The organism is Cupriavidus sp. FW305-26 (assembly GCF_058787975.1).
The window spans coordinates 1-56,089 of sequence record NZ_JBYTAH010000036.1 but is presented as its reverse complement, the minus strand read 5'-3'; the positions used below and the strand labels follow the sequence as shown (position 1 = coordinate 56,089).

General features: G+C 67.8%; 51 protein-coding genes (1 of these 51 cut by a window edge). 21 read left to right on the top strand and 30 right to left on the bottom strand.

Going from position 1 to position 56,089, the window contains the following annotated elements; all coding sequences use genetic code 11:
* Both AC3WQZ_RS19710 and AC3WQZ_RS19705 read left to right on the top strand, forming a co-directional pair.
* Positions 1-478, top strand: the end of a protein-coding gene (locus AC3WQZ_RS19710; protein ID WP_492301103.1) for a TonB-dependent siderophore receptor. Its footprint begins 1,706 nt before the window's first position; the window shows 478 of its 2,184 coding nt (coding positions 1,707-2,184); the start codon falls outside the window, past its left edge; its stop codon occupies positions 476-478.
* A 2-nt stretch (positions 479-480) separates the two neighbouring features.
* A complete protein-coding gene (locus AC3WQZ_RS19705) occupies positions 481-1,698 on the top strand; it encodes an acetyltransferase domain-containing protein (protein WP_492301102.1) in 1,218 nt (405 codons plus the stop codon).
* Positions 1,699-1,726: 28 nt separating this feature from the next.
* Here AC3WQZ_RS19705 and AC3WQZ_RS19700 read toward each other — a convergent pair whose 3' ends face one another.
* The 11 genes from AC3WQZ_RS19700 to AC3WQZ_RS19650 all read right to left on the bottom strand — a co-directional run bounded on the left by AC3WQZ_RS19700 (position 1,727) and on the right by AC3WQZ_RS19650 (position 16,134).
* Positions 1,727-3,523, bottom strand: a complete 1,797-nt coding sequence (locus AC3WQZ_RS19700) for an efflux transporter outer membrane subunit (RefSeq protein ID WP_492301108.1) — start codon at positions 3,521-3,523, stop codon at positions 1,727-1,729.
* Between the two features lie 48 nt (positions 3,524-3,571).
* Positions 3,572-5,533 carry a glycosyltransferase gene (locus AC3WQZ_RS19695; RefSeq protein WP_010814229.1) on the bottom strand — a complete coding sequence of 654 codons (1,962 nt, stop codon included), beginning with the start codon at positions 5,531-5,533 and terminating at the stop codon, positions 3,572-3,574.
* 2 nt (positions 5,534-5,535) lie between these two features.
* Positions 5,536-6,888 carry a hypothetical protein gene (locus AC3WQZ_RS19690; protein WP_439669785.1) on the bottom strand — a complete coding sequence of 451 codons (1,353 nt, stop codon included), beginning with the start codon at positions 6,886-6,888 and terminating at the stop codon, positions 5,536-5,538.
* A gap of 27 nt (positions 6,889-6,915) precedes the next feature.
* Positions 6,916-8,298 (bottom strand): HlyD family secretion protein, encoded by a 1,383-nt coding sequence (locus tag AC3WQZ_RS19685; protein WP_010814227.1) that lies wholly within the window; start codon positions 8,296-8,298, stop codon positions 6,916-6,918.
* A 518-nt stretch (positions 8,299-8,816) separates the two neighbouring features.
* The gene (locus AC3WQZ_RS19680) at positions 8,817-10,283 is read right to left on the bottom strand and encodes an MFS transporter (protein ID WP_492301101.1); all 1,467 of its coding nucleotides are present in this window, start codon (positions 10,281-10,283) and stop codon (positions 8,817-8,819) included.
* Between the two features lie 44 nt (positions 10,284-10,327).
* Positions 10,328-12,247: a TRAP transporter large permease gene (locus tag AC3WQZ_RS19675; protein ID WP_011616802.1), complete on the bottom strand. Its 1,920-nt coding sequence runs from the start codon at positions 12,245-12,247 to the stop codon at positions 10,328-10,330.
* Entirely contained in the window at positions 12,244-12,873 is a 630-nt protein-coding gene (locus AC3WQZ_RS19670; protein ID WP_010814224.1) for a TRAP transporter small permease subunit, read from the bottom strand. The genes AC3WQZ_RS19675 and AC3WQZ_RS19670 overlap by 4 nt, the downstream gene beginning before the upstream one ends.
* 25 nt (positions 12,874-12,898) lie before the next feature.
* Positions 12,899-13,942, bottom strand: a complete 1,044-nt coding sequence (locus AC3WQZ_RS19665) for a TRAP transporter substrate-binding protein (RefSeq protein WP_010814223.1) — start codon at positions 13,940-13,942, stop codon at positions 12,899-12,901.
* 389 nt (positions 13,943-14,331) lie between these two features.
* Positions 14,332-15,027, bottom strand: a complete 696-nt coding sequence (locus tag AC3WQZ_RS19660) for an intradiol ring-cleavage dioxygenase (protein ID WP_010813517.1) — start codon at positions 15,025-15,027, stop codon at positions 14,332-14,334.
* 66 nt (positions 15,028-15,093) lie between these two features.
* Complete coding sequence (locus AC3WQZ_RS19655; RefSeq protein ID WP_010813516.1) at positions 15,094-15,303, bottom strand: hypothetical protein; 210 nt, start codon at positions 15,301-15,303, stop codon at positions 15,094-15,096.
* A gap of 363 nt (positions 15,304-15,666) precedes the next feature.
* Positions 15,667-16,134 carry a nucleoside deaminase gene (locus AC3WQZ_RS19650; protein ID WP_081050362.1) on the bottom strand — a complete coding sequence of 156 codons (468 nt, stop codon included), beginning with the start codon at positions 16,132-16,134 and terminating at the stop codon, positions 15,667-15,669.
* 257 nt (positions 16,135-16,391) lie between these two features.
* Here AC3WQZ_RS19650 and AC3WQZ_RS19645 point away from each other — a divergent pair, with 257 nt between their 5' ends.
* Together AC3WQZ_RS19645 and AC3WQZ_RS19640 are read left to right on the top strand one after the other, a co-directional pair.
* Positions 16,392-17,066 carry an ankyrin repeat domain-containing protein gene (locus tag AC3WQZ_RS19645; protein WP_010813514.1) on the top strand — a complete coding sequence of 225 codons (675 nt, stop codon included), beginning with the start codon at positions 16,392-16,394 and terminating at the stop codon, positions 17,064-17,066.
* A 132-nt stretch (positions 17,067-17,198) separates the two neighbouring features.
* Complete coding sequence (locus AC3WQZ_RS19640; RefSeq protein WP_010813513.1) at positions 17,199-17,672, top strand: MarR family winged helix-turn-helix transcriptional regulator; 474 nt, start codon at positions 17,199-17,201, stop codon at positions 17,670-17,672.
* A 42-nt stretch (positions 17,673-17,714) separates the two neighbouring features.
* Here the strand turns inward: AC3WQZ_RS19640 and AC3WQZ_RS19635 are convergent, their stop codons facing one another.
* From AC3WQZ_RS19635 to AC3WQZ_RS19590, 10 genes are all read right to left on the bottom strand, one after another.
* Positions 17,715-18,230, bottom strand: coding sequence for an aromatic-ring-hydroxylating dioxygenase subunit beta (locus AC3WQZ_RS19635; protein ID WP_234788275.1), 516 nt, complete (start codon positions 18,228-18,230; stop codon positions 17,715-17,717).
* Positions 18,231-18,265: 35 nt separating this feature from the next.
* Positions 18,266-19,555: an aromatic ring-hydroxylating dioxygenase subunit alpha gene (locus AC3WQZ_RS19630; protein ID WP_010813511.1), complete on the bottom strand. Its 1,290-nt coding sequence runs from the start codon at positions 19,553-19,555 to the stop codon at positions 18,266-18,268.
* Between the two features lie 12 nt (positions 19,556-19,567).
* Complete coding sequence (locus AC3WQZ_RS19625) at positions 19,568-20,848, bottom strand: NAD(P)/FAD-dependent oxidoreductase (RefSeq protein ID WP_058698594.1); 1,281 nt, start codon at positions 20,846-20,848, stop codon at positions 19,568-19,570.
* A gap of 11 nt (positions 20,849-20,859) precedes the next feature.
* On the bottom strand, positions 20,860-21,165 hold the full coding sequence (locus AC3WQZ_RS19620) for a non-heme iron oxygenase ferredoxin subunit (protein ID WP_011616807.1): 306 nt from the start codon (positions 21,163-21,165) through the stop codon (positions 20,860-20,862).
* 82 nt (positions 21,166-21,247) lie between these two features.
* On the bottom strand, positions 21,248-22,294 hold the full coding sequence (locus tag AC3WQZ_RS19615; protein ID WP_011616808.1) for a branched-chain amino acid ABC transporter permease: 1,047 nt from the start codon (positions 22,292-22,294) through the stop codon (positions 21,248-21,250).
* Positions 22,294-23,178, bottom strand: coding sequence for a branched-chain amino acid ABC transporter permease (locus AC3WQZ_RS19610; protein ID WP_010813507.1), 885 nt, complete (start codon positions 23,176-23,178; stop codon positions 22,294-22,296). Before AC3WQZ_RS19610 ends, AC3WQZ_RS19615 begins: the two co-directional genes overlap by 1 nt.
* Positions 23,179-23,189: 11 nt before the next feature.
* The gene (locus tag AC3WQZ_RS19605) at positions 23,190-23,927 is read right to left on the bottom strand and encodes an ABC transporter ATP-binding protein (protein ID WP_010813506.1); all 738 of its coding nucleotides are present in this window, start codon (positions 23,925-23,927) and stop codon (positions 23,190-23,192) included.
* On the bottom strand, positions 23,924-24,730 hold the full coding sequence (locus tag AC3WQZ_RS19600) for an ABC transporter ATP-binding protein (protein WP_492301098.1): 807 nt from the start codon (positions 24,728-24,730) through the stop codon (positions 23,924-23,926). The genes AC3WQZ_RS19605 and AC3WQZ_RS19600 overlap by 4 nt, the downstream gene beginning before the upstream one ends.
* 7 nt (positions 24,731-24,737) lie before the next feature.
* Positions 24,738-25,955 (bottom strand): ABC transporter substrate-binding protein, encoded by a 1,218-nt coding sequence (locus AC3WQZ_RS19595; RefSeq protein ID WP_492301097.1) that lies wholly within the window; start codon positions 25,953-25,955, stop codon positions 24,738-24,740.
* Positions 25,956-26,126: 171 nt separating this feature from the next.
* Positions 26,127-27,731, bottom strand: coding sequence for an MFS transporter (locus AC3WQZ_RS19590; protein WP_492301095.1), 1,605 nt, complete (start codon positions 27,729-27,731; stop codon positions 26,127-26,129).
* 439 nt (positions 27,732-28,170) lie between these two features.
* Here AC3WQZ_RS19590 and AC3WQZ_RS19585 point away from each other — a divergent pair, with 439 nt between their 5' ends.
* Genes AC3WQZ_RS19585 through AC3WQZ_RS19550 form a run of 8 tightly spaced genes read left to right on the top strand, consistent with a single transcriptional unit; the run spans position 28,171 to position 36,885 of the window.
* Positions 28,171-29,133: an amidohydrolase family protein gene (locus AC3WQZ_RS19585; RefSeq protein WP_492301094.1), complete on the top strand. Its 963-nt coding sequence runs from the start codon at positions 28,171-28,173 to the stop codon at positions 29,131-29,133.
* Between the two features lie 21 nt (positions 29,134-29,154).
* On the top strand, positions 29,155-29,907 hold the full coding sequence (locus AC3WQZ_RS19580; RefSeq protein ID WP_011616812.1) for a maleate cis-trans isomerase family protein: 753 nt from the start codon (positions 29,155-29,157) through the stop codon (positions 29,905-29,907).
* A gap of 9 nt (positions 29,908-29,916) precedes the next feature.
* Positions 29,917-30,744 carry an alpha/beta fold hydrolase gene (locus AC3WQZ_RS19575; RefSeq protein WP_062804643.1) on the top strand — a complete coding sequence of 276 codons (828 nt, stop codon included), beginning with the start codon at positions 29,917-29,919 and terminating at the stop codon, positions 30,742-30,744.
* A 16-nt stretch (positions 30,745-30,760) separates the two neighbouring features.
* Positions 30,761-31,816, top strand: a complete 1,056-nt coding sequence (locus AC3WQZ_RS19570; protein ID WP_010813499.1) for a 2,5-dihydroxypyridine 5,6-dioxygenase NicX family protein — start codon at positions 30,761-30,763, stop codon at positions 31,814-31,816.
* Positions 31,817-31,818: 2 nt separating this feature from the next.
* Positions 31,819-32,445, top strand: a complete 627-nt coding sequence (locus AC3WQZ_RS19565; protein ID WP_010813498.1) for an N-carbamoylsarcosine amidohydrolase — start codon at positions 31,819-31,821, stop codon at positions 32,443-32,445.
* Between the two features lie 33 nt (positions 32,446-32,478).
* Positions 32,479-34,875: a xanthine dehydrogenase family protein molybdopterin-binding subunit gene (locus AC3WQZ_RS19560; RefSeq protein WP_439672540.1), complete on the top strand. Its 2,397-nt coding sequence runs from the start codon at positions 32,479-32,481 to the stop codon at positions 34,873-34,875.
* Between the two features lie 3 nt (positions 34,876-34,878).
* Entirely contained in the window at positions 34,879-35,706 is an 828-nt protein-coding gene (locus AC3WQZ_RS19555) for an FAD binding domain-containing protein (protein WP_010813496.1), read from the top strand.
* Positions 35,707-35,715: 9 nt separating this feature from the next.
* On the top strand, positions 35,716-36,885 hold the full coding sequence (locus AC3WQZ_RS19550) for a xanthine dehydrogenase family Fe-S subunit (RefSeq protein ID WP_058698600.1): 1,170 nt from the start codon (positions 35,716-35,718) through the stop codon (positions 36,883-36,885).
* 35 nt (positions 36,886-36,920) lie between these two features.
* On the opposite strand, the gene AC3WQZ_RS19545 is transcribed toward AC3WQZ_RS19550, so the two are convergent.
* Positions 36,921-37,517 carry a helix-turn-helix domain-containing protein gene (locus AC3WQZ_RS19545; RefSeq protein WP_010813494.1) on the bottom strand — a complete coding sequence of 199 codons (597 nt, stop codon included), beginning with the start codon at positions 37,515-37,517 and terminating at the stop codon, positions 36,921-36,923.
* 104 nt (positions 37,518-37,621) lie between these two features.
* On the opposite strand from AC3WQZ_RS19545, the gene kbl reads away from it, so the two are divergent.
* Both kbl and AC3WQZ_RS19535 read left to right on the top strand, forming a co-directional pair.
* Positions 37,622-38,821 carry a glycine C-acetyltransferase gene (kbl, locus tag AC3WQZ_RS19540; protein ID WP_010813493.1) on the top strand — a complete coding sequence of 400 codons (1,200 nt, stop codon included), beginning with the start codon at positions 37,622-37,624 and terminating at the stop codon, positions 38,819-38,821.
* Positions 38,821-39,777 carry an L-threonine 3-dehydrogenase gene (locus tag AC3WQZ_RS19535; RefSeq protein WP_010813492.1) on the top strand — a complete coding sequence of 319 codons (957 nt, stop codon included), beginning with the start codon at positions 38,821-38,823 and terminating at the stop codon, positions 39,775-39,777. The genes kbl and AC3WQZ_RS19535 overlap by 1 nt, the downstream gene beginning before the upstream one ends.
* A gap of 40 nt (positions 39,778-39,817) precedes the next feature.
* Here the strand turns inward: AC3WQZ_RS19535 and AC3WQZ_RS19530 are convergent, their stop codons facing one another.
* Positions 39,818-42,523: a winged helix-turn-helix domain-containing protein gene (locus AC3WQZ_RS19530; RefSeq protein ID WP_492301093.1), complete on the bottom strand. Its 2,706-nt coding sequence runs from the start codon at positions 42,521-42,523 to the stop codon at positions 39,818-39,820.
* Between the two features lie 332 nt (positions 42,524-42,855).
* Here AC3WQZ_RS19530 and AC3WQZ_RS19525 point away from each other — a divergent pair, with 332 nt between their 5' ends.
* Entirely contained in the window at positions 42,856-43,860 is a 1,005-nt protein-coding gene (locus tag AC3WQZ_RS19525) for a Bug family tripartite tricarboxylate transporter substrate binding protein (protein WP_010813490.1), read from the top strand.
* A gap of 65 nt (positions 43,861-43,925) precedes the next feature.
* On the opposite strand, the gene AC3WQZ_RS19520 is transcribed toward AC3WQZ_RS19525, so the two are convergent.
* The 6 genes from AC3WQZ_RS19520 to AC3WQZ_RS19495 form a co-directional block, all read right to left on the bottom strand.
* Complete coding sequence (locus tag AC3WQZ_RS19520; RefSeq protein ID WP_010813489.1) at positions 43,926-44,273, bottom strand: hypothetical protein; 348 nt, start codon at positions 44,271-44,273, stop codon at positions 43,926-43,928.
* A 175-nt stretch (positions 44,274-44,448) separates the two neighbouring features.
* The gene (gene serA, locus AC3WQZ_RS19515) at positions 44,449-45,666 is read right to left on the bottom strand and encodes a phosphoglycerate dehydrogenase (RefSeq protein ID WP_011616822.1); all 1,218 of its coding nucleotides are present in this window, start codon (positions 45,664-45,666) and stop codon (positions 44,449-44,451) included.
* 110 nt (positions 45,667-45,776) lie between these two features.
* Positions 45,777-46,310, bottom strand: a complete 534-nt coding sequence (locus AC3WQZ_RS19510) for a hypothetical protein (RefSeq protein ID WP_010813487.1) — start codon at positions 46,308-46,310, stop codon at positions 45,777-45,779.
* Positions 46,311-46,435: 125 nt separating this feature from the next.
* Entirely contained in the window at positions 46,436-46,630 is a 195-nt protein-coding gene (locus tag AC3WQZ_RS19505) for a lipoprotein (RefSeq protein WP_010813486.1), read from the bottom strand.
* 109 nt (positions 46,631-46,739) lie between these two features.
* Positions 46,740-47,408 (bottom strand): Vgb family protein, encoded by a 669-nt coding sequence (locus AC3WQZ_RS19500; RefSeq protein WP_010813485.1) that lies wholly within the window; start codon positions 47,406-47,408, stop codon positions 46,740-46,742.
* 34 nt (positions 47,409-47,442) lie between these two features.
* Positions 47,443-48,663: a helix-turn-helix domain-containing protein gene (locus AC3WQZ_RS19495; protein WP_492301092.1), complete on the bottom strand. Its 1,221-nt coding sequence runs from the start codon at positions 48,661-48,663 to the stop codon at positions 47,443-47,445.
* A 98-nt stretch (positions 48,664-48,761) separates the two neighbouring features.
* Here AC3WQZ_RS19495 and AC3WQZ_RS19490 point away from each other — a divergent pair, with 98 nt between their 5' ends.
* Together AC3WQZ_RS19490 and AC3WQZ_RS19485 are read left to right on the top strand one after the other, a co-directional pair.
* Complete coding sequence (locus AC3WQZ_RS19490; RefSeq protein WP_492301091.1) at positions 48,762-49,538, top strand: DUF899 domain-containing protein; 777 nt, start codon at positions 48,762-48,764, stop codon at positions 49,536-49,538.
* A gap of 8 nt (positions 49,539-49,546) precedes the next feature.
* Complete coding sequence (locus AC3WQZ_RS19485; protein WP_010813482.1) at positions 49,547-50,383, top strand: DUF2182 domain-containing protein; 837 nt, start codon at positions 49,547-49,549, stop codon at positions 50,381-50,383.
* A gap of 172 nt (positions 50,384-50,555) precedes the next feature.
* Here the strand turns inward: AC3WQZ_RS19485 and AC3WQZ_RS19480 are convergent, their stop codons facing one another.
* Positions 50,556-51,422 (bottom strand): LysR substrate-binding domain-containing protein, encoded by an 867-nt coding sequence (locus AC3WQZ_RS19480; protein WP_010813481.1) that lies wholly within the window; start codon positions 51,420-51,422, stop codon positions 50,556-50,558.
* Positions 51,423-51,666: 244 nt separating this feature from the next.
* Between AC3WQZ_RS19480 and psrA the strand changes: the two genes are divergently transcribed.
* From psrA to AC3WQZ_RS19460, 4 genes are all read left to right on the top strand, one after another.
* Positions 51,667-52,758, top strand: a complete 1,092-nt coding sequence (psrA, locus tag AC3WQZ_RS19475) for an iron-containing alcohol dehydrogenase PsrA (protein ID WP_439669797.1) — start codon at positions 51,667-51,669, stop codon at positions 52,756-52,758.
* A 79-nt stretch (positions 52,759-52,837) separates the two neighbouring features.
* Positions 52,838-54,142, top strand: coding sequence for an MFS transporter (locus tag AC3WQZ_RS19470; protein ID WP_010813479.1), 1,305 nt, complete (start codon positions 52,838-52,840; stop codon positions 54,140-54,142).
* An 85-nt stretch (positions 54,143-54,227) separates the two neighbouring features.
* Positions 54,228-55,673: a phosphonoacetaldehyde dehydrogenase gene (gene phnY, locus AC3WQZ_RS19465; RefSeq protein WP_439669798.1), complete on the top strand. Its 1,446-nt coding sequence runs from the start codon at positions 54,228-54,230 to the stop codon at positions 55,671-55,673.
* A gap of 204 nt (positions 55,674-55,877) precedes the next feature.
* Positions 55,878-56,089 (top strand): acetyl-coenzyme A synthetase N-terminal domain-containing protein (locus AC3WQZ_RS19460; RefSeq protein WP_492293764.1); only part of this gene is annotated, 212 nt, incomplete at its 3' end.

Sequence of the window (56,089 nt, the reverse complement as noted above, 5' to 3'; positions counted from 1 at the left end):
GTCCGATCCCTCCTTCTATATCGCCGCCGGCGAAGCGCGCAGCCGCGGCCTGGAGCTGGATGTGGCCGGGCAGCTTGGCACCCACTGGCGCGTATCGGGCAGTTTTGCGCTGACCGATGCCGAGATCACGCAGGACACGCGCCTGGCCGCCGGCACGCCGCTGTCCAACGTGCCGCGCACCAGCGGCAGCGTGCTGGCGGTATACGAGGATGCCGCGCCGGTGGGCCAGCGCTATGGCGTTGGTGCCGGCCTGCGTTATGTGGGGCGGCGTCCGGGCGATGTGCAGGACAGCTTCTCGCTGCCGGCCTATGTGCTGGTGGACCTGCATGGCTACTGGCAATACAGCCGCAACGTGCGCGTGTCGCTCAACGTGGGCAACCTGTTCGACAAGACTTATTACGCCAGTTCGTACAGCAGCCTGTGGATTGCGCCGGGCGCGGGCCGCAGTGTGCGGCTGGGCGTGCAACTGAGCTATTGACGATGCTGCCAGCCAAGGCGCGCACTGCCGCGCCCCTGCCTTCTCCGACAGTCTTCCCTTCTGCCGCGGTCGCGCGGCCGGCCGGCGGCCGGCTGCTGTCCATCGACGCTCTGCGCGGACTGGTGATCCTGATCATGCTGCTGGACCACGTGCGGGACATGTTCTTCCTGCACGTCCAGGTGGCCGATCCCATGGATGTCGCCACGACCTCTCCGGCACTTTTCTTCAGCCGGCTCGCCGCGCATCTGTGCGCACCGGTTTTCATCTGGCTGGCCGGCATATCGGTGTGGCTCTACGGTGCCGCCGGGAACGACCGGCGCGCCGTCAGCGGCTTCCTGCTCAGGCGCGGCGTGTTCCTGGTGCTGCTGGAGGTGACGCTGGTCGGCTTTGCCTGGACCGGGACCTTGCCGCCGCAGGTGATCTACCTGCAGGTGATCTGGGCCATCGGCCTGAGCATGATGGCGCTGGCGGCACTGGTGTGGCTGCCGCGGGCAGTGCTGATTGCCGCGGGCATTGCGCTGGTTGCCGGCCACAACCTGCTGAGCCCGCTGCATTTCCCGGTGGACAGCGCCTGGCACGTGCCCTGGGCCATCCTGCACGACCGCACCTGGATCGAGGTGGCTGATGGTTTCAGGGTGCGTACCTCATACCCGGTGCTGCCGTGGATCGGCGTGATCGCGCTGGGCTATGCGGCGGGGCCGTGGTTTGCCGTCACGGTGCCTGCCGCGGTACGGCAGCGGCGGCTGGCTGGATGCGGGCTGGCGGCGCTGGCAGGCTTTGCGGTGCTGCGCGCGCTGAACGGCTACGGGCAAGAGCAGAAATGGCTGGCGGGCAGCGACGCCTTGCATACCGCGATGAGCTTCCTCAACGTCACCAAATACCCGCCGTCGCTGCTGTTCCTGCTGCTGACACTGGGCGTGGGCTGGTTGCTGCTGGTGTGGCTGGAGCGAGCGCAGGGCGGCTGGATCGCGCGGCGCCTGGCCGTGTTCGGCGCCGTGCCGATGTTCTTCTACCTGCTGCACCTCTACGTGCTGCAGGGGCTGTACCAGGCTTGCGTGCACCGCTGGGGCCTGAACCAGGGCAAGGTGTTCGGCCTCGACCACGTCTGGCAGCTGTGGCTGGGCGCGGCCGTGCTCGCCCTGGCGCTGTGGCCGGCGGTGCGCTGGTTCGCGGCGCTGAAAGCAAGGCGGCGGGACTGGCGCTGGCTGAAGTACTTCTGACCAGCGCCTGGGTCCCGCACGTCCCGGCTCAGCGCGGCGTGGCCGCGACGGGTGCCGGCTGTGCCGCCGCCGGGGATTGCGCCGGAGCCTGAGGTTGCGCTGCGGCCTGGGGCTGGGCTGCTGCCTGAGCCGGTGCCACGGCTTGAGGCTGTGCGGCGGCTTGGGGCCGTGCCACGGCCTGAGGTTGCGCCGCGGCTGGAGGTTGCGCCACGGCCTGCGGCTGCGCCACGGCTTGAGGCCGTGCCACCGCCTGGGGCTGTGCCGCGGCTTGCGGCCGCGCGGCGGGTGCCTGGCGTGCGCCGCCATTGGCCGCCGGGGCGGCCTCGGTCACCTCGCGCCAGCCGCCGCCGAGCGACTTGTACAGCGATACGCGGCTGGTCAGGCCGGCCAGCTTGTACGTGATCAGCGCCTGCTGCGCGGTGTAGAGCTGGCGCTGCGCGTCGAACACGCCGAAGTAGTCGTCCACGCCGTTCTTGAAACGCATTTCCGACAGCCGCCGGGTCTCGCTGCCTTCGCGCACCAGCGCTTCCTGCGCCTGCACCTGGCGCTCGTAGGTGGCGCGTGCCGCCATGCTGTCGGCCACTTCGCGGAACGCGGTCTGGATGGTCTTCTCGTAGTTGGCGATGTTGATGTCCTTGCGCACGTTGGCCGCATCCAGCCCGGCCCGGTTGCGGCCGGCGTCGAAGATCGGCACGGTCAGCTGCGGCGCGAACACCCATGCCATGCCGCCGGAGAACAGCCCCGCCAGGCTGCTGCTGGCCACGCCCAGCGCGCCGGTCAGCGAGATGCGCGGGAAGAACGCCGCGCGTGCCGCGCCGATATTGGCGTTGGCCGCCTTGAGGCGGTGTTCGGCGTTGAGGATGTCAGGGCGGCGCACCAGCACGCTGGACGGCAGCCCTTCGGGGAACTCGCTCACCAGGGTGCGCGCGTCCAGCGGATCTCGCGCGGCGGCGTTGGCGTTGGCCGTTGCCGCGCCGGCATCGGTCACGGATTTCGGCAACGGGCCGCCGATCAGCAAGGACAGCGCGTTCTCATCCTGCGCCACCTGCCGCGTGTATTGCTCAACGCCGACCTGCGAGGTCTGCACCTGGGTTTGCGCGCGATGCTGGTCCAGCTGCGCCATCGCACCAACCTGCCGCCCGCGCCGCACCATCTCCGCCGCGTCCTGCTGCGTCTTCAGCGTGTCCTGCGACAGCTTCAGCAGCGCGCGGTCGGCCAGCAGCGTCAGGTAGGCGTTGGCCACCTCGGACACCAGGCTGATCTGCGCGCTGCGGCGCGCTTCCTCGGTGGCCATGTATTCCTCGAGCGCGGCATGCTTGAGGCTGCGCACCCGGCCGAAGAAATCAAGCTCGAACGCCGTAAAGCCGATGCCCGCGTTGTAGGTGGTGATCTGCGGCGACTGGCCCGCCGCGCGCAGCCGTTGCGGCAACCGCTGCGAGACCATGCCGGCATTGCCTTCCACCGTGGGGAACTGCGCCGCGCGCTCGATCTGGTACAGCGCGCGCGCTTCGTCGATGGCAAGCGTGGCCATGCGCAGGTCGCGGTTGTTGGCCAGCGCCAGTTCGATCAGCTGGCGCAGTTGCGGGTCGACGAAAACATCGCGCCATCCCAGGTCCGCGGCCGAAGGGCCGGCGGGTTGAGCCGGCTGGCCCGGCTGCGCCGCACCGGCCTGCGGGGTGCGGTAGGCAGCGCCCTCCGGCCACGCCGACGGGACCGGCGCGTCGGGGCGCTGGTACTGCGGTTCGAGCGTGCAGGCAGCAAGGGCCAGCACGAGTGCGCCGGGCAGCAGCAGGCGCGGCGGGGGCAGGGGACGGGGGCGTGGCAGGCTTCGCATGGATGGTTCCGGAGAGTGGGGATTGTTATCTGGCATGGTTCAGCCCAGCAGCGCGCGCCGCACAAAGCGCGACAGCGCCAGCTTGGGCTGCCCCTGCCGGGCAATGTTGTGTGCGGGATCGGTGAACAGCAGCCGGATCAGCGCGTGGCGCGCCGCCATGCCGGCGTTCAGGGCGATGCCCAGCAACTGGCCGTCGCGGCGCACCACGCGGCACGGGATCCAGCCGGCCTGCGCCAGCCACAGCGCGCCCTCGGTGCCGGCTGGAATGGCCGGCGCCAGCGGCGTGGTGACGGCAACGCCGTTGCAGGAAAGATCCCTGGTGGTCACGCGGTATTCCTTGCCATCCACGCGCAGCAGCGCTGCCGCGCGGTGCGGGAAGCGCTCTTCCTTGCGCGGGCGCGGCAGTTCCACGCAGACCAGCAGCGAGGCCAGGTACAGCATCAGCGCCACCCCGGTCCAGATGGTGTTGAAGGCGAGCCCTTGCGCATCGGGGTCCACCACCAGGGCGCGGCCCAGTCCCAGCGCGGAGAAGCCCAGCAGCCCCGCGTACAGTGCAGCGAACTTGCCGTGGATCACCAGTTTGGAGCGGTCCAGCCCCTTGTTGGTCACCTTGAAAGGCCGTCCGAACGGCTTGAACATCGCGCTCACCAGCGATGCGGTGACGGCCAGCGCCGCCACGATCTGCGTGACTTCGGTGAAGATCGGCAGCGCGCGCTGGCCGGTGATCCAGATGCTGTACGCCCAGTACGCCACCAGCGCCGGCAGGCCGTAGGCGAGAAACTGCAGCGGCTCGCCATACAGGGTGGAGACGCCGAGGTACCAGTACAGCAGCGGCCCTGCCAGCAGCATCAGCGTGAATGGCCGCGACAGCCAGTGCAACAGGCCGTGCACGTAGTGCAGCCGCTGCATCCCGGTGTAGCCGCGCCCGCGCAGCGGCCCGTCCGCGGTCAGCGCCACCTGGATCGTGCCCAGCCCCCAGCGGCTGCGCTGGCTGATGTACTCGGGCAGGCCTTCGGCTGACAGGCCCACGCTCAGGCGCTCATTGAGCCAGCGCGTGATATAGCCGTGCGGCAGCAGCCGGTAGGTCAGGTGGATGTCCTCGGTCACCGTGCCGGTGGGGAAGCCGCCGATCAGGTCGATCAGGTCGCGCCGCACCACGAACGAGGTGCCGATGCAGAACGCCGCGCCCCAGGCGTCCTTGGCCGGCTGCATCACGTCGAAGAAGGCGCGTTGCTCATCGACCCAGCATTCGGTGGCGCGCAGGTTGTACTGGATCGGATCCGCGTTGTAATAGAACTGGGGTGTCTGCACCACGCCCACGCGCGCATCGCTGAACAGCCCCACGGTGCGCAGCAGGATATTGCGATGCGGCGCGAAGTCGGCGTCCAGCACCAGGATGTAGGGCGCGCCGCCGGCCGCGGCGCTGTGGCGCAGGCCGTTGTTGAGATTGCCGGCCTTGGCGTGGGCGTTGTCCGGGCGCGTCACGTAGTGCGCGCCGACCCGTTCGCAGAACTCGCGCAGCCAGTCGCGGCGGGTGTCGTCCAGCACCCAGACGCGGAAGTCGGGATAGTCGATCGCCAGCGCCGAGACAATGGTCTTCTCCAAAATGTCCAGGCCTTCGTTGTAGGTGGCGATGAAGATGTCCACCGGCGGCACCTGCTTCGCGCGGCGCAAGGCGGCCTCGCCCGCGTCGGCGTCGGGGGTGTGGTTGCTGGTGCGCGCCAGCACCACGATCGACAGCAGCGTATAGGCCAGCGTCATGCATTCGAAGGCAAAGAACACATGGGCCCACACGCTGGCGAAGTTCATCTGCCAGTCGGGCAGCGTTTCGCGGACGCGCCAGGTCAGGTATACCGCCAGCAGCAAGGCGGTGACGCCGCCGAACAGCACGCGGTCCGCCGGCCGGTCTTGCCGGCACAGCATCGAGAGCAGCACCATCGCCAGCAGCACGCCGCCATTGATGACCAGCAGCGTCTGGTTTTCCAGAAACAGGGCGAACATCGTCACTCCTTGGCGGCGGTGTTGATAGGGGTGGTTGCAGGTGCCGCGGCCGCAATGGCCGGCGGCGGGCAGGACGGTTCCAGGCATCCGCCCGGACGGAAGGGGTTCCAGCGCGCCGCGGCCAGCACGGCCCATGCAGTGGCGCCCAGGTGGGGCAGGTGGAAGTAGTGGAAGTCCTCCGTGGTCGAGGTGGGCCCGATCGACAGCCCGGTGCTGATGCGCGCCTCGGGCGTGGCGTAGAGCATCCCGGACGGCGCCCGCTGCGACAGCAGCAGCTGCCACAGTGGCTGCGCCTGTTGCGCCTGCCCGGCGGCCTGCAGCACCAGCGCGGCCTGCCCGGTGCCTTCGGTCCAGATGCCGTCGGGGCCGCCCTTGAAGCCGTAGCCCGCGCCGGCGCGGTGCTTGGCCTCCACCCACGCCAGGTTGCGGCGCCAGTCCTGCGGCGGGTCCGGGATCGCGATCAGCGGCCACAGCACCGCATCCAGCGCGGACGGGCCGGCGTTTGGCGCGCGCCCATCGTCGCGTGTGCCGATGATGAAGCGGCCCTCGCGCGCCTGCCACATGGCGCCGACAAAGCCGCGCGAGCGCGCCGCGCCGTCGCGCCAGCGCGGATCGTTGCGCTGGCTGGCGAGCCAGCTGAAGGCGGCATAGGTATCGACGTTGTGCTCGGTTGATTTCCAGCCCTGGCGGGTCTGCTTCGGCTCATGGCCGAAGAAGCCGCCGATATAGCCGGCGGGCGCGCCCGTGTCGGGCACGGTGGCATGCACCCAGCCCATCAGCGCGGCGGCGCCATCCAGGTAGCGCGCATCGCGGGTGGCCTCATGCACGGCCAGCAGCAGCAGCGCGGCCCAGGCCACGTTACCGGTGGCAGTGCCGGCCTGGTAGGCATCTTCAAACCAGCGCTTGCTGGGCTCGTCCCACCAGCCTGGCAGGGGCACCGCGCCGGCCGGCAGCGGGCCGGCGCGATAGGCGTTGCGCAGGCGCGCATCGCGGAAGTGGCGGTCCTGGCGGGTTGCCTGCAGCACGGCGTCGGCAATGCGGCGCGCTTCGGCGGGACGCTTGCAGGCCACCAGCGCGATGCCGGCCAGCGCGTTGTCGTAGACGAAGGCGGCATTGCGCAGCGCCGGGGCCAGCGGCCCGCCGCCCGGCGCCGGCTCATAGCTGGCGAGAAACAAGGGGCCGTTGCCGCTTTCACGGCTGACGCGCTCGGCCAGGGTCTTGCAGCCGTCGGCCAGCAGGGTCTGCTGGGCAGGCTCGGCAGCGCGCGCCGCGCCTGGCGCCAGCGCGAGCACGGCGGGAAGCAGCGCGCCGGCAACCAGGCGGGGCAGGCGTGCAGTCGGGATCGGCAGTCGCATCCGGGTCTCCTTTGCCTGCGTCGGCGGTTATATCAGCGATGCCCGCAGCTGGCCCAGCCAGCTCTGGTTCAGCGTCACGCGCGCCCAGCGGCCCATGCCGCAATGGCCGGACTGGGTTGGCCCTGCCGCTGCCCGTGCTGCTGCCCCTGACGCCCCGCCAGCCTTGCCGGGCACGTTGCCCAGCGGGCGGTCGAGCTTGGCGATCACATAGATCTCGTTCTTCTCGATCGGCGGGAAGGGCACGAAGTAACGCGCCTGGTCGCCGTCCGGCGCGCGCGGCAGTACCTCTGCCACCGATGCCGGCAACGCCGTGGGCACGCCGTCGACATTCACGTTCAGCCGTGCACCGGGCAGCAGGTTGTCGCTGAGGCTGCGCGGGAACACCGCAACCACGCGCGTCTGCGCGCAGTTGCTGGCGCGCGCCAGGGTGGCGCCGGCGGCCACGCGCATGCCGGGCTGCGCGATCAGGTCTTCGATGGTGCCGGGTTCGGCCGAGCGGATCTCCAGGTTCGAAAGCCGGTCGAGGCGTTCCTGTTCCGTGGCGATCATCTCGTCCACCGACTTGCCATAGGCCTCCAGTTGTTCCAGCTCTGCCGTCAGCTGTGCCGATTCCGCGCCCAGTACCTGGCGCCGCTGGGCCAGCGTGGCGCTGGGGCCGTCGGTGGATGAGGCATAGACCTTGTTGCGCGCGGCCTCGCTCACGCTGACTGCGTTATCGAGCTCGGCCTTGGCCGCTGCCTTGGCATTGGAAAGCATCGACAGCTGGTAGCGCGAGGCATTGGTGTAGGCCTCGCTGACGGCCCCGGCCCACTGCATGTTCTGGTTGCGGTTGACCACTTCCTGCTGCTGGTCTTCCTGTGCCCGGGCCGATGCCAGGCGCGCCTCCAGGGCGCGCACGCGCGCACCGTGCTCGCGTTGCGCAGCGCTGTTGTAGCGCTGCAGGTCCTGCTCGGTGGCGGCCATCAGCCGGCGGTTGCTTTCCAGCCGCGCGCGGGCGGAGTCATGGCGCTGCTGGTTGTCGAGCTTCTTGCCGGTCAGGTCGACCAGCAGCGAACGGTCGATGTTCGGGTTCTGCACGATCATCAGCGCCTGGTTGGCCGAGAACGACTGGCCCGCGGCCACCATCTGCTTCGTCACGATGCCTTCCACGGGAGAAGTCACCAGGCTGACCGGACTGTTCACCACGGCCCGCTCCGACGAGCGCGTAAACACATTTGGAAACATGATTGTCAGTACGGCCCAGATGATGAACAGCACCACGCCGTAGCCCGCCATGCGCGGCACGATGTGCCAGAGCGGCACGGTAACGGGCTGCGGGCGTTGCACCAGGCCGTCGCCGTGGGGCTGGCGCAGCGGAGCCGGTGTCAGCGGGTGTTGTCTGGGTGGCGGATTATTGCGCTGGTCGGCCATGGTGTTGTTCTCCGGCAAGCAAAGTCAAAAAGCGTCCCCGCCGGCATGCACAGGGTGCATGCCGGATGAGCGAAAATTCCACGCAAGCGGGTAGCGTCGCGCAAGGGCTGTCGCGCGGTGCCCGGCTTGCATGTCCCCAATTCAGCTTGTTGTCTGCAGCACGCTCGATGTGGCCAGGCCGTATCGGCGCGCCTTGCATTCGGGCCGACAAGCGGCCCCTGGATTTGCCCGGCTTCATCCGGGCAGAGTTGAACAATGGCCAGTCAATGGCCAAGAAGTGGCAGCCCGCTGACGCAAAGATTCATGCACTCAGGCCACCGCGTGTGAGTTAAAGGCTAGTCAGTTGCCCCGTCGCGTGCTGTAAAAATGTGTAAGGGGAGGCTGTAGCACTGCTTAATACGGCAGTAACATGGCATGCCGTTGCACGACGAATGCAGCACACATTGACGGGGTTTTGACGCTGGTGAAGGAGTTGAATCCGGCAGCGATGGCAGCTGACGCGCGCTGCCGTGACGCGGCTAATCGTCGGCGGCGAGTGGCGGCGCGATGTGCTCCAGCGGCCGCCGTTCGGCGTCGATGCCGAAGCGCAATGCCAGCAGCCCGGCGACGATCACCAGCAGCGCGCCGAAGCCGTAGCCTGCCGCCACGGCTTCGCGGCTGCCGCTTTCAATCAGCGCGCCCAGCAGCACCGGCGCGATAAAGCCGCCGGTGCCGGTGCCCACGGCGTAGAACACCGAGATCGCCAGCGCGCGCATTTCCAGCGGGAAGACTTCGCTGGCGGTCAGGTAGGCGGAGCTGGCCGCGGCCGAGGCCAGGAAGAACACCGCCGACCAGCACAGCGCCTGGCCGCGCGCATCGAGCCAGCCTTCAACGAAGGCCCAGCCGGTCAGTGCCAGCCCGATGCCGGACAGCACGTAGGTGGCGGCAATCATGCGCCGGCGCCCGATGTGGTCGAACAACGGGCCAAGCAGCAGCGGCCCCAGCGCGTTGCCCAACGCAAAGGGAAAGATATACAGCGCCACGCGCGCTTCCGGCACGGCATAGAAGCGTGTCAGCACCAGCGCATAAGTGAAGAAGATTGCGTTGTAGAAGAAGGCCTGCGCCACCATCAGCGCCAGCGTGATCATGCTGCGGCGGCGGAAGCGCCGCAACAGCAGGCGCATGACTTCGCCCACGCCCGGCGCGGCGCGCCGGCGCATCGCCACCGCGACGCAATCCGGTGCCACCGGCGGCAGCGGGCCATGGCGGGCGCGCACCTCGGCCTCGATCGCGGCGATCACGCGCTCGGCCTCTTCCAGCCGGCCATGGGTGGCAAGCCAGCGCGGGCTCTCCGGCACATGCTTGCGCACCAGCACGATGGCCACGGCCAGTACCGCGCCCAGCGCGAAGCAGACGCGCCAGCCCCAGACCGGGCCGAACACGCGCGCATCGAGCAGCACCAGGCTCAACCCGGCGCCGAGTGCCGCGCCCAGCCAGAAGCTGCCGTTGATGGCCAGATTGACGCGCCCGCGCACGCGCGCCGGGATCAGTTCGTCGATGGCGGAATTGATGGCCGCGTATTCGCCGCCGATGCCAAGGCCGGTAAAAAAGCGGCAGGCCGCAAAGAAGGCAAAGCCGGGAGAGAACGCGGTGGCCAGCGTCGCCACCATGTAGACCGCGAGCGTGGCCAGGAACAGCCGCTTGCGCCCGAGCCGGTCGGCCATGCGCCCGAACACCAGCGCCCCCAGCACCGCGCCGGCGATATAGAGCGAGCCTGACCAGCCGACCTGCGTCGCGGTCAGGCCCAGCGTATCGGGGCGCTCCAGCACGGCGCCGACCGAGCCCACCAGCGTGACTTCGAGGCCATCGAGGACCCAGGCGACGCCCAGCGCAATCGCCATGCGCCAGTGCCAGCGCGACCATGGCAGGCGGTCCAGCCGCCCCGGAATGTCGGTGCGGAATGCGGTGTCGACGGGAAGGCTGGCGAGGGCGGTATCGGTTGGCATTGCCAACCAGTATAGGAAACGGGTGCAAACGGGTGCCGCAGCGTTCAGCGGTACAGCACCGTGGGCAGCCAGAGGCCGATGCCGGGGAAGACGTAGAGCAGCACCAGCGCAATCAGCTGGATGCCCATGAACGGCAGCATGCCCAGGAAGATCTGGTTCAGCGTGACATGCGGCGGCGCCACGCCCTTCAGGTAGAACGCGGCCATTGCCACCGGCGGCGACAGGAAGGCGGTCTGCAGGTTCAGCGCCACCAGCAGCCCGAAGAACAGCGGGTCGATGCCGAAGTTATCCAGCAGCGGGATAAAGATCGGCATGAAGATGATGATGATCTCGGTCCATTCCAGCGGCCAGCCGAGCAGGAAAATGATCAGCTGCGCCAGGATCATGAACTGCACCGGCGACAGGTTCAGCGACAGCACCCACTGCTCGACCAGCGCCTGTCCGCCCAGCAGCGCGAACGCGGCAGAGAAGATCGACGAGCCCACGAACAGCCAGCACACCATGGCGCTGGTCTTGGCCGTCAGCAGCACCGATTCCTTGACCACGCGGAAGTTCAGCTGCCGGTACGCTGCCGCCAGCAGCGCGCCGCCGAGCGAGCCCACCGCCGCGGCTTCGGTCGGCGTGGCCAGCCCGAACACGATCGAGCCCAGCACCGCCAGGATCAGCAGCGCCAGCGGGAAGAACGACGACAGCAGCATCTTGAAGATTTCCAGCCGCGCGAAGCTGAAGCGCCAGTAGAAGTACACCAGCACCGCCGCCACGGCCGCCAGCGTGATCCAGAACCAGCGGGGTGCGGATACTGCAGCCGCCGCCGGCACTGGCGCTGGCTGCGCCCCGGCTTGCGCTGCGGTCGTCGGTGCAGGGGTGGTAGCGGCGGGAGCGGCCGGCGCTGCGGGCGCAGCGGATTCTTCCACTGGCGGCGCCTGCAGGTCGTCGAGTGATGCGCTGCTTTCCTCGGCGCCTCCCATCGACAGCGGTGCCTCCACCGCGACGCTGGCGGCGGGCGCGGTGACCACGCTGTATATCGTTCCCATCACCAATACCACGGCGATCGCCGGCAGCAGCACGATGCCCAGCTGGCGCGCGAACACTGCCGTCGGCAGGTCGGCATTGCGCGGGCCCTTGAGCGCGCGCATCAGGCCGGCACCGAGCGCAGGCAAGGCATGGGTGGCGCCGCGGGCTTCCAGCGTGCGCGCCACCGGCGGCAGCGGCACCACCCGCTCGGCTTCCGGCAGCGGCGGCGCGAGCGCGGGCTTGAGCTTGGCCAGGATCAGGAGGTAGAGGATATAGAGCCCGGTCAGCATCAGGCCCGGGAAGAACGCGCCCGCATAGAGCTGCACCACCGACACGCCCGCGGTGGCGCCGTAGACGATCAGCAGCACCGACGGCGGGATCAGGATGCCCAGGCAACCGCCCGCGGTGACCGCGCCGGCCGACAGCGACGTGCTGTAGCCCGCGCGCAGCATGGCGGGGAAGGCCAGCAGGCCCATCAGCGTGACCACGGCGCCGACGATGCCGGTGGCGGTCGCGAAGATCGCGCAGGTCACCAGCGTGGCCACCGCGAGCGAGCCGGGAATCCACGCCAGCGCAAGGTGCAGGCTGCGGAAGAGCTTTTCGATCAGGTTGGAGCGCTCGACCAGGTAGCCCATGAACACGAACAGCGGGATCGAGATCAGCACGTCGTTGGTCATGACGGCATAGGCCCGCTGCACCATCAGGTCCAGCGTCTGCTGCACCGCGATCGTGGGGTCGGCGTGGCGGTAGGCCAGCCAGGAGAACAGCACGCCCATGCCCATCAGCGTGAACGCGGTGGGGAAGCCCAGCATGATCGCCACCACGATCAGCGCCAGCATCAACAGGCCGAGGTGTCCGTTGGTCCAGTCCGCCGGCGCGGGCATGAACCACGCCACGGCGCCGACGATCAGCACCATCAGGGAAATGCCGAACCACAGTTCTTTCCTCATCGGCCGGCTCCAGGCTGGTCGTCGCGCGGCGGCGGTGACTCGGCCAGCTCAGCGGTAGGGGTGCCTTGCACCATCTCCTTGAGCTGCTCGACATCGACTTCCTCGACATCGCCTTCGCGCGGCGGCCAGCTGCCGTTCGCCAGGCACAGGATGCAGCGGATGGTCTCGGCCACGCCCTGCAGCAAAAGCAGCGCGCCGGCCACGGGAATCACTGCCTTGAACGGATAGATCGGCGGACCGTCGGCGGCGATGGAAGAGTGTTCGTCCTGTGCCAGCGAGACCTCGAAGAAATCGATGCCCGCCCAGGCCAGCGCGATCACACCGGGGAAGAAGAAGGCCAGGTAGAGCACCAGGTCGATTGACGCCTGCATCCGCGGCGGCAGGAAGCCATAAAGGATGTCGCCGCGCACGTGGCCGCGCTTGGCCAGGGTATACGCGCCGGCCAGCATGAACATCGTGCCGTACAGCATATTGCTGGCATCGAACACCCAGGCGTGCGGCGTGCCCAGCGCATAGCGCGAGAACACCTCGTAGCTGATCATCAGCGTGAGCCCGATGATCAGCCACGCGCCGGCCTGGCCGACGAAGGTGCTGATGCGGTCGATGCCAAGCAGCAGGCGTTGCACGGTATGGCCCCCGGAGTGGCGCGGCTCAGGTGCGTTTGGAGAAGTAGTGGCTCGTTGCCAGCCGGAAATCGACGTTAGTGTCGTTCTGCCAGCGCGTGGCGCGCTCGGCGAAGGCCTTCATCGAATCATTGACCTTCTTGAACATCGGGTTTTCCTTTTCCTTGCGCGCCACGATCTCATCCCATACCTTCAACTGCGCCTGCAGCACCGAGTTGGGGGTCGCGTAGAACTTCACGCCTTGCTTCTGCAGCGCCTGGTAGTCCTTGGAATAGCGGTCGATCGCCTTGATCGACATATCCGCGGACGCCGCTTCCACCGCGTTGGCGATCAGCGCCTTGAGCTTGGCCGGCAGCGCGTCATAGCGCTTGCGGTTGAACAGGATCTCGAACTGCTCCGAGGGCTGGTGGAAGCTGCGCAGCATGCAGACCTTGGACACGTCCTGGAAGCCCAGCGCGCGGTCGGAGCTGGCGTTGTTGAACTCGGCCGCATCGAGCAGCCCGCGGTCCATCGCCGGCACGATCTCCGCGCCCGGCAGCGCGTTCACCGCGGCGCCCAGGCCGGTGAAGATGTCGATCGACAGCCCCACCGTGCGGAACTTCAGCCCCTTGAAGTCTTCCGGCTTGGTGATGGGCTTCTTGAACCAGCCCAGCGGCTGGGTCGGCATCGGGCCATACAGGAACGACACCACGTCCAGGTTGAGGCTGCGGTAGATCTCCTGCTGCAACTCCTTGCCGCCGCCGTACTTGTGCCAGGCCAGCAGCATGTTCGGGTCCATGCCCCAGGCCGGGCCCGAGCCCCACAGCGCCAGCGCCGAGTTCTTGCCATACCAGTACGCGATCACGCCATGGCCGCCGTCCAGCGTGCCCTTGCTGACCGCGTCGATCAGGTCGAAGGCCTTGACCACCGCGCCCGCGGGCAGCAGCTCGATCTTCAGGTCGCCGCCCGACATATTGTTCACCTTGGTGACGAAGTCGCCGGCGAACTCGTGGAAGATGTCCTTGGTGGGCCAGGTGCTCTGCCAGCGCATCGTGACCGGGCCTTGCGCCTTGACGATGGCCGGGAAGCCCATTGCCGCGGCGCCCGCGGCCGCACCGGCGGCCCCCCCAAGGAAGCCGCGCCGGGAAACGCCTGGCTTGGTTTCCGCTTCAGGTTTTGCTGCGCCTGCTTTCCTCGTCCTGGATGCCATGACCGCCTCCATTTGCTATGTGTGGGATTACCCGCGAGCGCCGGCCATGGGGGCCGAGACAACTCGCCACTGACGCGAACATCGGAAAAGTCGGGAAATCTGGAGCATGCCGGGCCAGTGGCCGCGCGGCAGGAGCGGGCGTGCAGGTGGCCCGTGATTCCCTTCATGGTAGGAAAGGGACAGGGAACCACAATCTAGGGATTACCCGCGCGGTGTGGGCCCGCGCACTTCGTGGCGGGGCCCGCCGATGCCGCGGATCCGGGGCTGGGCGCTCAGGTGCGGGTGATGCCGACCGTGAACTCGGCCTCCAGCAGCCCCGCTGCATCGGCAGCCTGGCGCACGCGCATCTGGTTCGGGTGGGGTCCCGCGATCGGGTCCTGCGTGGTGGCGCGCGACGGCACGCCGTGCGCGCGGTAGGCCGGGTGGCTGCCCAGCACCTCGCGGTTCAGGGTATCGCTGAAGTACAGCTGGCTGGTCAGGGCTTCCGACCGCCCCAGCAGCACCTTGAAGTGGATATGGATGGCGCGTGGCGCGTACCAGCCGGGATAGATCGACGTGAACGTGGCCACGCCGTCCTGGCTGGTGGGCTGGACGCCACGCAGGAAACGCGCCTGGCGGTTGCCGCGGCCCTCGCCGCTGTAGCTGCCGTCGGCATCGCAGTGCCAGATGCTGACCAGCGCACCCGGCACCGGCGCGCAGCCGCGCCCGGCATCCACCACCCGGATGCACAGCCGCAAGGGTTGGCCAGGGCGGTCGTCGCGGATGTCGGTGCGCACCAGGGCGTCGTCGAGGTAGAAGGGGCCTTCGGTGGCGGCGGGCGTCAGCAGGCAGGCGGCGGGGGTGGCCGCTGCCGCCGCGGGCGCGATGCCGGCAGCGGCAAGCAGGCCGCCCAACTCATGCAGGAAGCGGCGGCGCGCCGCGTCGGTGGCTGCCGCGCTGTCGGCGCCAATTGCCGGGCGCACTGTCATGGTGGGCTCCGAGGTGATCCGGGTGCGTCTTGCGGCGCGTGGTGCTGCCGCGCCGGCGCCGAGACGTCAGCGTCCCATCGCCTTGAGCATCGAGTAGCCGTGGCTGGTAATGCGCGGCTCCTGCCGGCGGCCATGCAGGATCTCAAGTTGTACGAGTTGCTTTTCGACCAGTGCCTTCAGGTCGATGGGGTCGATCTGGCGGGAATCGCTGGAATCGAGAGAATCGGGGCCGTCGCTCAGCAATAGCAGCGTGGCAAATTCATGCGGGCTCAGCACGTTCGTCTCCTTGGCTAGAGGGGGGCGTTTGCTGGGAGTCTGCGCGGCGCAGCAGCGCCAAACGCGGGAAGATTGTCAGAAGCCCTGGAGACGATGCGGCACATGCCGCCCATGCGTGCTGCGCCGCGGTGAAATGCTGCGGCGCGGCATCCTGTCTCCGGCGACTAATTGGTTTGACGAGGCCGGCAGCACGCGGTTCCGTGCAACCGCTCGCGGTTACATGTGACCGGGCGTCGCACGCCGTGATCGTCATCCGCCGCTCATTATCAGCCTGTCACGATGACAATGTGATGGCCATGCCGATACTGTGGAATTGGGCGGCAGCCTACCGCCCATTGCACCGCTTGCGCCGCATCGCGGCGTCTATCGGCCCTGCTGCTCGCGCCACGCCTCGTACAGGTCGATGCCCTCGTCGCGCGCCGGTACATAGGCCAGCGTCATCTCCCGTTGCTCCAGCGGCCGGGCCAGCTCGATATAACCGCGCTCCGCGGACAGGTCGTAGGGTTCGCCGTCTTCATTGGAGTAGGCGTAGTAGACCGCCTTCACGCCGGCCAGATACATTGCCGACAGGCACATCGAGCAGGGGTAGCCGCTGGCGTACACCGTGCAGCCGCTCAGGTCCGGCTTGCCCAGTGCCCGGCTGGCGGCGCGCACGGCCTGCATTTCGGCGTGTGCACTCGGGTCGCAGGTGGCGTCTACCTGGTTGACCGCGCGGGCCAGCACCTCGCCGTCCCTGACGACCACGGCGCCAAAGGGCCAGGTATTGCGTTCGCGCACGTTCTCCATGGCGAGGCGGATGGAATCAAGCAGATAGGCTTCTGTCGTGGACACGCGTTGTCTCCCTTGAGGCCTGGCCCGTGCAGGCGGACGATGGTTCGGGCCTCGGGACTATAGGCCAGCGTGCGCGGGCATGGTGGCGTGGGTTGTTATAGGGCGTATTTGGGCCTTGCGCGTGCAGCACCGGTTATTGGCGATGGCACTGGCGTGCATTCGAATCCATAACTTCGCGCGGCGTGGCCGGCATGACAGAATGCACCGGACCGCATCGACACCCCTTACACCCGAGGCATCCGCACGGAGGAAAGAACATGCTGGCGGCGCGCCTGTCCATCTGCCTTGCCCTGGTCATTGCCATGCTGATATCCACCCCAGCCGCCGCCGCCGGCGGCACGCCCGAACAACAGTTGCGCGAGGCCGCGGCCAGCGGCAACGCCGCGCAGGTCACCGCACTGCTTGGCCAGGGCGCCAGCATCGATGACCGCGATGCGCAGGGACGCACGGCGCTGCTGCTGGCCACGCACCACAACCGCGTGCAGGCGGCCAGGGTCCTGGTCGATGCCGGCGCCGACGTGAACGCGAAAGATGCCATCCACGACAGCCCCTACCTGTACGCCGGCGCGCGCGGCTACAACGAGATCCTGCGCCTGACGCTGGCCCATGGCGCGGACCTGCGCAGCACCAACCGCTACGGCGGCACCGCGCTGATTCCCGCCGCCGAGCGCGGCCATGTCGAGACCGTGCGCACGCTGATCGCGGCCGGCGTGGCGGTGAACCATGTCAACAAGCTCAAGTGGACGGCCCTGCTGGAGGCCATCATCCTTGGCAACGGCGGGCAGGCCCATACCGAGATCGTGCGCCTGCTGGTCAAGGCGGGCGCCGACGTGAACCTGGCCGACGGCGACGGCGTGTCGCCGCTGCAGCATGCGCGCCAGCGCGGCTATACGCAGATCGAACAGATTCTCAGCGCCGCCGGCGCACGCTGAACCCTGCGCCGCAAGGCGGCTCGCTCTCGCCTGCCTCATATATACTGTCAGTGTGCATACAAAATGGTGAGAGCGATGTCTGCGAGAGCGAAACGCAACGCAACGAGTGGCAGTCATGAGGTGGCGGATGCCATGCCGGAAGCCGATCCGGCAAAGGAATTGCTCTGGGCCCGCCCGGGGTTCCTGGTGCGGCGCTTGCACCAGATCCACGTCGCGATGTTCTTCGAGGAGTGCAAGTCGCCCAATATCACGCCCGTGCAATATGCCATCCTGACGGTGCTGTCGGTGCTGCCGGGATTGGACCAGACTTCGCTCGGGCAAGAGGTCGGCCTGGACCGGACCACGACCGCCGACGTCGTGCGCCGGCTCGAGGAGCGCGGGCTGGTAGAGCGCCGCGACAACCCCGCCGACCGGCGCACCCGCCACGTCCACCTGACGCGGGAAGGCAAGAGCGTGGTCACGGCGCTGCGTGGCGACATGGCGCGTGCGCAGGAGCGCATGCTGGCGCCGCTGAAGCCCGCCCAGCGCGAAGTGTTCATGGACCTGCTGGCGACGCTGGTGGAAGCCAACAACCAGTACAGCCGCACCGTGCTGCGCAGCATGTGAGCCCGGCGGCGGGCGCAAGGCCCGCCGCGCCCCCAACGCGCGCTAGACCGGGTAGACCAGGTCGTTGGCGATGATGGTGGTGTCGTAGACAACCTGCCGCTCGCGCAGCAGCAGGCTGCCACCCTGGCGGCGGAAGCGGTCGTAGTAGGTCCCCGCCAGGTGGATCGTGGTGGGGCCCTCCACCAGTGTCTGCAGCAGCATGTAGTTGGCCTGTGCCACGATATCGCCGTCCGCGGTTTCGTCGCTGACCCGCGTGTTGGTCACCAGGTGCAGGTTGTAGCGCGGCGCGAACATCTGGGTATTGGCAATCGCAGCGGCGCGGTCGCGCATCATGCCCACCCCTTCGGCGTAGACCAGCCCCACCGGCAGGTTGCGCTCGGCATTCTCGCGCGCGGTGATCCGGTAGAGCGCATTCTCGGTGAAGAAGCGGGGCCATTGCTCCACCAGGCCGGCGTCGAGCACCGCGCAGTATTCCGCGTGGAAGGCCTCGATCTCCAGTCGCAGTTCAATGGCGCGCGCGGTGCCGAGGGCGCTCTCGCGATAGAGGGAATAGTTCATCGGTTTCATATTCTGGGAATCCCGTTAGCCGCCGTTCAGAACCCCATCACGCCGCGGTAGTACTGGTACATCGCACGGATGGCGGATTCGGAGATCAGGGAGTTGGAGGTGCCGACCTGGTCCGGGTCCAGCTTGAGCACATTGAGGTCGCTGCTGGAGCGGCGCACGCCTTCCTGCACGAACTTCATCGCCTCGTTGTCTTCCAGCCCCAGGAAGCCAGCGGGGCCCATCAGGTTGCCTTGGCGCAGGCGGTGCTGCGTCATCTCCTCGGTATCATCCTCGTAGCCGAACATGGTCCACAGCATCAGCATGCTGTCCGGCCCGTTGGGCACGATCTGGCGCACGCCGAGGGTGTTCATTTCGCGCTGCACGATCAGGTTCGGCCAGATCGTCTGCATCGTCACCGACCAAGGCGAATCGAACTCTTTCACATATTCCAGGAAGCGTTCGTCCTCCAGGCGCATGCCTTCATGGTATGAGCGCATCTCCTTCTTGTTCTCGTCGCTGACGGCCGCGTACTTGTCTTCCTTCTTCGCCGACGCCATGGTGCCGTGCCGCCCGTGCACGGGATCGGCGATCATGGCGCTTTCGTTGCCCGCCACCAGCAGTCCGAACACCACCAGGAAGGAGTGCAGCAACGTGGCGTGGTACGGGTCCTTGAGGTTCTCGTGGTACATCTTCCAGTTGCACGGAAGTTCGTTCTTGTAGTACCCGAGCACCTTGAGCGGCTTGCCGTTGAAGACGATGTCGAAGTCCTTGAGGATCTCCGGCGTCAGGTAGTCTTCCAGGCTTTCCATGTCCGCCGCGTACGAGGCGAAGATCACGCCGTTGCGCGTGGCCACGTTCAGCTTGACCAGGCCGTGGTCCTCGTTGCGGAAGTCCCTGGGCATGCCACCCGCGCGATTGACGCCGCGCTTGAACGGAACGCCCTGCAGGTTGCCCTTGAGGTCGTAGGACCACTGGTGATAGGGGCAGACGAATTCCTTTGCATTGCCCTGGCTGTGGCGGCAGAACTCGGCGCCGCGGTGCGCGCAGCGATTTTCGAAGACGTTGACCGAGCCGTCTTCGGCGCGCGACACCACCACCGGCGTCGCGCCGACATAGGAGCGCTTGTAGTCGCCGGCGTTGGGGATCTCCGCTTCGAGCGCGACGTAGTTCCAGGAGCGTCCGCGAAAGATCTTCTGCAGCTCGAGGTCATGCACCTCCTTGCTGGTGTAGACCCAGTCCGGGATGTAGTGCAGGCTGTCTTCGGGCCAACGGCAGTCGGCCAGGCCGGCGTCTTTCTTGCCCAGCGTGTGCTGGATCACAGCTTGTGTCTGGTACATGTGGGAGTCCTTTCAGAGTGTAGTGGGGCTGGCCGCTGCCGTAGGGAGGTCGCGCACCAGCTGTCGCAGCGGCATGGCGTCATCGCACAGCCGTGGCAGCAGGTCTTCGACGGCATGGCCGAAGAGCGCGCGCAGCGGCCGCAGGTCGCCGCCGGCATTGATGGCGATGGCGTGGCTGAGCCGGCCGTGCCGGGTGCCGAGCAGCATGAACCTGGGGCAGGGCGCGTCGCTGGCGGCGATGCCGCGCCAGGCATAGCGGGTATCGGGAGTGGCCGCGCCGAGCATCTGCACGTTGCAGCCGAACTGGTCGGTCCAGAACCACGGCATCGCCGCGGGTTCGGCCTGCACGCCCAGCATGGCGGCGGCGGCGATGCGCGCCTGCTCGTTGGCGCTTTGCCAGGATTCCAGCCGCATGTGGGCGCCGAGCCGGGGCTGGTACTGGCTGCAGCAGTCGCCCGCGGCATAGATGCCGGCCGCGCTGGTGCGGCCCTGCTGGTCGACCTGGATGCCGCCGTTGGCGGGGTCCAGCGCCAGGCCGGCGGCGGCGCCGAGCGCCACCTCGGGCGTCAGCCCGATCGCGACCACCACCAGCGGCGCCTGCAACGCCGCGCCGTCCGCAAGCCTGACCTGCACGCCATCGGCCTGCGGCACCAGGGCCGCGATGCCGCAGCCGAGCCGCAGCTCGACGCCTTGCGCAAGCACGCGCTGCGCCAGCCAGCTGCCAAGCTCAGGCGGCAGCGCGCGGCCGAGCAGCCGGTCGGCGCTTTCGATCAGCGTGACCCGGAGGCCGAGGCCGGCCGCGGTCGAGGCCGTTTCCAGGCCAAGGAAGCCGCCGCCGATCACGATCACTTCGCGCGCGCGCTGCATGGCATCGCGCAGGCGGGCGGCGTCGTCGAGCGTGCGCAGGTAGTGCACGCGGGGCGTGCCCGGGGGAAGCGTAGGCAGGACGCGCGCATTGCCGCCTGTGGCGAGCAGGCAGGCGGCGTAGCGAATGGCCTCGCCATCGGCGCAGTGCGCCACGCTGTGCGCGGGGTCCAGCGCGGTGACCGTGGTGCCAAGCCGCAGCTCGATCTCCTGCCCGGCATAGAAGCCGGCGGGGTGCACGCCGATCTTGCCGTCCTGCGCGGCATCGGCGAGCACGGACTTGGACAGCGGCGGGCGTTCGTACGGTGCATGGCGTTCGCCGCCGGCCATGACGATGCGGCCGCGATGGCCGAGCCTGCGCAGTTCGGCAGCGGCCATCGCGCCTGCCTGGCCGGCGCCGACAATCAGGATGGGCGTGTCTTGTGGCATGCTCGGCTCCTTCAAAGCTCGACCCACACCCGGCTGTCTTCGAACTTGACCGGGTAGGTGCGGATGTCGCTGGTGGCAGGCGCGCACATCGCCTTGCCGGAGCGGATGTCGAAGCGGGCCTGGTGCAGCGGGCACTCGATGCAGCCGTCTTCCAGGTAGCCGTCGGACAGCAGCGCGTACTGGTGCGTGCAGACGTTGTCGGTGACGAAGTACTGGTCGTCGCTGCGATAGACGGCGAGCTGGCGGTCCCCCAGCGTGAGCGGCATTACCTCGTCGTTCCGCAGGCCGTGGGCGGCGTCGATTTCAATCCATGCCATGGCGATCTCCGTGAATTGCATTTGTCAGTATGCTGAATATATAAGATCAGTGTACTGATGTTTTATGCTCACAGTATTCTGGTTAACCCTGGCCCGGGTTGGCCGCGCCGGATCCGGCTGGCCCCACCGCGGGCGCGCCGGCCTGCAGCGACGGGCGGGCCTGCCAGCGCGCCAGGATCTCGCCCATGATGCCGCGGCGGAACGTCAGCACGCACACCACGAAGATCAGCCCCGTCACCATGCTGACCGATTCGCCCAGCGTTTCGAACCAGCCGATGCCGGTCATGGCCGCGAGCGCATTGCCGGCGTCGCCCAGCTTGTTTTCCAGCGCCACGATCACCAGCGCGCCGACCAGCGGGCCCGACAACGTGCCCATGCCGCCGACCAGCGTCATCAGGATGACCGTGCCCGACATCATCCAGTGCACGTCGGTGAGCGTGGCAAAGCCCAGCACCAGGGTCTTGAGCGCGCCCGCCAGCCCGGCCAGCGCCGACGACAGCACGAACGCCAGCAGCTTGAAGCGGTCCGCGTCATAGCCCAGCGAGATGGCACGCGGCTCGTTCTCCTTGATCGCACGCAGGATCTGCCCGAACGGCGAGTTGACGATGCGCATGATGCCGAGGAAGGCCGCGGCGGTGATCAGCAGCACGACGTAGTACATGGTGTGGTCCGACGCCAGCGGCAGCACGCCGAACAGGTCGCCCCGCGGCACCGCCTGGAGGCCGTCTTCGCCACCGGTCGCGGGCGCCTGCAGGCAGAAGAAATAGAACATCTGCGCCAGCGCCAGCGTGATCATGGCGAAGTAAATGCCCTGCCTGCGTATTGCCAGTGCACCAAACACCAGGCCGAGCAGGGCACCGAACGCGGTGCCTGCGAGCAGGCCCAGCTCCGGCGTCAGCTGCAGGAACTTCATCGCATAGCCGCAGGCATAGGCGGCGCCGCCGAAGAAGGCCGCATGGCCGAACGACACCAGCCCGGTGTAGCCCAGCAGCAGGTTGAAGGCGCAGGCAAAGAGCGCGAAGCACAGCAGCTTCATCACCAGCACCGGGTAGGCGCCCAGCCAGGGCGCGAGCAGCAGGACCGCCAGCAGCAGTCCGTAGGCGAAGGTTGCACGCTTTCCGCTTGCCATCATTTTTCCTTTCCAAAGAGCCCGGCGGGGCGCACCAGCAGCACGCACACCATGGCGACGAAGACCACCGTCGCGGAGGCTTCGGGGTAGTAGACCTTGGTAATACCCTCGAAGACACCCAGGCCAAGTCCGGTGAAGATCGAGCCCAGGATCGACCCCATGCCGCCGATCACCACCACGGCGAAGACCGTGATGATCAGATTCTGGCCCATCAGCGGCGAGACCTGCATCACCGGCGCGGCCAGCACGCCCGCCAACGCGGCCAGGCCCACGCCGAACGCGTAGGTCAGCGTCACCAGCAGCGGCACGTTGACGCCGAAGGCCTCGACCATGCGCGGATTCTCGGTGCCGGCGCGCAGGTAGGCGCCCAGCCGCGTCTTCTCGATCATGAACCAGGTGGCAAAGCACACCGCCAGCGACGCCAGCACCACCCATGCGCGGTAGTTGGGAAGCACCATGAAGCCCAGCTGGCTCACGCCAGACAAGCCTTCAGGCGTGGGATAGGGCAGGCCTGAGACGCCATAGATCGAGCGCAGCGCGCCTTCGATCAGCAGGCAGATGCCCAGCGTCAGCAGCAGCCCGTACAGGTGGTCGAAGCGGTAGAGGTGGCGCAGCATGGTGCGCTCAAGCACCACGCCGAGCGCCCCGGCCAGCACCGGTGCCAGCACCAGCATCAGCCAGTAGTTGAGCCCGAGATAGTTCAGGCCCATCCAGGCCAGCACCGCGCCGAGCATGAACAGCGCGCCGTGCGCAAAGTTGATCACGTTGAGCAGGCCGAAGATCACGGCCAGGCCCAGGCTCAGGATCGCGTAGAACGAGCCGTTGACCAGCCCCAGCAGTAACTGGCTCAGCAGCGCGGGCAGGGGCACTCCAAACAATTCCATGAAAAGTCTCCTTAAACGCCCAGCAAGGCGCTGAGCGTGGGCATCTTTCGTTCGAGCTCATCGGCGCCGAAGGCCTCGACGATGCGGCCGTGCTCCATCACGAAGAAGCGGTCCGCCAGCGGCGCGGCAAAGCGGAAGTTCTGCTCCACCATGACGATGGTGTAGCCGCGGCCGCGCAGCATGGCGATCATCTTCGCCAGCTTTTGCACGATCACGGGCGCCAGGCCTTCCGAGATCTCGTCGAGCAGCAGCACGCTGGCGCCAGTGCGCAGGATGCGGGCCACCGCCAGCATCTGCTGCTCGCCGCCCGACATGCGCGTGCCCTGGCTCTTGCGCCGCTCGTGCAGGTTGGGGAACATCTCGTAGATCTCGCCCAGCGTCATGGGCTCGCGCAGTCCGACCGCCCCCGGGGTGCAGGCGAATTGCGGCGGCAGCAGCAGGTTCTCCTCGCAGGACAGGCTGGCGAAGATGGCGCGCTCTTCCGGGCAGTAGCCCAGGCCCAGCGGTGCGATGCGGTGCGTCTTCATGCCGATGGTTTCCTGGCCGTGCACACGCACCGAACCCTTGCGCATGCCGACCAGGCCCATGATGGCGCGCAGCGTGGTGGTGCGTCCGGCGCCGTTGCGGCCGAGCAGCGTCACCACCTCGCCCGGGTTGACGGTCAGGTCCACGCCGTGAAGGATGTGCGACTCGCCATACCAGGCGTGCAGGCCGCGGAGTTCGAGGGCAGGGGAGGCCGTCCTTGTCATGATGCCTCCGCGTTCAGCGCCGCCGCGGCTGCGTGGCGGTCTTCGGGTTCGTCGGTGGTTCCCATATAGGCTTCCCTTACCTGCGGATTGCGTGAGATCTCGTCATAGGTCCCTTCTGCCAGCACCGCGCCGCGCTGCAGCACCGTGATGCGGTCCACGATGGACGACACCACGCTCATGTTGTGTTCCACCATCAGCACCGTCCGCCCCGCCGAAACGCGCTTGATCAGGGCGGTGACGGTCTCCACGTCTTCATGCCCCATGCCTTGCGTCGGTTCGTCCAGCAGCATCAGCTCCGGGTCGGTCGCGAGCGTGGTGGCGAGTTCCAGCGCGCGCTTGCGCCCGTAGGCCAGCTCCGCCGTGCCCAGGTGCGCGAAGCCGGCCAGGCCGACCGCATCCAGCAGTTCCATGGCGCGGCCGTCCAGCCGCGACAGGGAGCGCCTGCCACGCCAGAAATGCCAGGAGGACCCGAGCCGGCGCTGCAGCGCGATGCGCACGTTCTCCAGCACCGTCAGTTGCGGAAACACCGCCGAGATCTGGAACGAGCGGATCACCCCCATGCGGGCGATCTGGGCCGGCCGCAGCGCGGTGATGTCGGTGCCGTTGAAGTGGATCGAGCCTGACGAGGGCGCATGGAACTTCGTCAGCAGGTTGAAGCAGGTGGTCTTGCCGGCGCCGTTGGGGCCGATCAGCGCGTGGATCGAGCCCCGCCGCACGGACAGGCTGACATCGCTGACTGCGGTAAAGCCCTTGAACGCCTTGGTCAGTCCCTGCGTCTGCAGGATTACATCAGTGTCAGGCATGGCGCGCTCACTTCTTCACCAGGGGACATTCGCTGGCGGACAGCGGCCGGAAGGCTTCGTCGCCGGGGATCGTGCCGATGTACCTGACCAGGTCCCACGGGCCCTTGGACTCGGCCGGGGTCTTGGCCTGGGCCAGGTACATGTCATGCACCATGCGGCCGTCGACACGCACCTTGCCATTGCGCACGAAGGCATCGTTGACGGGCAGCGCGCGCATCTTCTCCGCCACGGCCGGGCCTTCCACGGTCTTGGCGGCTTCCACCGCCTTCAGGTAATGCAGCACGCCTGAATAGACGCCGATCTGGCCATGCGTGGGATAGGTCTTGTGGCGCTTGTAGTAGCGCTCGACGAAGTCCTTCGACTTGCCATCCAGGTCGAGCTTGAACGGGTCGACATAGGTCAGCCCTTGCGCAGCGTTCAGGCCCAGGCTCTTGATATCGGTGATGAAGGTGGAGGGCGTGATCACCGTCTGGCCCGCCTTGATCAGGCCGAACTCGCCGGCTGCCTTGACCCCGTTGATCATGTCGTTGCCGGCGTTGGCCAGCACCACCACCTTGGCCTTGGAAGCCGAGGCGGCCACCACCGGGCTGCTGAAATCGCTGGCGTTGAGCGGATGCCGGGTGGCGCCCACGTTCTTGCCGCCGCCTGCGTCCACGGCCTTGCGGAAATCTGCCTCCAGCGACTGGCCGAAGGCGTAGTCCACGGTGATGTAGTACCAGCTGTTGCGGCCCTGTTCGATCATGCGCCGCACCAGCGGGTAAGACACCGAATACGTGTCCCAGGCCCAGTGGAAGCCGGTGGGCGAGCAGTTCTGGTTGGTCAGCGCCATGGCGCCGCCGGTCGAGACGATGTCGATCTTCTGCTTCTGCCGCGCCACCTCCTGCACCGCCAGCGCGGTCGACGAGTTGGGAAAGTCGATCACCATGTCGACGCCATCGGTATCGAACCAGCGGCGCGCCAGCGACGAGGCGATATCGGCCTTGTTCTGGTGATCGGCGGAAAGCACCGTCACAGGTTTGCCGAGGGCCTTGCCGCCGAACTCTTCCACGGCCATCTGCGCGGCAAGCACGGAGCCCTTGCCGGAGAGGTCGGCATAGGAGCCGGACATGTCGGTGATGACGCCGATCTTCACGCCATTGGCGTCGGCCAGTGCGGGCGTGGCGGCGGCCAGGCCCAGCAGGGCGGAGGACGCAGCGAGGGTGCGGAGGATGCGAGAGGTGGACATCAGGGGCTCCAGGTTGTCTACGCGAAAGATTGGAACGGTTGCGATGGCTGCGTCGGCAGACCGCGGCGCCATCGCTGCGCCGCGGGTAGCGCGGATAAACTCAGTATGCTGAATAGTTGGCCGGAAGAAAGGGCGGAGAGATCCGCCCTTCAGCTTCACCCGTAGTGCCGCTCAGGTGGCCAGATCGCGGCCGCGCGTCTCCGGCACGAACAGCATGCCGATGACAAAGGCCAGACTGGCGATGATCACCGGGTACCACAGGCCGAAGTAGACGTCGCCGCTGGCCACGTTCATGGCCGTTACCACGAAGGACAGCATGCCGCCGACCCAGCCCGCGCCGAGGTGGAAGGGCAGCGACAGCGAGGTGTAGCGCACCCGGGCCGGGAACAGTTCCACCATGAAGGCCGCCATCGGCCCGTACACCATGGCCAGGAACAGGATCGGGACCAGCAGCAGCACGAATACCATCGGCGTGTTGATCTTGGCGGGGTCCGCGCGCTCGGGCCAGCCGGCCGCCACCAGCGCGCTCCTGATGGCGTCGCGGTCAAAGCCCTGCAGCGTGCGATCCGCGATGCGTACTTCAGCCTGCGCCGGATTGCTGGCCGGCACGAAGGTGTAGCCCACGCCCAGGTCGGTCAGGTAGCCGCGGATCTTGTCGCAGGCGGACACCGGCTCGCCGAACAGGCGCGCCTTGCAGTCGCCGGCCGTCACCTGCACGGCCCCTTGCTGCTGGAACTGTTCGAGCGCCGGATTGGCATAGTGCGTCAGGCCCTTGAACACCGGCTGGATGCACACCGCCGCCAGCAGGCAGGCGGCCATCATGATGTACTTGCGGCCGATGCGGTCGGACAGCCAGCCGAACAGCAGGTAGCAGGGGGTGGCCACCACCAGCGCGATCCCGATCAGCATGTGGACCGTTTCGAGCGGCACGTGCAGCGTCTTGTTGAGGAAGAACATCGAGTAGAAGTGGCCGGTGCCGAAGATGGCGCCCAGGCCCGCCGCCACCACGAACAGCAGCAGCACCGACCTGAGGTTCTTCCAGTTGGTGAAACTCTCGCGGATCGGCGCCCTCGAGGTGGTGTTGGCAGCCTTCATCCGGGCAAAGACCGGCGATTCATGCAGCTTGCCGCGGATGTAGACCGAGATCACCAGCATCACAAGCGACACGATGAAGGGAATGCGCCAGCCCCAGTCACGGAACTCGGCCTCGGTCAGGAAGGTCTTGAGCAGGTAGACGACCAGCAACGAGGACAGCAGGCCCAGCGTTGCCGTGGTCTGCAGCGAACTGGTGTACAGCCCGCGCTTGTGCACGGGGGAGTGCTCGGCCACGTAGGTGACCGCGCCGCCGACCTCGCCGCCCAGCGCCAGGCCTTGCAGCAGCCGCAGCAACACCAGCAGCACGGTGGCGGTGATGCCGATCTGCTCATACGTGGGCAGCACGCCGACGCCGACGGTGGCAACACCCATCAGCAGGATGGTGACCAGGAAGGTGTACTTGCGCCCGATCAGGTCGCCCAGGCGGCCGAACAGCAGCGCGCCCACCGGCCGTATCAGGAAGCCTGCGCCGAAGGTGGCCAGGCTGGCCAGGAAGGCGGCAGTCTCATTGCCCTTGGGGAAGAACAGTGCGCCGAAATACACCGCCAGTGCGGCGTAGATGTAAAAGTCGTACCACTCCATCAGGGCGCCGAAGGAAGAGGCAAGGATGACCTTGCGCTCCTCGGCTGTCATGCCGGATGCGGGGGCGCGTGTCTCGCTGCGAGTCAGGCTGATCGTCATGGCGGGGGTCCTTTGGTCTAGCTATTGTCTCTATATGTCTGCTCGTCCCGGCGGTGCCGGCGCCGCTGGCCAGGGCCTGTCGGTCCCTCGCGCAGTGCAGCGCCGCATCCTTCCGGTGCATCAGTCAGTATGCTGATGAGAAACGCAGTATGCTGAGCAAAATGCGGGCCAGTCCACAATGTGCCGGAATGCCCGAAATCGCCTATTTAAATGGCCTTTTAATATCGTCAGCATACTGAGCATCTGGGCTCAGTGTACTGAGCACCTATGGTCATCGTTATAGGTGTTAACCCTCCGCGCCGTTTCTAGACTTTTGGAAATTCGCTGACTAGAATCCGAAACTAATCAGTGTACTGATCAATTGCATCGGTGCACGCCGCATGCCATGCAGCACACGCCCGCAGCGAAGCGATTTCACCAATCAGGAGCCCCCACCAGCATGACCAAAGTGAAGAAGATCGCCCTCGAAGAGCATTTCATGACGCCGGGATTTCAGGCCTATTCCAAGGCGTTCACGCAGCATATTGATCCGGCGGTGTTTGCCGAGCTGGGCCGCCGCCTCGCCGATTTCGACGAGGACCGCCTTGCCGAGATGGACCGCGCCGGCATCGACATCACGGTGCTGTCGCAGACGGGTCCGGGCGTGCAGGGCGAGCCCGATGCCGGCCTCGCCGTGGCGCAGGCGCGCGAGAGCAATGACTTCCTGGCCGCGCAGATCGCGCGCCACCCCACGCGCTTTGCCGGCTTTGCCGCGCTGCCCATGCACGACCCGGAACAGGCCGCGCGCGAGCTGGAACGCGCCGTGCGCGAGCTTGGCTTCAAGGGATCGCTGGTGAACGGCCATACCCACGGGCGCTACTACGACGACCCGGCATACGATGCTTTCTGGGAACGCATGCAGGCGCTGGACGTGCCCATGTACCTGCACCCGACCGACGCGCTGGTTCAGCCGCAGGTCCTGGCGGGCCACCCCGAGCTGACCGGCGCGGCGTGGGGCTGGGGCGTCGAGACCGCATCGCATGCGCTGCGGCTGCTGTTCGGCGGCGTGTTCGACCGCTTCCCGCGCCTGAAGCTCATCCTCGGCCATATGGGCGAGGGCCTGCCGTACCAGCGCTGGCGCTTCGACAGCCGCTTTGCGGTCTATTCGCACGGCGTCCGGCTGGAGCGCTCACCTTCGGAATACATCGGCACCAATATCGTCATCACCACTTCGGGGGCGTGTTCGCACGGTGCGCTGGCCGGTGCCATTGCCGAGCTCGGCGCTGAGGCCGTGATGTTCTCGGTCGACTATCCCTACGAATCCACCGAAGTCGCGGCGAAGTTCATCGAGGACGCGCCGCTCGACGACACCATGCGCGCGCTGGTCTGCCACGGCAACGCGCAACGCCTGCTCAAGCTGTAACCGTACAACCCGAGGACCCTCATGCAAAAAGTCTTTCGCATCGGCCAGATCGTTCCCAGCTCGAACACGACCATGGAAACCGAGATTCCCGCGATGCTGCTGGCGCGCCAGCAGATCCGTCCGGAGCGCTTCACCTTCCACTCCAGCCGCATGCGCATGAAGAAGGTGGTCAAGGAAGAGCTGGCCGCCATGGATGCCGAATCCGACCGCTGCGCGGTGGAACTTAGCGACGCCCGCGTCGACGTGCTCGGCTACGCCTGCCTGGTCGCCATCATGGCCATGGGCCACGGCTATCACCGCAAGTCGGAGCAGCGCCTGAAGGTCCACACCATCGAGAATGGCGGCGACGCGCCGGTGATCACCAGCGCCGGTGCGCTGGTGGATGCGCTGCGCGTGATCGGCGCGCGCCGCATCGCCGTGGTCGCGCCATACTTGAAGCCGTTGACCGAGCTTGTGGTGGATTACATCCGCAACGAAGGCTATGAGGTGGTGGACTACCGTGCGCTGGAGATTCCGGACAACCTTGAGGTCGGCCGCCACGATCCGGCGCGGCTGCCGGGCATCGTGTCGCAGATGAACCTGGCGGATGTCGATGCCATCGTGCTGTCGGCCTGCGTGCAGATGCCGTCGCTGCCGGCAGTGGCAAAGGTAGAGGCGATGACGGGCAAGCCGGTCATCACCGCGGCCATTGCCACGACCTACGCCATGCTCAAGGCGCTGGACCTGGAGCCGGTCGTGCCGGGCGCCGGCGCGCTGCTGTCGGGCGCCTACTGAGGGCTTGCCATGACCACCTTCCTTTATGGCGGGCATGTCCATGCCAACGGCATTCGCCAGCACTTCCTGCGCTATGGTGGAAACGACGGTGAACGTGCCGCGCGCGATCCCGTGATCATCGTGCCGGGCATCACCAGCCCGGCAATCACCTGGGGCTTCGTCGGCGAGCGCTTTGGCGCCAGCTTCGATACCTATGTGCTGGATGTGCGCGGGCGTGGCCTGTCGTCGGCCGAGGCCGGGATGGACTACAGCCTCGACGCCCAGGCCCGCGACGTGGTGGCCTTTGCCGAGGCACTTGGCCTGCGCCGCCACAGCGTGGTTGGCCATTCGATGGGCGCGCGCATCGGCGTGCGCGCCGCGGCGGGCCGGCCTGGCGGCCTGGCCAGACTGGTGCTGGTCGACCCGCCGGTGTCGGGGCCCGGGCGCCGCGCGTATCCTGCGCAACTGCCGTGGTATGTGGATTCCATCCGCCTGTCGCGCCAGGGCACCGACGTGGAAGGCATGCGCCGCTTCTGCCCGACCTGGACCGACGAGCAGCTGCGCCTGCGCGCCGAATGGCTGCATACCTGCAACGAAGACGCCGTGGTGCGCAGCTTTGAGGATTTCCATCGCGACGACATCCATGCGGATCTGCCCCGGGTCAAGGTGCCGACGCTGCTGATGACCGCCGGGCGTGGCGACGTGGTGCGCGCTGAAGACGTGGCGGAGATCCGCACGCTGCTGCCGGGGGTGCTGGTCAGCCACGTTGCCGGGGCCGGCCACATGATCCCGTGGGATGACGAAGCGGGCTTTTACGCGGCGTTTGGGGATTTCCTCGGCGCGCCGCTTACGCAATGACAAGCAAGGAGGCGACATGCCGGTAAGTGACCACCAGATGATCGAGGCCTGGCGCAAGGTGCTGAAGCTGTCGCGGCTGGAGCCGGGGCAGACTGTCACCATCCTGACCAGCGCCGCGACCCACCCGCAGACGCTCTCCACCGCGCTGATCGCCACGCAGGCGATGGGTGCCATCGTCAACCGGCTCGACCTGCCGCCCGTCAACGGCGAAAAGGCGCTGAGCCGCGACGCGCTGGCCTACCTGGGCACGACCCCGCTCACGGGCAACCGGGCCGCGATTGCCGCGCTCAGGGAAAGCGACCTGGTGCTGGACCTGATGACGCTGCTGTTCTCCCCCGAACAGCACGACATCCTGAAGGGCGGCACCAAAATCCTGCTGGCCGCCGAGCCGCCCGAGGTGCTGACGCGCCTGGTGCCTTGCGAGGCCGACCGCGAGCGCGTCAAGGCCGCCTCCGAGCGGCTGGCCCGCGCCAAGGAGATGCATGTGGTGTCGCCGGCCGGCACCGACCTGCGCTGCCCGCTGGGCGAGTTCCCGGCCATCAGCGAGTATGGCTTTGTCGACGAGCCCGGGCGCTGGGACCACTGGCCCAGCGGCTTCGCGCTGACCTGGCCCAACGAGGGCGCTGCCAATGGCACCATCGTGCTGGAGCGCGGCGACATCCTGCTGCCGCAGAAGACCTACGTCACCGAGCCGGTCATGCTGACGGTGGAGGGCGGCTTTGCCACGCGCATCGAAGGCGGCCTGCACGCCGAACTGCTGAGCGAGTACATGGCCTCCTTCAACGACCCGCAGGCCTATGCCATCTCGCATATCGGCTGGGGGCTGCAGCCGCGCGCGCACTGGTCCACGCTGGGGCTGTACGATCGCGAGGCCACCATCGGCATGGACGCGCGCGCGTTCGAGGGCAACTTCCTGTTCTCGCTCGGCCCCAATAACGAAGCCGGCGGCAGCCGCACCACGGCCTGCCATATCGATATTCCCGTGCGCAACTGCACCGTGCGCCTGGACGGCGTGGATGTGGTGAGCCGCGGCAAGGTCATGGATGGGTTCCGCTACCCGGAGGAGAAGTAGCCATGCACAAGGAGATCGGCGCGTACCAGCGCCAGGGCTTCGGCAACGACCTGGAACTGGCGGGCCCGTTCGGGCTGCTGGTGGTCGATTTCGTCAACGGCTTTGCCGACCCGGAGGTGTTCGGCGGCGGCAATATCCGCGAGGCCATCGCCAACACCGTGCCGCTGCTGGCCGTGGCACGGCGCGAAGGCTGGGCGATTGCGCACAGCCGCATCGTCTTTGCGGACGATGGTTCGGACCACAACATCTTTTCCATGAAGGTGCCGAACATGCTGTCGCTGAAGGAGCGCGAACGCAACAGCGCCATCGTCGAAGAACTGGCGCCGCGGGTGGGCGAGCTGGTGGTGCGCAAGACCGTGCCGTCGGCGTTCTTCGGTACGTCGCTGGCCGCCTGGCTGACGCAGCGCGGCGTGCGCACGCTGGTGGTGGCCGGCGCGGTGACCAGCGGCTGCGTGCGCGCCAGCGTGGTGGACGCCATGCAGTACGGCTTGCGGCCGCTGGTGCTGTCGGATTGCGTCGGCGACCGCGCGCTTGGACCGCACCAGGCCAACCTGTTCGACATGGAGCAGAAATATGCGACGGTCACCACGCGCGCGGAAGGGCTGGCGGCCATCGGGGTGCGCGAATGAGCGCTTGCATGAATCATCGGGACGGATAAAACAATGACATCGTCGATGGAACCGGATCATTCGGAAGGAGGGCGCGGCCAGGGTGTGGGAGCCCGGGTGGCGCGCAAGGAAGACGCCAGGCACCTGCACGGCAAGGGCCGCTTTGTCGCGGACATCGCCATGCCGGACCTGCAGGAGGTGGCCTTCCTGCGCAGCCCCGTGGCGCATGCCAGGCTGTTGTCCGTGACCAAGCCCGCGCGCCACGCGCAAGCGGTGATCGTGCGCGAGGACATGGCGGCGGCGCGGGACATCGTCGCGGATTCGGCGTTCCCGTCCTACCAGCCGTCGGCTCAGGCGCCGCTGGCCAGCGGCAAGGTGCGCTTTGTCGGCGAGCCCGTTGCCATGGCCTTTGCCCCCACGCGCGCCGAAGCCGAGGACATCGCCGAGCAGGTGGTGGCCGAGTTCGACGAGCTGCCCGCGCTGACCGACGTGGCGCAGGCCCGCCAGCTCGCTGGCGAGGTGCGCGTGCACGAACACTGGCGCGATAACACCTTCCTGACGCTGAATCTCGACAAGAACTTCGAGGCGCGCCAGCGCGAGGCCTCCGTCGTCGTTCACCGCAAGGTCAACCTGGCGCGCCAGTGCATGGTGCCGATGGAGGGCAAGGCGGTGCTGGCCTACTGGGACCACCAGTTCGACCAGCTGGTGGTGTACAGCGCCACCCAGGTGCCGCATATGATCCGGACCATCCTGAGCCATTGCCTGGACCTGGACCAGGCGCGCGTGCGCGTGATCTCGCCGGACGTTGGCGGCGCCTTTGGCTACAAATGCGTGCTGCAGCAGGAAGAGCTCTGTATCGCCTGGCTGGCGCTGACCTACAAGCGGCCGTTCCGCTTTATCGAGGATCGGCGCGAGCACCTGACCGCCGGCGCCAACTCGCGCGAGCATCACTACGAGCTTACCGCCTATGCCGACAAGCGCGGCCGCCTGCTGGCGCTGGACGCGAACATCGCCATCGACGGCGGTGCCTATTCGGTCTGGCCATTCACCATCGGGCTGGAGCCGGGGCAGGCGATCGGCAACCTGCCCGGTCCCTATGCCTTCGACGGATACCGCTGCGAGACTACCTGCGTGGCCACCAACAAGCCGGGTTTCGTGCCGTATCGCGGTGTGGCCCGGACCGGCGTCTGTTTCGCCATGGAGCTGATGATCGACGCGATCGCGCGCGAGGTGGGACGCGAGCCCTGGGAAGTGCGCGTTGAAAACCTGGTGCCGCCGCAGGCCATGCCTTACGTCAACGTGACCAACAAGCACTTCGACGGCGGCGACTACCCGGCCAGCGTGCGCCAGGCGATGGAGATGATCGACCTGCCCGCGATCCGCGCGCGGCAGCAGGCGGGTCCGCAGGGCAGCCGCTATGTCGGCGTGGGCTTTGGCACCTACACCGAGCAGTCGGCGCACGGCACTTCCGTGTTCGCGGCCTGGGGCACGCCGGTGATCCCCGGCTTCGACTCGGCGACGGTGCGCATCACGCCGGACGGCGGGCTGGAGGTGCGCGTCGGCGTGCACTCGCACGGGCAGGGCATGGAGACTACCTTCGCGCAGATTGCCCACGAGATCCTGGGCATCGACATCGGACGGATCAAGCTGGTGCACGGCGATACCGGACTCACGCCGTTCTCCACCGGTACCTATGCCTCGCGCTCGCTGGTGATGTCGGGCGGCGCGGTGTCGCGGGCGTGCAAGGCGCTGCTGCCGCGGCTGCAGAAGATTGGCGCGCATATGCTGGGGCAGCGGGTGGAGGCGGTAACGTTTGCAGCCGGCGCGGTTCGTGCGGGCGATGCCGACGCCATCGACATCGGCCGTATTGCCGACGCCTGGTACATCAATCCCCACCTGCTGCCGCCCGATGTGGATGCGCAAGGGCTGGAGGTCACCATGGGCTTCAAGCCCGCGGTCGACACCGGCAGCTTCACCTACGCCACGCATGCGGTCGCGGTGGAAGTCGACACCGATTCCGGCCATGTCGAGATCCTGGACTACGTGGTGGTGGAGGACTGCGGCACCATGATCAATCCGATGGTGGTCGAGGGCCAGACCTATGGCGGCGTGGCGCAGGGCATCGGCACCGCGATGTTCGAAGAGATGCGCTATGACGGCAACGGGCAGCCGCTGGCTTCCACGCTGGCGGACTACATGCTGCCCGGGCCGACCGAGATTCCGTCGATCCGCATCCATCATTTCGAGACGCCGTCGCCGCATACGGAATTCGGCGCCAAGGGCATGGGCGAGGGCGGTGCCATCGCACCGCCGGCGGCGATCTTCAACGCGGTGAACGACGCCTTGCGCGGCTTCGGCGTCGAACTTCAGGAGACGCCGCTGACCCCGAGAAAGATCCTTGAAGCGCTGGATGCGGCAGTGGCCGGCGCACAGAGCAAGAAGGCAGCCTGACCGATGAAAGCCGTCGCTTTTTCCTATCATGCGCCCGGCTCGCTGCCGGACGCGCTGGCCCGCCTTGGCGCGGGCACCGACGTGGCCAAGACCATGGGCGGAGGCCAGTCGCTCGGCCCGATGCTGAACCTGCGGCTGACCCGTCCCGACACGGTGGTCGATGTGTCGGGGCTGGCCGAACTGCGGCAAGTCGCGTCCACCCCCGATGGCATCCGCATCGGCGCCTGCGTGACCCATGCGCAGATCGAGGACGGCGTGTTCGCGCCGCTGCAGGGCACCATGCTGCAGGCCGTGGCGGGCGGCATTGCCTACCGCGCGATCCGCAACCGCGGCACCGTTGGCGGCAGCCTGGCCCATGCGGACCCGGCCGCGGACTGGGTCGTGGTGATGACCGCGCTGGGTGCGCGCATCGAGATTGCATCAGGCACCGGCACGCGCGAGGTGCCCATGGAAGCCTTCATGATCGGCGCCTACACCACGGTGCTGGCCGATGGCGAGCTGATCGCCGCCGTGCGCGTGCCGCACGCCACCGCGCACAGCCGCTGGGGCTACCAGAAGCTGTGCCGCAAGACCGGCGAGTTTGCCGAAGCCAGCTGCGCCGCGTACTTCGATGCCAGCCGCCGCTTCGCACGCATCGTGCTCGGCGCGCTGGACGGACCGCCGGTGGTGCTGCCCGGCCTCACGCGCGCGGTCGCCGCGCAAGGCGCCGCGGCGCTCACCGCCGGTGCCGTGGACGAAGCGGTGGCGCAGGCCGCGCCCGGCAAGGACGCCATCGACCGCAAGCTTTACCGTACCGTCGTGATGCGCTGCGTCACGCAAATGCTGAACTGAGGAGCGCCCGTGCAGACCATCGAATTCAATGTCAACGGCCGCCGGGTTTCCGGCGCGTGCGCGGACCGGACGCACCTGGGCGACTTCCTGCGCGACACGCACCGGCTGACCGGCACCCACCTCGGCTGCGAGCACGGCGTGTGCGGCGCCTGCACCGTGCTGCTCGACGACAAGCCGGTGCGTTCGTGCATCACCTTCGCGGCTGCCTGCCAGGGCGCCGACATCGTCACCGTCGAAGGCTACCAGGACGATGCCGTGATGGCCGGCCTGCGCGCGGCGTTCAACCAGCACCACGCGCTGCAGTGCGGCTTCTGCACGCCGGGCATGCTGGCGACCGCGCGCGACATCGTGCTGCGCCTGCCCGACGCCGACGACGCCACCATCCGTCACGAGCTGTCGGGCAACCTGTGTCGCTGCACCGGCTATATGGGAATCGTCGCCGCCATCCGCTCGGTGCTGGACGCACGCCGCGCGACAGCCGGCGTGATTGCGCGGCACGCCGCGGGCGCGGCGCCGGCCGAAGCGCCGTTCACCGGTTTTGCCGTTGCGGACGAAGCGCTCGGCACGCTGCCTCACCTGGCCGCGGGCACCGGCGCCGAGGCGGAACGGTCAGCCGACCGCAAGGGCTGGTCGCGCATCGAAGGCGGCTTCACCGTCCCCTATGCGCTCGACGCGGTATGGGCCTTCATGGCCGACCTGCCGGCCGTGGCAGGCTGCCTGCCGGGTGCGGTGCTCACTGAAATGGAGGGGGAGAAGGTCAAGGGCCATATCGCCATCAAGTTCGGCCCGATGTCCGCCAGGTTCGAAGGCGCCGCGCGCCTGCAGCGCGACGACGCGAACAAGCGCGGCGTGCTGAAGGGGGCGGGGCAGGACTCGCTCAGCAATTCCAAGGCCGCGGGCGACATCGCCTACCAGCTGAAGGCGCTTGCCGCGCACGAGACCGAGGTTGCGGTCGACCTGCAGTATTCGCTGCAGGGGCCGCTGGCGCAGTTCTCGCGGTCGGGGCTGGTGCGCGATTTCGTGCGGCGCATGATTGCGGATTTCGGCAAGTCGGTGGCGCGCCGGATGGACCCGACGCTGAGCGATGCCGAACGCAACCAGGCGGTACGCCTCAATCCCGCGGCGATGTTCTTCGGCGTGCTGTGGGAGCGGGTCAAACGGTGGTTCGGCGCCCGCTGAACCCGCCCTCCGGGCTGTCGCAACCCTTGCCCGCGTCAGCCCGGATGCACTACAACCAGTAGTGCGGTGGCAGTGGTCTTGCCGCCATTGGAGATCGCATGTGCGACATCGGCCGCATAGCGCGCGGTCTCGCCGTGCCTCAGCTTCTTTTCATCGGCACCCGCGCGCACTGTCATCGATCCGCTCAGCACAGACAGGTGTTCCTGGGTGCCGGCCTCGTGTGGCTCGGAGGCCAGCACGCCGCCGGCCTGGATGGTCAGCTCATACCACTCGAAGCGCCCGGCCAGGTCGATCGGGCCCAGGATGCGCAGGTCGCAGCGGGTATCAGGGCTTTTCAGCGACGGGATCGCGTGCGGCTGGACCACGGTGATGCCGCCGGCGGGGCGCTCAGCGGCGCCTCCGGCGAGGAAGTCCGTCAGGTTCACCCCAAGCGCATTGGCCAGGCGCCACAGCACCGCCACGGTGGGGTTGGCCAGGTTGCGTTCGATCTGCGACAGCATCGACTTGGAAACCCCGGCACGGCGCGACAGTTCATCGAGCGACAGCCGTTGCTGCTGGCGCAGCGCCTGCAGCGCCATGCCGACGGCGGGCGGGCCATCGGCCTGCGGGGTCTGGGCGAGGGCTTGCGTCATGGATTAATGTTCGTTATATTGCGCAAAATGTTCGATATACAGAACGTGTTCGATTTATCGATCGAATCCTAGCATATTCCTCGCACACCAACGGGAGCCAAGCCATGTCGAATGCCGAGGCATTCTATGCATCCATCCGTACCGAACTCGAAAGCATCCGCGCGGCGGGGCTGTTCAAGAACGAGCGCGTGATCGCCACGCCGCAGGGTGCGCGGGTGCGCACCACCGACGGCCGCGAGGTCATCAACCTGTGCGCCAACAACTACCTTGGCTTGTCGTCGCACCCGCAGGTGATCGAGGCCGCGCATGAAGCGCTGCGCACGCATGGCTTCGGGCTGAGCTCGGTGCGCTTTATCTGCGGCACGCAAGACCTGCACAAGACGCTGGAGGCGCGGCTGTCGGCCTTCCTCGGCACCGAGGACACCATCCTCTATGGCTCGGCCTTCGATGCCAATGGCGGTTTGTTCGAAACGCTGCTGGGCGCGGAAGACGCGGTCATCAGCGATGCGCTCAACCATGCCTCGATCATCGACGGCATCCGCCTGTCCAAGGCGCGCCGCTACCGCTACCAGCACAACGACATGGACGACCTGCGCGTGCAACTGGAGCAGGCGCGGGCCGACGGCGCGCGCTACACGCTGGTGTTTTCCGACGGCGTGTTCTCGATGGACGGCACCGTGGCGCGGCTCGACGAGATGCGCGCGATCTGCGACGAGTACGGCGCGCTGCTGGGCATAGATGAATGCCATGCCACCGGTTTCATGGGCCAGCGCGGGCGCGGCACGCATGAGGCGCGCGGCGTGTTCGGCAAGATCGACATCATTACCGGCACGCTGGGCAAGGCGCTGGGTGGCGCCTCCGGCGGCTTCACCAGCGCGCGCAAGGAAGTGGTGGCACTGCTGCGCCAGCGTTCGCGGCCGTATTTGTTCTCCAACACCGTGGCGCCGGCCATCGTGGGCGCGTCGATCGCGGTGCTCGATATCCTGGAAGCCAGCACCGAGCTGCGCGACCGGCTGGAGGGCAATACCAGGTTCTTCCGCGCGGGACTGGACCGGTTGGGCTTCGACGTCAAGGCGGGCGACCACCCGATCATCCCGATCATGGTCTACGACGCCGACAAGGCGCAGCAACTGGCGCAGCGCCTGCTGGAGCTGGGCGTGTACGTGGTCGGCTTCTTCTACCCGGTGGTACCCAAGGGCCAGGCGCGCATCCGCGTGCAGATGAGCGCGCTGCATGACGAGGCCGCGCTGCAGGCGGCGCTGGATGCCTTCGGCCAGGCTGGCCGTGAACTGGGGCTGATCTGATGGAAGCTGGCAAACCGAAGATCCTGATTGTCGGCGCCAACGGCCAGATCGGGTCTGAACTGGCACTGGCGCTGGCCGAGCGCTACGGGCGCACCAACGTGATCACCTCCGACGTGGTGCCCACCGGCCGCCATGTGCACCTGACGCACGAGATGCTCAACGCCACCGACCGCGGCGAGCTGGCCACCGTGGTCGAGCGCCATGGCATCACCCAGGTCTACCTGCTGGCCGCCGCGCTGTCCGCCACCGGCGAAAAGGCGCCACAGTGGGCCTGGAACCTCAATATGACCAGCCTGCTCAATGTGCTGGAGCTGGCGCGGCAGACCGGGCTGGAGCGGGTGTTCTGGCCAAGCTCGATTGCAGCCTTCGGCCCGACCACGCCTGCCGGACAGACACCGCAGAAGACCGTGATGGAGCCCACCACGGTCTACGGCATCTCCAAGCAGGCGGGCGAGGGTTGGTGCCGCTGGTATCACGCCAACCACGGCGTGGATGTGCGCAGCGTGCGCTATCCGGGCCTGATCTCGCACAAGACGCCACCCGGCGGCGGCACCACCGACTATGCGGTCGACATCTTCCATGCGGCGGTGACGGGCGAGCCCTACACCTGCTTCCTGAAGGAAGACGAAGCCCTGCCGATGATGTATATGCCCGATGCGATCCGCGCCACCATCGAACTGATGGAAGCCCCGGCGGACAAGCTGAGCGAGCGCGGCAGCTACAACATCGCCGGCATGAGCTTCACGCCCGCGCAGATCGCCGCGGCCATCCGCGAGCAGGTGCCGGGCTTCCAGATCCGCTATGAACCCGACTATCGCCAGGCGATTGCGCAGGGCTGGCCGGATTCGATCGATGATTCGGTCGCGCGCGCGGACTGGGGGTGGAAGGCCCAGTATGGACTGAAGGAGATGGTCGCGGACATGCTTGCCAACCTGAAGGCCACGCTGGCGGGCTGAAGCGCTATGGCCCCAATGGGAAGCGCGTGCGCGCAGTGGCTCACGGGATCAGGCCGCGCGCGCGCCCCAGAGCCACCGCTTCCGTACGGCTTTGCGCGCCCAGCTTGGCATGGATGCGGCGCAGGTGCGACTTGACGGTCAGCTCGGACAGGAACAGCTTCTGCGCGATCACCCGATTGCGGTAACCCGCGGACAGCATGCGCAGCACTTCCAGTTCGCGCCCGGTCAGCGGGTCGGGCTGGTGCGCCGGTTCCGCCGGCGGTTCTGCGGCCGGCTTGGTCGAGCCTGCGTCGGTACGCCGCTCGAGCAGGCTCGCGACAAAGGGCTCGGCCACGCCAAGCGCTGCTGCCTGTGCCAGATGGACACCTGCCCAGGCCCGCAGCAGCACGGCAACGCGTTCGCCTTCTTCCAGGAAGGAGCGCAGGAAGCCTTCATGGCTGGCCAGGCGCAGGGCTTCGGTCATTTCCTGCAGGGCGGCATCGCGCTGCTGCATGCCGTCGAGCGCGGTGGCGCGCAGGACGCGCAGCCGGATCAGGCGCCAGTAGCGCTGGCGTGCCAGTGCGGCGTCGATGGCGGCATCCAGCGCGGACAGCGCCGGCGCGATATTGCCGCGCGCTATGTCGAGCCGGCAGCGCGCGATGGAAGGCCGGTCGATGTCGTTGGCATGGCCGGTGGCGTCCAGCGCTTCCCAGCCGCCGTACAGGTCGGCCGCCTGCAACGCCTGCGATGCGGTTTCCAGCTTGCCTTCCAGCGTGGCGACGCGGGCCCGCTCCAGCCAGGCCGAGCACACGATGCGCGCGGTGCCGGACTGCTGTCCCAGTTGCTCCAGTTCAGCCAGGCGCTGCAGCCACTGGCCGCGGTCGCCGCGCGCCAGCGCAAGCCGCGCGCTCAGCACGTGACAGGCGATCAGCGAATCGGGCGGGCCGTTGCCCTTGCTGTAGGGCAGCGCATTGGCCAGCAGGCGCCCGGCCTCTTCCAGCGCATCGTGCTCATACAGCGCCAGTGCCCAGAACACGTCGCTGCCCGGGCTGTCGCCGGACGCGGCGCGCAGGCGCGCCAGCGCGTTGCCCAGGCGCCCCTGCACCAGGTCGATCACGCCCTCCAGCGTGTCGCTGAGGCTGCGTACCGGCTGGGGCTGCTGCGCGCGCAGCGTCGCCCGCGACAGCACGCTGCGCGCTTCGTCGTAGCGGTGCGTGCAGATCAGCGCGTAGGCCAGCGAATTGGCCAGGATGCGGTACTGGAAGGGCTCGTCGGGCGCCAGGCGGCGCAGGTGCGCGCCGGCGGCATCGCGGCAGGCCTCGACCTGGTCGGTCATGGCCAGCAGCACGCAGTGGATGGTCTGTGCTTCCACCCCCAGGCGCGCACGCTGGCTGTCGTCGCCGGGTTGCTCAAGTTCGGGCTGGAATGACGCCAGTGCGGCCATGGCTTCGGCGTGGCGCCGATTGAGCAGCAGCACCCACGCGCGCGTCAGCGCCAGCGCCGGTTGCCGCGCCAGCGTTGCGGGATGGATCTGCTCGAACCAGCGCAACAGCAGGCGCACCCGGCCCGTGCCCAGCAGCGAGTCGGACTGGCTGGCAATGGCGCTGAGCGCCTCGTCATGACGGCCCGCCTGCAGCAGGTGGTCCACTGCGGGGATCGGGTAGCCGTGCTCCAGGTACCAGTGCGCGGCGGCCAGGTGCAGCGGCGCGACCCGCTCCGGCGCCTGCACGGCCAGCCGGTGCTGCAGGAAGCTGGCAAAGAGCCGATGGTAGCGGTACCACGTGCGTTCGGCATCGAGCGGGAACAGCAGCAGGTTGGCGCGTTCGAGGTGATCCAGCATCGCGCGCGCGTCGGCGCGGCCGGTGAGGGCGTCGCATAGCGGCGCGCTCAGCTGCCCCAGCACGCTGGTTTCCAGCAGGAAGGCGCGGCACGCGTCGGACTGCCGCGCCAGGATGTCCTCGGCGAGGAATTCGCCCAGCTCCAGGTGAGTGCCGGAAAACACCGCGACGAAGGCGGCGTGGTCGCTGCACTGTTGCAGCGACAGCGCGGCCAGGTATATCGCGGTGGCCCAGCCTTCGGTGCGGCGATGCAGCGTGGCGATGTCGCTGTCGCGCAGCGGCAGGCCGCAGCGGCTGCGCAGCAGCTGCGCGGCCTCGTCGACGGAAAAATGCAGGGCGGCGGGCGGGATCTCCAGCAACTGCCCGCGCGCGCGCAGCCGGCCCAGGCCGATTTCCGGCGCGGTGCGCGAGCCGATCACCAGTATGCCGCAGGGCGGCATCGCCTCGATCAGCTGCTGCACCAGGTCCAGCGCCGGCAGGCTCTGCAAGGTCTCGAAATCATCCAGCATGATCGCGAACGGCTGCGCCGTGGCGCCCACCAGCCCCAGGATGCGCTGCGCCAGGCGCGGTCCGCTGGCCGGCTCCGGCGCTGCCGCGCCGCGCCGCTTGCCGCCGCGCAGCGCGTCCAGGCCGGCGTCCAGGTGGACCAGCAGCCGTTGCAGGTCATTGTCGCCCGCATCCAGGCGCAGCCACACCGTGGCTTGCTGCTGCGCTGCGCAATGCTCCGCGTATTGCTGCATCAGCGTGGTCTTGCCAAAGCCGGCCGCGGCCCGCACCAGGATCACGCGCGCAGCGCGGTCCTGCGCCATGCGCGCGACCAGGTGCGGCCGGCCGATCGTGGCGGGGTGCGCCACGGGGGGCGCGAGCTTGGAGGCGAGCACCGTCGGCAGCGGGCCGCCGCTCACGGCGTGGTTGGCAAAGGGATGCAATGCACTCTCCTGGGGGCGATGCCCGTCACCGCCACCCTGGCCCGCCTGTGGCAGACAAGATCATAAGTGCTGTATCGGGAATATTTTGGCGGGAGGGCATCAGGTCCGGGCGATTGTTCCACGGCCCTGAGGGTTGCGTCCTAGTTCGTTTGGACGATTCTGCCGGCTTGCCGAATTTCCTCCCTTCGATGGACGACAGCGGTGCCCGAGCCTCCTACATTGACCCGCACGCGCTTCCGGCAGCAGCCCGCAGAGGCTGGCCGGGTATGACACGGCGGGATGCCGGCACGGCAAGAGGCCGGCTGCCGGAGACGAGACACAGGAGACAAGGTATGCAGCAAGGCAGGCGCAGGGTTCTGCAGCAAATGGGTCTGGGCGTCGCGGGTGCGGCGCTGGCAGGGGTTGGGCTGGGTGCGCGCGCGCAGGGTGGTGCGGGGGTGGATTTCCCGGCACGCACGGTGCGCGTCGTGATGCCATACGCCGCGGGCGGGACCGGCGACGTGGTCGCGCGCATGGTCGCGGACGGCCTGGCCAAGGCATGGGGCAAGGCCGTGGTGGTGGACAACCGGCCGGGTGCCGGCGGCATGATCGGCGCGGACATGGTGGCCAAGGCAGAGCCGGACGGCTATACGCTGTTGTTCGCGCTGACCGGCCTGGTCCAGGCGCCGCTGCTGTACAGCAAGGCAAACTACAACGCAGTGCGTGACTTCGCGCCGATCTCTGAGCTGGCGACCTCCAACCTGGCGCTGGTGGTGCAGCCCGACGTGCCGGCGGCCAACGTGAAGCAACTGATCGACTACATCCGCAAGCTGGGCAAGCCGCTGCCGTATGGCAGCTACGGGCTGGGTTCCAGCGGGCATCTGCAGATGGAGGTCTTCGGCCGCAACGCCAGGGTTGAACTGACCCACGTGCCCTACAAGGGCGAGGGCCCGCTGGTCAACGACCTGCTTGGCGGACAACTGCCCGCCGGCATCGTGGCCGCGGTCACCGCGCGCACGCATGCGCGCGCCGGCAAGCTCAAGGTGGTCGCCGTGGCCGGGCAGTCGCGCTCGCCGCTGCTGCCGGAGGTGCCGACCTTCCAGGAGGCGGGCGTGCCCGGGCTGGAGCGCCAGGGCTGGCTGGGCCTGTTCGCGCCGGCGGCGACGCCGCGCGCCGTGGTCGACAAGGTGTCCGCCGACGTCAACCGCGTGCTGGCCAACCCCGAGCTGCACACACGGCTGGTCGATCTCGGCATCATCGTCAAGGGAAGCTCGCCCGCGGCGTTTGCCGATGTCGTGAAGGTGGAGCAGACCTACTGGGCTGAAGCGATCCGGGCGTCCAATATCCGCCTGGACTGACGCGGCCCCGGCAGGGCATGGCGGCAGGCAGGGCCGGCTGGTGCGGGCGCCTGCCTGCCGCGCGTTTACTGGTAGGTCACTACCACCACGTACGTGTCCGGCGTGCCGCGTTGCCCGGCACGGGCGGGCTCGACGTCCAGCCTTGCCACGCCGATGCGGGCTTGCCCGGTCATCCGGGCAGGCGACAACGGCAACGGCGCCGAGACGATCTGCCCCGACGGCTGCTGGCAGCTCGCCTGCAACTGTCCGGCGGACGGACGGAAGCCGCAGGACGGGTACGAGATTCCCCCAAGGAACGTAATGGTGCCGGTATGCGCGGCAGCGGTGCCGATACCCGCGGCTGCCAGAACGCCCACTGCGACCAGCCGGCCGGCAACGCCGGCGGCCTTCCTGCTGAGTTCGACCGTTTTCATGACTACCCCTCTCTCTTATTGTCAGCGTGGCGCCGAGACAGGGCGCCTCTGAGAACCGGCACAGTGCAGGCCCACGGATCCGCGCGTGGGCCATATTCATCATAGCGACGGTTTCAGAACATTCTTAAGAGTTATGACACTTCTGTGACAATTGAGCCTGGGGACGGCCGCTGCCCTATCGCAGGATCAGCCGCGAGCGGGCAAAGCCTGCATGGGTGCGCAGCGCCTGCATCAGCTGGTCTGACGGCACGCGGTCGAGGTCGGTGACCACATAGCCGGTGTGGCCGCGCGTCTGCAGGTGCTGGCCGGTGATATTCACGCCTTCCTGCGCCAGCAGCGTGTTCAGTGCCGCCAGGGCGCCCGGCGCGTTGCCGTGCACATTGAGCAGCCGCGCCGGCGCGTGCAGCGGGCCGGGATCGACCTCGGGGAAGTTGACGGCGCCGATGGTGCCGCCGGTGGCCAGGAAGTGCGCCAGCTTGGCCGCCACTTCGGTGCCGATATTCTCCTGCGCCTCTTCGGTGCTGCCGCCCACGTGCGGGGTCAGCAGTACGTTGGGCATGTTCTGCAGTTCGCTGACGAAAGGATCGTTGTTGGTCTTCGGCTCCTCCGGGAACACGTCGATGGCGGCGCCGCCCAGGCGCTTCTCGCGCAGCGCCGCGGCCAGCGCGGCGATGTCCACCACGCTGCCGCGCGAGGCATTGATCAGGATCGCGCCCGGCTTGCAGGCGGCCAGGATGCGCGCATCGATCATATTGCGCGTGCGCGGCGTGGCTGGCACATGCAGGGTCACCACTTCGGCCTGCGACACCGCCTCTTCCAGCGATCCCGCGGCGCGCGCGGAACCGTGCGAGAGCCGCGCCAGCACGTCGTAGTAGACCACGCGCATGCCCATCGATTCGGCCAGCACGCCCACCTGCGAGCCGATATTGCCGTAGCCGACGATGGCGATGGTCTTGCCGCGCGCCTCGAACGCGCCGGCGGCGCCCTTGGCCCACTTGCCGGCGTGTGCCAGGGTGTTCTTCTCCGGAATCCGGCGCAGCAGCATCACCGCTTCCGACACCACCAGCTCGGCCACCGAGCGGGTGTTGGAGAAGGGCGCGTTGAACACCGGGATCCCGGCCGTGGTGGCGGCTTCCAGGTCCACCTGCGAGGTGCCGATGCAGAAGCAGCCAATCGAGAGCAGCTCGGGCGCGCTGCGGATGTCGTCGGCGCGCAGGTGGGTGGCAGAGCGGATGCCGACCACGTCGTGGCTGGCCAGCACCTGGCGCAGTTCGGCACCGGCCAGGGCGCCGGTGCGGCGCTCGACCTGCAGGCCGGCTTCAGCCAGCCGGGCATTGGCGCTCTGGTGGATGTTCTCGAGCAGGATCGCAGTGGTCACGTTTGTTTTCCGCATGGAGGGTTGGCGGCGCTTGCCGCATCGCCACCATTCTGCGCGCAAAAGAGCCCGTGGACCGGGGAGTCCCTGCTGCCGGCAATGGCACCGGCTGCCTCGCTGGCGTCGCTTCAGCGCGAGTGGCGCGCGTCGCCGCCGAGCGGGTCGACGATGATCATGGTCTGGCGCAGCACGCCGGCATCATCGAAGTAGCAGCTGAAATGCGCGGTCTGCAAGCCATCCTTGTACATGCGCCAGGACCAGGCTTCACGCTTCATCAGGGGGTAGTACTGGATGGGCTCGCGCGGCAGGCCAAAGTGCTCCTGCACGTCCTTCTTGGTCCAGGTCCCGACCTGGGCGCGGTAGATCTCCGTCTCGGTCAGCATCTGGCGATAGTTGGTGAGCTTGCCGCCGGCGTCGAAATCGGCGGCATAGACCTGATGGCCAAGGGGCTGGCGCGACCAGATCCAGCGGCTGGTGCCGTCGGCGAGGCGGTAGGTCTCGGTGGGGGATCCGAATGTACTGCGTACGGCACTTTCCGGGCTGCCGATCATTTGCTTGCCGGTCTGTTCCGGCTGCAAGGTCGCACAGGCTCCGAGCGAGCCGAGCACGACAGCGGCGACGCACAGTTCGCCGATACACCGGGATGGCGTACGTGATTGCATGGCGCTCTCCTGCGGACGAGATGCCCGCATCCGGCCATTCTCCGTCCGCCAGGCCGGCCCGTGCAACACCGGCTGGTGCCGGGGGCAGGCGGGGCCGGCCGGTCAGTGCGGCGCCGGGCGCTGGCTCAGCAGCGGCCTTTCTTGGCTTGTCCCGGCGGGCAGAAGGACTCGTTGCCGTACGGGTCGACGCGGCAGTTGCCCTTCTTTGCCTGCCCCGGCGGGCAGCCTTGGGGGCCGCTGCCGTAGGTGTCATAAGGGGCTACCACGCAGCCACCCAGCAGTGCGCTGCAGGCGACCAGAAGGGCCAGAGCGGATTTCATCGCATTCTCCTTGTTGTGGGGGATTCCGTTTGCGACAGGAGAATAGATGGTGGCAGCGCCTTTGTCTGTAAGGAATAGTGAAAACGGGTCCGCTCAGGGTGAATGCCGGCTACTTGCCCGCGCCGCCGGCGGGGCGCTTCCCGGCTGGCCGGGGCCGGCGCACCGCACGGATCTTGCCGCTGTTGCCGCCGCCGCAGAAGAACTGGTCGCCGCCATCGGACTCCAGCCCCGACACGCTCGCGCCGGCCGGCATGGTGACCGATTCCAGCACCGCGCCCGATTGCGGGTCGATGTGCCGCAGCTCGCTCTGGTCACCTTCCCAGGTGCCGTGCCAGAGCTCGGCATCGACCCAGGTGACGCCGGTGACAAAGCGGTCGGACGTGATGGTGCGCAGGATCGCACCGGTCTGCGGATCGACCTGGTGGATCTTCCGCTCCCGGTACTGGCCCACCCACAACGTGCCTTCGGCCCAGGCAAGCCCCGAGTCGCCGCCGCCGCCCGGCGCGGGGATCGTGGCCAGCACGCGGCCGCTTTGCGGATCGATCTTCTGGATCCGGTCCTCGGCAATCTGGTACAGGTGCTGGCCGTCGAAAGCAGTACCGGCATGGGCGGCGACATCGAGCGAGCGCAGCGTCCTGCCGGTGACCGGGTCCAGGGCATTGAGCTTGTCTCCGCTGGCAAACCAGACCCGCTGGCCGTCATAGCTGACACCGTGGACGTTCTCGACGCCGGGGAAGGGACCATACTCGCGAAGCACTTCGGCTTGTGATCGTTTCATGCTGTCATCCTTTTGGTTTGGGGATGGCTACATGCTAGTCAACCGGCAGCGGCGAGGGGAGTAACAAGGTCGTCGTGAATCCCGGCACCGGCGGCGTCATCCAGCGGCGCGCACGCCCGTGGCCAAGGGACTGGATCTTGCCGGCTGCCGCCAGCGTTTCCAGTGCCCGCTGCACCGAGCGCTGGCTGGCACCCAGCGCCAGCGCGAGAGCGGAGCTGGACCATGACTCGCCATCGGCCAGCAAGGCGAGCACTGCCGCGTGCTTCTCTTCCACCGGCCGCGCCAGCACCACCACCTCGCGCGCGCGGTGCGGCACCAGCGCGAAGCCGCGCCCGCTTGCCGTGACGCCGGCAAATGCGCCAAGCACCGCGCGCAGCCGCCCGATCTCGACACGCAGCCGCGCGCGGTGCGATGCATCGGCGTGCCTGGTGCGGAAGGCGTGCGCGATCAGCGTGTCCCGGGGCACGTCGGCGGGCCAGGCCTCGGCCAGCGCGCGCGCCAGCGTGAACAACACCGGCCGCCTGGCGAGCGGGACCGTGGTGCCAGCGCAGCGCACGGCATAGCGGCACGCGTCCACGACCAGCGCTTTCGATGCCAGCAGCGCTTCGACTTCCTCAAGCAGCAGCGGCCGTTCCTCGCCGCGCGCGATGCGGCGTGCCGCGGGGCTGTGCAGCGCCTGGGCCGCGCTTTCGACCTCGGCGCGCAAGGATGGAATGCCGGCGCGCTGCGCCGCGTGCGCGGCCTGTGCCAGCGCGGTGCGCGCCGGCCGGGTCTGCACGCGCCGCATCGCGATGCCCGCCACGATCAGGGCATGGGTTGTGCGCAATGCGGGCGGGAAGGGAGTGGGGTCAAGCCCGGCAAGCGCCTGCTCGGCGTCGTCGATGCGGCCGATCAGCAGCAGCCGCCGGATCGCGAGATACCGCGCATGGGCGGCGTTGACCCAGTCGCCGTGCGCTTCAAGGGTGGCGCGCGCACGGTCCAGCGTCTTTGCCGGCCAGCCCAGGTCGCGCGAGGCAAAGGCGATTTCCGTTTCGGCCACCAAGCACCTGGCGCGCGCTACGGCTTCGCGCGGACCGAAGGCGCGCGCCGCGCTGCGCAACAGTGCCCGGGCGCGGATAAAGTCGCCCAGTTGCGCCATGGCGATGCCGCGCAACGCCAGCGCCGGCGGATCGTCGCGCAGGGCAACCCGGTTCAGCGCGCCAAGCGGATCACCCGCGGCAAGCGCGAGCGCCGCGGCGGCAATGCGTGAGTCCATCCGAATCCCGCCAGAAATCCCGCCACACTTGTCACTCCCACCGCTGGAAGCCGGCGCCTAATCTAGCACACGAACACCAACCAACGGAGGGATGCACGATGACCACACACAGCACCGGAACCCGTGAAGCATGGCTGGCCGCGCGGCGTGAACTGCTCGAGGCCGAGAAGGATCTCACCCGACGCAGCGATGAACTGGCACGGCAGCGCCAGGCCTTGCCGTGGGTTCGAATCGACAAGCCCTACCGGTTCGAGACCGCGGCGGGCAGCGCCTCGCTGGCAGACTTGTTCCAGGGACGTTCGCAACTGCTGGTCTACCACTTCATGTTCGGCCCGGACTACCAGGCAGGGTGCCCGTCCTGCTCCGCGATTGCGGACGGGTTTGACGGCTTTGCCGTCCACCTGGCGCATCACGACGTCACGCTGGCCGCGGTGTCGCGGGCACCGTTGGCGAAATTGCAGGCGTACCAGCGGCGCATGGGCTGGACCTTCCCGTGGGCATCGTCGCAGGGCAGCGACTTCAACACGGACTTCAACGTCTGGTTCAGCGAAGCGCAACAACGCCAGGGCGATATCGACTACAACTACCGGCGCGAGGCGGCATTCGCCTGGCGACCTGAACTGAAGGCCGGCGGCGCAGCGGCCGAGGCCCAGTTTGCTGCCATGTGCGGCACCGATGCCGCAACGTACCAGCGCGACCGGCCGGGCATGAGCGCCTTCGCGCTGGAAGATGGCGTTGTGTACCACACCTATTCCACCTATGCGCGCGGGCTGGATGGCCTGTGGGGCATGTACCAGTGGCTGGATCGCGCACCGCGCGGACGCAACGAGGCCGGGGTCTGGTGGCGCCGGCACGATGAATACGAGCAGGGCTGAGGCATTCCATGTCCATCGTACTCACCACGCACAGGCTGGCGCGCTCACGCGGCGCCGGCCCGCGCCTTGCCTTCTTTGGCATCGTGGCCGTGCTATTCATCGCCGGCGGGGCGGCGACACTCGCCTGGCATGCATCCATGCCGGCGATGAGCGCGATGCCGATGCCCGGCGGCTGGACCATGTCGATGGCGTGGATGCGGATGTGCGGCCAGACCTGGGCCCGCACGGCAATGGCCTTCCTCGGCATGTGGATCGCCATGATGGTGCCGATGATGCTGCCCTCACTGGCACCGATGCTGTGGCGCTACCGCCAGGCCCTGGCGACGGCAGGGCAGGTGCGCCCGGGCATGTCGACGGTATTGGCGGGCGCCGGCTACTTCTTCGTGTGGGGCATGGTGGGCCTCGCCGTTTTCCCGGTTGGCGCTGCGCTGGCGGCGATAGCCGTGCAGGCGCAGGGCCTGGCGCGCGCGGTTCCGCTCGCCACGGCGGTGGTCTTGGTGATGGCAGGCGTGCTGCAGTTCACCCCGTGGAAAGCACGGCAGCTTGCCTGCTGCACCAACGCAGCGGGCCGCACGCGCGCACTGCCGGCGGATGCCGGCTTGGCGTGGCGCCATGGCCTGCGGCTGGGCCTGCACTGCACCCGGTGCTGTGCGGGCCTGACCGCGGCATTGCTCGTCATGGGCGTGATGGACCTGCGCGTGATGGCAGCGGTGATGTTGGCGATGACGCTCGAACGATGGATGCCGGCAGGTGCGCGCGTGGCCAGGCTTGCGGTACGGCTTACCGGGGCCGTCCTGGTCGGCGTGGGCGTGGCTACGCTTGTGCAGGCAGGTTGGGGCGGATGACGGCGGGGTACTAGTGTCCTGTTCCGCAGATACCTTGCCATGAAATCGCCCAGTTGGCCGCCATGCGTCGCTGCTCGTCGTTGCCATAGCTACGGCTATGGCGCCTCCTCGCGCCTAGCCTGACGACCAACTGGACGATTTCACGTTGGCAAGCTATCCGCGGAACAGGACACTAGCCCAGCGCGACCGCGAACAGCGCCGCAATCAGCGGCCGCTCCTTGCGCACCTCCAGGCAGCACAGCGAATAATCGATCGACAGCAGCGGCTCGTCGACCGGCACCACCTGCAGGCCCGGCAGCGGGATGCATTCGATCTGCGTGACGAAGCTGATGCCCATGCCATTGGCCACTGCATGCAGGATGGCCTCGCGGCTGTTGATCTCCATCACGCAGTTCAGCGCCACGCCATGCTGTGCGCACGCGCGTTCAACCCGGAGCCGGGTCTTCGAGCCCGGCTCGCGCAGGATCACGGCTTCGCCGGCGACCTCCTGCACCGTGATCGAAGCGCGCGCGGCCAGCGGATGGCCGGCCGGCATCACGGCAACGATGCGCTCTCTCCGATACGGCGCGATATGCAGGCCATCGACCGGATCGGGCTCGGCCAGGATGCCGACGTCGATATCGAAATCCTGCAGGCCGCGCAGCACCGAGGCTTCCGAGCCGATGGTGACCGTCAGTTCCAGCGAAGCATGGGTGGAACGGAAACTACGCGCCAGCCCCAGCGCGATCGGCGGTGACACCGCGCCCACGCGCACCAGCCCGGTCTTGAGCTTGTGCGCGCTCTGCAGGAACTGCATGGCCTCTGCTTCCTGCCCGAACAAGCCCTGGGTGATGGCGTAGAGCCGCTCGCCGGTGTCGGTCAGGCGCACGGTGCGGCCTGCGCGCAGGAACAGCTCCACGCCGAAGCGCGTCTCCAGCGCCTTGACCTGGTCGGTCACGGTCGGCTGCCCGATATGCAGGTATTGCGCCGCGGCAGTAAAGCCGCCCGTCCGGGCGACCGCATGGAAGCAGCGGATCGACTTGTAGTACTGGTGGAACATGGGGTCTCGATGGGAGCTGGCCGCCGTTCTGCGCGGCGTGTGCGGCGAGTCTCCCACAGACGCGTGCCGTTGCGTACAGGGTTTCCCCGAGGCCGGCAGCGTGCCGGCGATCCATCGGTTTTGGCGCACCTCGCCGTCAAAGATGCGATTGGACCGGGGGTTTGGCGTCTCCCAAACTTCAGCCACCAGGAAACGCGGCTCAAGCCGCCGCCCAGGCTACCCAGAAAAGAAGTGAGGAGACCCCATGAACCATGCCTACCACAACCCCGTGTCGATCCATTGCGGGGCTGGCAGCCTTGACCGGCTCCCGGCCCTGCTGCACGGCCGGCGCGTCGTCGTCGTGACCTTTCCCGAAGCGCGTGCGCTGGGACTGGTGGCGCGGCTTGAAGCCCTGCTGGGCGCAGACCTTGCCGGGCTGATCGAAGACGTGCAGCCGAACCCGGATGTCGCCCAGTTGTCCGGCCTGTACAACCGCTTCTGGGAAGACGCCGACGCCTGCGACGCCATCGTTGCGGTCGGTGGCGGCAGCGCGATCGATACCGCCAAGGCGTTGATGGTAGGGACCAGGTCGGGCCGGTTCGATTCGCTGATCAGCCTGCTGGCGACCGGCAAGGCGTTCACGCCGGCGCAGGTCAAGCCGCTGATCGCGGTGCCGACGACTGCCGGCACCGGCAGCGAAGTGACGCCCTGGGCCACCATCTGGGACGCCGCGAACCAGAAGAAGTACTCGCTTCATCTGCAGGCAACCTGGCCCGAAGCGGCCATCGTGGATGCGGAGCTGATGATGTCGGTGCCGCGGGGCACCACGATCTCCACCGGGCTCGATGCCCTGTCCCACGCGCTGGAATCGATCTGGAACGTCAACGCCAACCCGGTTTCTGACACCTTCGCGATTTCGGCGGTGGAGGACATCTTCGACACCTTGCCGGAACTGGTGCGCAACCTGGACGACATTGGCCTGCGTGAGCGCATGGCGCTGGCCGCCCTCAAGGCCGGACTGGCGTTCTCCAATACCAAGACGGCACTTGCGCACTCCATCTCCTACGAAATGACGCTGCGCCATGGCCTGCCGCATGGCATCGCGTGCTCGTTCACGCTGCCGATGGTGCTTGAAAAGGCGTGGGCACGCCGGCCCGACCGCGACCGCACGCTGCAGCGGCTGTTCGGGCCGGTGCTGGGCGACGGGCAGCAGCGGCTGCGCGCCTTCCTGCAGGACCTGGGCGTGAAGACCGAGTTTGCCGACTACGGCGTCTCCGACGACGAGGCCGGCGCCATGATCGCGCGTGCGCTGGACGGCGCCCGGGGCAAGAACTTCATCGGCGCTGTGCCGGCCTAGTGGCACGACCCCCGGCCGACGGGTGCAGCCGGCCAACACGAGCCCGCAATACGGGCCGACAATACAAGAGGAGACAAAAATGGAAACTGCCGATCGCATCCAGGCAGGGGCGTTCGTCGCTCCGGCCGAGCATTCGTTCCGGCGCGCCCAGTGGCGCATGCTGCTGGCCGCGATGTTCTGCTACTTCTTCTTCTACACGGGGCGGCAGACCTTTGGCTTCGCCATTCCCGGCATCCAGCAGGAATTCGGGTTTTCCAAGGAAGCGCTGGGCTGGGCCTCCACCTGCCTGCTGTGGTGCTACGCCATCGGGCAGGCCATCAACGGCAACCTGGGTGACAAGTTCGGCGGCCGCCGCGTGATGACCGCCGGCGCGATCCTGTCGTGCGCGGCCAACTGGGTGGTCAGCTTCGCCGTCGGCTTCAAGAGCCTGGCGATTCCCTGGGGCATCAACGGCTACTTCCAGGCCCTTGGCTGGGCGCCCGGCAGCCGGCTGCTGTCGAACTGGTGGGGCGCCGAAGAGCGCGGCAAAGTCTACGGCTTCTACGTGTTCGCGGCCGGCTGCGCCTCGGTGCTGTCGTTCGTCACCTCGATCGTGGTCGTGAATATCCTGCACCTGGACTGGCGCTGGATCTTCCGCCTGCCGGTGCTGCTGATGCTGGTGGGCGGCATCACCTTCTTCCTGATCGTGCGCGAGCGGCCGGAAGACCTTGGCTTCAAGTCGCCCGATACCGGCGTTGCCAAGGCCGAGGGTGCGGAGAAGGCCACCGCAGTCGAGACCGATGCCGGCGAAAGCTCCTGGTCGCGCTACAAGGCCGTGCTGCGCAACCCGCGGCTTCTGATCGCGGGCCTGTCGATCGGTTTCCAGAATGCCGCGCGCTATGGCCTGATCGTCTGGGTGCCGGTCCACTTCCTGGGCAAGAACTGGAAGAGCGCCGAGACCCTGATCGACCCGGCCTGGATCTCGGTGGCGCTGCCGGTGGGCATGGCCTTCGGCGCGCTGTCCAACGGCTGGATTTCCGACCGCCTGTTCGGCTCCAGCCGCAGCAAGGCCATCATGCTCTACATGGTGCTGGGTGCGATTGCCTCGATGATCATGTACCAGCTGCCCACGGGCATGGGCGCGATCGTCGCGCTGTTCCTTGCCGGCTTCTTCGTGTACGGCCCCGCCTCGTCCTTCTGGGCGCTGTGCCCGGACCTGGTCGGCGCCAAGCGGGCCGGCACCGCCACCGGTATCCTGAACTTCTTCTCGTACCTGCTCGCAGGCCTGGGCGAACCCCTGATCGGCCGCATCCTGGACCAGTCCGGCAATACCTCGCTGGTGTTCCCGATCGTGGCAACCAGCTGCATCATCAGCGCCGTGATCGCGGCCTTCATCCGCCGCTGAGCGCGCCGGGCCGGCGCCTTGCCGGCCCGCCCGCGACGGCTGCATCTCCTTCCACACACTGCTCAAGACCCGAGAGGGCAAGCTCATGACCGCATTGCAAGCCATTGCCGAAATCCGCCACGAAGCGCTGCGCATCGCCGGCGAGAAGATCTACCGCGAAGACGTGATCGAGGTGACCTATCCGTACACCGGCGAAGTCATCGCCACCGTGCCGAAGGCCACGCTCGACGACGTGCGCCGCGCCTACCGCATCGCGCGCGACTACCAGCCCACGCTGACGCGCTATGAACGCTACAAGATCCTGATGCGCGCCGGCGAGATCATCGCCTCGCGCCTGGACGAGATCTCGCGCACCATCACGCTGGAATCCGGCCTGTGCCGCAAGGATTCGCTGTACGAGGTGGGCCGCGCCTCCGACGTGCTGCTGTTTGCCGCCAACCAGGCGCTGGTCGACGACGGCCAGGTGTTCTCGTGCGACCTGACCCACCACGGCAAGAGCCGCAAGGTCTATACGCTGCGCGAGCCGCTGCTGGGCGTGATCACCGCGATCACGCCGTTCAACCACCCGTTGAACCAGGTGATCCACAAGGTGGCGCCGGCGGTGGCCACCAACAACCGCATGGTGCTCAAGCCCAGCGAGAAGACGCCGCTGGCGGCCTACCTGCTGGCCGATATCCTGTATGAGGCCGGGCTGCCGCCGCAGATGCTGTCGGTCATCACCGGCGACCCGCGCGAGATCGCCGACGAGATGCTGACGCACCCGGACGTGGACCTGGTGACCTTCACCGGCGGCGTGCCGATCGGCAAGTACATCGCCGCCACGGCCACCTACAAGCGCCAGGTGCTGGAGCTGGGCGGCAATGACCCGATCATCGTGATGGAAGACGCCGACCTGGAAGAGGCCGCCACGCTGGCCGCCAGCGGCTCGTACAAGAACTCCGGGCAGCGCTGCACGGCGATCAAGCGCATGCTGGTGCATGAGTCGGTGGCGGACCGCTTTGTCGACCTGCTGGTGGCGAAGACCGAAGCGCTCAACTATGGCGACCCCATGGACCCGAAGGTGGACATGGGCACGGTCATCGACGAAGCCGCGGCGATCCAGTTCGAGGCGGTGGTCAATGAAGCGATTGCCGCCGGGGCCACGCTGCGCTACGGCAATATCCGCCGCGGTGCGCTGTACTCGCCGACGGTGCTCGATCATGTCGATCCCGAAATGACCGTGGCCAGGCATGAGACCTTCGGGCCGGTGTCGCCGGTGATCCGCTTCAGGGACATTGAAGATGCGATCCGCATCTCGAATGGCACTGCGTACGGGCTGTCGTCGTCGGTCTGCACCAACCGGCTCGACTACATCACGCGCTTCGTGCGGGAGCTGAAGGTCGGCAGCGTCAATGTGCGCGAGGTGCCGGGCTATCGCCTGGAGCTGACGCCGTTCGGCGGCATCAAGGATTCCGGACTGGGCTACAAGGAAGGCGTGCTGGAGGCGATGAAGAGCTTTACCAATACCAAGACGTATTCGCTGCCGTGGTAAGCGGCGGTGGCCCGTGCGCCGGGGGCGGCAGCGCAGTTCGTCCCTGCGCTGCCTGCCCCGGCGCGTAGTCTCTGCTGGTGTCTCCGGTAGCCGGGGCCAGGTGGGTTCTCCGGCACCACCACCCCGGATTTGGCCGCCTGAGCAGGCGGCTGCTTTGTTTTCAGGCGGCGCTGTCCTGCGCCGCATTCCTGTTTCCGAGCTTTCATGACAAGCATTCAATCCGTTGTGCACGAAGGGCGGATGTTCCCGCCATCCCGCCACGCCAGCGCCAAGGCCGCGATCCCCGGCATGGAGGCCTACCAGGCGCTGTGCGACGAAGCCGAGCGTGACTATGAAGGTTTCTGGGCGCGCCACGCGCGCGAGCTGCTGCACTGGACCAAGCCCTTCACCAAGGTGCTGGACCAAAGCAACGCACC

Excerpts from the sequence above, each read along its gene's own strand:
- AC3WQZ_RS19485 (WP_010813482.1), top strand. The coding sequence starts at position 49,547 with ATGTCCATCGTACTCACCACGCACAGGCTGGCGCGCTCACGCGGCGCC.
- AC3WQZ_RS19630 (WP_010813511.1), bottom strand. The coding sequence starts at position 19,555 with ATGTACCAGACACAAGCTGTGATCCAGCACACGCTGGGCAAGAAAGAC.
- AC3WQZ_RS19585 (WP_492301094.1), top strand. The coding sequence starts at position 28,171 with ATGACCAAAGTGAAGAAGATCGCCCTCGAAGAGCATTTCATGACGCCG.
- AC3WQZ_RS19575 (WP_062804643.1), top strand. The coding sequence starts at position 29,917 with ATGACCACCTTCCTTTATGGCGGGCATGTCCATGCCAACGGCATTCGC.
- AC3WQZ_RS19490 (WP_492301091.1), top strand. The coding sequence starts at position 48,762 with ATGACCACACACAGCACCGGAACCCGTGAAGCATGGCTGGCCGCGCGG.
- AC3WQZ_RS19595 (WP_492301097.1), bottom strand. The coding sequence starts at position 25,955 with ATGTCCACCTCTCGCATCCTCCGCACCCTCGCTGCGTCCTCCGCCCTG.
- AC3WQZ_RS19520 (WP_010813489.1), bottom strand. The coding sequence starts at position 44,273 with ATGAAAACGGTCGAACTCAGCAGGAAGGCCGCCGGCGTTGCCGGCCGG.
- AC3WQZ_RS19525 (WP_010813490.1), top strand. The coding sequence starts at position 42,856 with ATGCAGCAAGGCAGGCGCAGGGTTCTGCAGCAAATGGGTCTGGGCGTC.
- AC3WQZ_RS19500 (WP_010813485.1), bottom strand. The coding sequence starts at position 47,408 with ATGAAACGATCACAAGCCGAAGTGCTTCGCGAGTATGGTCCCTTCCCC.
- AC3WQZ_RS19605 (WP_010813506.1), bottom strand. The coding sequence starts at position 23,927 with ATGACAAGGACGGCCTCCCCTGCCCTCGAACTCCGCGGCCTGCACGCC.
- AC3WQZ_RS19695 (WP_010814229.1), bottom strand. The coding sequence starts at position 5,533 with ATGTTCGCCCTGTTTCTGGAAAACCAGACGCTGCTGGTCATCAATGGC.
- psrA (WP_439669797.1), top strand. The coding sequence starts at position 51,667 with ATGAACCATGCCTACCACAACCCCGTGTCGATCCATTGCGGGGCTGGC.
- AC3WQZ_RS19680 (WP_492301101.1), bottom strand. The coding sequence starts at position 10,283 with ATGCCAACCGATACCGCCCTCGCCAGCCTTCCCGTCGACACCGCATTC.
- AC3WQZ_RS19555 (WP_010813496.1), top strand. The coding sequence starts at position 34,879 with ATGAAAGCCGTCGCTTTTTCCTATCATGCGCCCGGCTCGCTGCCGGAC.
- AC3WQZ_RS19615 (WP_011616808.1), bottom strand. The coding sequence starts at position 22,294 with ATGGCAAGCGGAAAGCGTGCAACCTTCGCCTACGGACTGCTGCTGGCG.
- AC3WQZ_RS19480 (WP_010813481.1), bottom strand. The coding sequence starts at position 51,422 with ATGTTCCACCAGTACTACAAGTCGATCCGCTGCTTCCATGCGGTCGCC.
- AC3WQZ_RS19705 (WP_492301102.1), top strand. The coding sequence starts at position 481 with ATGCTGCCAGCCAAGGCGCGCACTGCCGCGCCCCTGCCTTCTCCGACA.
- AC3WQZ_RS19565 (WP_010813498.1), top strand. The coding sequence starts at position 31,819 with ATGCACAAGGAGATCGGCGCGTACCAGCGCCAGGGCTTCGGCAACGAC.
- AC3WQZ_RS19510 (WP_010813487.1), bottom strand. The coding sequence starts at position 46,310 with ATGCAATCACGTACGCCATCCCGGTGTATCGGCGAACTGTGCGTCGCC.
- AC3WQZ_RS19495 (WP_492301092.1), bottom strand. The coding sequence starts at position 48,663 with ATGGACTCACGCATTGCCGCCGCGGCGCTCGCGCTTGCCGCGGGTGAT.
- AC3WQZ_RS19570 (WP_010813499.1), top strand. The coding sequence starts at position 30,761 with ATGCCGGTAAGTGACCACCAGATGATCGAGGCCTGGCGCAAGGTGCTG.
- phnY (WP_439669798.1), top strand. The coding sequence starts at position 54,228 with ATGACCGCATTGCAAGCCATTGCCGAAATCCGCCACGAAGCGCTGCGC.
- AC3WQZ_RS19685 (WP_010814227.1), bottom strand. The coding sequence starts at position 8,298 with ATGGCCGACCAGCGCAATAATCCGCCACCCAGACAACACCCGCTGACA.
- AC3WQZ_RS19535 (WP_010813492.1), top strand. The coding sequence starts at position 38,821 with ATGGAAGCTGGCAAACCGAAGATCCTGATTGTCGGCGCCAACGGCCAG.
- AC3WQZ_RS19590 (WP_492301095.1), bottom strand. The coding sequence starts at position 27,731 with ATGACGATCAGCCTGACTCGCAGCGAGACACGCGCCCCCGCATCCGGC.
- AC3WQZ_RS19545 (WP_010813494.1), bottom strand. The coding sequence starts at position 37,517 with ATGACGCAAGCCCTCGCCCAGACCCCGCAGGCCGATGGCCCGCCCGCC.
- AC3WQZ_RS19675 (WP_011616802.1), bottom strand. The coding sequence starts at position 12,247 with ATGAGGAAAGAACTGTGGTTCGGCATTTCCCTGATGGTGCTGATCGTC.
- AC3WQZ_RS19690 (WP_439669785.1), bottom strand. The coding sequence starts at position 6,888 with ATGCGACTGCCGATCCCGACTGCACGCCTGCCCCGCCTGGTTGCCGGC.
- AC3WQZ_RS19620 (WP_011616807.1), bottom strand. The coding sequence starts at position 21,165 with ATGGCATGGATTGAAATCGACGCCGCCCACGGCCTGCGGAACGACGAG.
- AC3WQZ_RS19580 (WP_011616812.1), top strand. The coding sequence starts at position 29,155 with ATGCAAAAAGTCTTTCGCATCGGCCAGATCGTTCCCAGCTCGAACACG.
- AC3WQZ_RS19610 (WP_010813507.1), bottom strand. The coding sequence starts at position 23,178 with ATGGAATTGTTTGGAGTGCCCCTGCCCGCGCTGCTGAGCCAGTTACTG.
- AC3WQZ_RS19660 (WP_010813517.1), bottom strand. The coding sequence starts at position 15,027 with ATGACAGTGCGCCCGGCAATTGGCGCCGACAGCGCGGCAGCCACCGAC.
- kbl (WP_010813493.1), top strand. The coding sequence starts at position 37,622 with ATGTCGAATGCCGAGGCATTCTATGCATCCATCCGTACCGAACTCGAA.
- AC3WQZ_RS19635 (WP_234788275.1), bottom strand. The coding sequence starts at position 18,230 with ATGAACTATTCCCTCTATCGCGAGAGCGCCCTCGGCACCGCGCGCGCC.
- AC3WQZ_RS19625 (WP_058698594.1), bottom strand. The coding sequence starts at position 20,848 with ATGCCACAAGACACGCCCATCCTGATTGTCGGCGCCGGCCAGGCAGGC.
- AC3WQZ_RS19600 (WP_492301098.1), bottom strand. The coding sequence starts at position 24,730 with ATGCCTGACACTGATGTAATCCTGCAGACGCAGGGACTGACCAAGGCG.
- AC3WQZ_RS19645 (WP_010813514.1), top strand. The coding sequence starts at position 16,392 with ATGCTGGCGGCGCGCCTGTCCATCTGCCTTGCCCTGGTCATTGCCATG.
- serA (WP_011616822.1), bottom strand. The coding sequence starts at position 45,666 with ATGCGGAAAACAAACGTGACCACTGCGATCCTGCTCGAGAACATCCAC.
- AC3WQZ_RS19665 (WP_010814223.1), bottom strand. The coding sequence starts at position 13,942 with ATGGGCTTCCCGGCCATCGTCAAGGCGCAAGGCCCGGTCACGATGCGC.
- AC3WQZ_RS19470 (WP_010813479.1), top strand. The coding sequence starts at position 52,838 with ATGGAAACTGCCGATCGCATCCAGGCAGGGGCGTTCGTCGCTCCGGCC.
- AC3WQZ_RS19560 (WP_439672540.1), top strand. The coding sequence starts at position 32,479 with ATGACATCGTCGATGGAACCGGATCATTCGGAAGGAGGGCGCGGCCAG.
- AC3WQZ_RS19640 (WP_010813513.1), top strand. The coding sequence starts at position 17,199 with ATGCCGGAAGCCGATCCGGCAAAGGAATTGCTCTGGGCCCGCCCGGGG.
- AC3WQZ_RS19505 (WP_010813486.1), bottom strand. The coding sequence starts at position 46,630 with ATGAAATCCGCTCTGGCCCTTCTGGTCGCCTGCAGCGCACTGCTGGGT.